The following is a 53630-nucleotide window of genomic DNA, read 5'->3' on the forward strand; positions in this document are numbered from 1 at the left end:
AATTTGTCCTTTGGCGGGTTCGGGCACATCAATATCTGTTAAACGCAGCACTTCGGGGCCGCCATAACTGTCATAGATAACAGCCCTCATGGTCTACTCCCTATTCCCAACTCCAGAATTACCCGCGGCTGGGTAATCTCCCTTGTTGAACGGCCATTGCCATTGCTGATTGGGCCTCGAAGTTAACCGAGGCCAAGATTGGCATCAATCGAACAGTACATGCCGTTTGGGTCCGCTCTGTGCGCATAGCGGCCATTGATGAATGCTGCAGCGAATGACCGCTCAGAGCCCAAAGCGGACCAGGCGGCGATGCCGGTGTCTGGTGGGCATCATCGCGAAGCATCGTGCAGCATCGGTTACTATGGACGGAAAGCAGACATTCGCTGCGGCGAATGCCGTTGGGGGTCTTGGGTTGCGGGCTTGTCATACAAACAATTTCCCGTTCGGGCTCGGGTCGCAAGAGCCGCTTCTGGCAGGCTGGTTGGAGGCGGAGAAATTCGAGCGGTAGCTTGCGAACTTCTTTCTGGCAGGTGTCGAGTTGATACAGGTGATGGCGAGCGCAAGTGGGTATCGTCACCTACTGAAATTCATTGCAGATGATTTGAACACGCGGAAGAACGACACCGCTGGACTTTTTGGGCAAGCGCTTTTCTGGCGTTGGCAGACAGCAGATTCTTTGGGTTTTTGTAGGATTTCTTTCATCAATCTCACGCTGTTTCCATGGGTGCATTGGTCTGCATGACGCGTGGTCAGAACGAGTTTGATTTACTGGACTCTTGCGCTGGGCGGGCGCAGTCTCTGTCTTATCAAGAAACAACAGGGAGCCTTTCCATGAAACATATTAGAAATTCCGCCCTCGCGACTTTGGTCGCTACCACCATGCTTGCGTCGCCAGTTCTGGCGGCGGGTACACACCCGACGACCGGGGAACCGCTGGCGGATGACCAAACCTTCACCTATCGCGTGCTGGACGAACACAGCTCCGTTGATCCGCAGGTTGTAGAAGATGTCACCGGCGCCGAAGTCGTGCGCGATCTTTTCGAAGGCCTTATGAACCAGGACGAAGAAGGCAACCTTGTGCCGGGTGTCGCAACCGGGTTCACGACGAATGACGACAAAACTGTGTATACATTCACTTTGCGTGACAACGCCAAGTGGTCGAACGGTGATCCGGTGGTTGCGGGCGATTTCGTCTACGCTTGGCAGCGCGCTGTCGATCCTGAATTGTCCTCGCCTTACGCTTGGTACATGGAGATCACGTCGATCGAAAATGCTGCCAAGATTATCGCAGGCGACGCACCGATCACTGATCTTGGCGTGAAAGCAATCGACGACCGAACTTTGGAAATCAGACTGTCAGCACCGTTGCCATATTTTGCGACGATGACGACGCATTCGACATTGTTCCCCGCGCCGCGTTCGGTAATTGAGGCGCATGGCGCTGACTGGACCAAGCCCGAGAATATCGTGTCAAACGGTGCTTATGTCCTGACCGAACATCTGCCCAACGAGCGGTCCGTTCGCGAGCGCAATCCTATGTATTGGGATAATGAGAACACGATCATCGATAAGGTCGTTGCCCTTGTGATCAACGACGAGAATGTCGCTTTGACGCGTTATATGGCGGGCGAGCTTGACCGGACTGAAGTGCCGGCAGGTCAGTTCCCGCGCCTGAAGGAAGAACATCCGGAAGAGGCGATCAGTTTCCCGCGTCTGTGCAACTATTATTACACGTTTAACCTTTCGAATGATGGCCCGGAGCAATTCAAGGACGTGCGCGTGCGCAAGGCCCTTGCGATGGCTGTGGATCGCAAGATCATCGTAGAGAACGTGCTGGCAGGTGGTCAGCCAGAAGCCTACAGCTTCACGCCCGCTGCGGTTGCCAACTTCGAGCCGCCAGCATCGGAAATGGCGTCGATGACGCAAGCCGAGCGTGATGCGAAAGCCAAGGAACTGCTGGCAGAAGCAGGCTATGGTCCCGACAATCCGCTCAAGTTCAGCATGATCTACAACACATCGGAATCTCATAAGAAAATCGCAGTGGCGATGAGCCAGATGTGGAAGCAGAAGCTGGGTGTTGAAGCCGAACTTGGCAACATGGAGTGGAAGGTTTTCCTTGAAACACGTGGCAACCAGGACTTTGAACTCGCGCGTGGTGCATGGTGTGGCGACTATAACGAGGCGTCCACGTTCCTCGATCTTCTGACGACGCCGTCAGGATACAACGACGGTAAGTTCTCTAGCGCGGAGATCGACAGTCTGATGACGCAAGCCCGAACCGCGAGCGAGACGTCGGACCTCTACACGCGTGTTGAGGCGATCATTGCGCAGGAACAGCCTGTGATTCCGATCTATCACTATGCCGGTGTCTATATGCTGGACAGCGATGTCGGGAACTGGCCTGTGAACAACGTCGAGCAGAACTGGTACTCGAAAAACCTCTACAAAATCGCTGAATAGACCAAGCGTTTGAACGGCTTCCCCCGTCGCACAGTTGTGTGGCGGGGGGCGGCTAACTCATTGGAAATTATATGCTTGGTTATTCGATCCGTCGCCTGTTGGCGGCCATTCCGACGCTGCTGTTGCTGATCGCGGCGTCCTTCGTCCTGATACAGGTTGCCCCCGGTGGCCCGTTCACATCCGAGCGGCCACTGCCGCCGCAAGTTCTTGCCAATATTGAGGCACGATATGGGCTGGATCAGCCGATGTGGAAGCAGTTTTGGGATTACCTATACAACATAGTGTTTCATTTTGATTTCGGACCATCCTTCAAGTTCAAGGACCGCGATGTGAATGACATCATCGCGCAAGGCTTTCCGATCTCGCTGACCTACGGGTTCTTATCGTTTCTAGCGGCAACTTCCGTTGGTGTGACCTTGGGTGTGGCGGCAGCGATCCGGCACAACACCTGGATCGATTATTTTGCTGTCTCATTGGGTATTGCCGCACAGGCGCTGCCGAACTTCATCATGGGACCAATCCTTATTTTGGTCTTCACACTCTATCTTGGCTGGTTGCCAGGCGGTGGCTGGAACGGGGGTGCATGGCCGTATCTGATCATGCCGGTGATCGCACTTTCGACCTCCTACATGGGGTCCATCGCAAGGATCACCCGGTCGTCGATGCTGGAGGTTTTGAACTCGAATTACATTCGCACGGCTCGGGCCAAGGGCATCCCGGAACGCCAGATCATCTGGAAGCACGCGATGAAGCCGACGCTGTTGCCGGTCGTGTCCTACCTAGGGCCGGTCTTCGTTTATGTGCTGACGGGGTCGGTGTTCGTGGACATCTATTTTTCGACTGGAGGTTTGGGACAAGCCTATGTCGGCTCGGCGTTGAGCCGGGATTATTCGGTGCTGTTGGGGGTCACGATCCTTTATGGCGGGCTGACTGTTCTGGTGAACCTTATCACGGACCTTGCTTATGCCTGGTTCGATCCGAAAATCCGGTATTGAGGGGCTGACATATGTTTGGAAGCTCTAAAAAGACGATAGAATTGGCGGAAGCAGTGAACGAGCAGGCTATCGTTGGCCGTTCGCTCTGGCGGGATGCCTATGACCGGTTCACAAGCAACAAGGCGGCGATGGTCTGTGTGGCGATCCTTGGGTGTATCGTGTTGTTCACGCTGGCAGGGCCTTTTTTCGCGGTCTGGGATAACGAAACGATCGACTGGACGGCGATGGGCGATGTGCGCGGACTTGGGGCGCCGTCCGTCGAGAGCGGGCATTTCTTCGGAGTCGATGATCTGGGGCGTGATCTTTACAGCCGCGTTATTCAGGCGACGACAACGTCACTTCTGGTAGGGCTTATCGGCGCGGCGATGGCCCTGATTGTGGGGACGCTTTACGGGATTGTCGCTGGCTATCTTGGGGGTCGGATCGACGGACTGATGATGCGTTTTGTCGATATCCTTCTGGCGATACCTTCGACACTGGTGATTATCCTGTTGCTGGTCGTCGCGGGGCGATCGTTCATCATGTTGTTCGTGGCATTGGGCGCGGTCAGTTGGCTGTCGATGGCACGGATTGTGAGGGGGCAGACGCTGACCTTGAAGAACCGTGATTTCATCGAAGCGGCGCGGGCAGCGGGCGTTGGCGAGTTCACAATCATGATACGCCATATTCTGCCGAACCTGCTTGGCGTCGTGATCGTCTATGCGTCGCTTTTGGTGCCAGAGATGATCTTGGCCGAGAGCTTTATCTCGTTCCTGGGGCTGGGCATTTCGGAACCCTACACGTCGCTCGGTGCCCTGATCGCCGAAGGGGCCGGGACGATGGCCTATGGCACACTGTGGCAGTTGCTTTTTCCGCTGTTTTTCTACGTCACGATCATCATCACCATGTTTTTCATAGGAGATGGTTTGCGTGATGCGCTTGACCCAAAGGATCGCTGACAATGGCCTTGTTTTCTGTTCGTGATCTGAATGTGTCTTTCACCACGCAGGACGGCATGATCGATGCGGTGAAGGGCGTTTCCTTTGATATTGAGGCGGGGGACTGCCTTGGGATTGTTGGCGAAAGTGGCTCGGGCAAAAGTCAGACGTTCATGGCCGCGATGGGGTTGATGCCGAAAAACGGGCTGGCTACAGGCTCGGTTCAATTGATGGGTCGCGAGATGCTGAATGTTTCGATTCCGGAGCTGAACAGTCTGCGTGGGCGTGACATTTCGATGATCTTTCAGGATCCGCTGACGGCGCTTACGCCGCATCTGAAGATCGTCAATCAGATGGAAGAAGTTCTGCGGTCTCATCAGGGATTGTCGGGGCGGGACGCCGAAAAGGTCGCTTTGGGTTGGCTGGACAAGGTGCAAATCCCCGAGGCGAAACGTCGGTTGGATCAGTACCCGCACGAGCTTTCGGGAGGCATGCGACAGCGCGTAATGATTGCCATGGCAATGCTTTGCAATCCGAAAGTGCTGATCGCAGATGAGCCGACCACGGCGCTTGATGTCACGGTGCAGGCCGAGATTCTGGACCTGATGGTGGGACTTCAAAAGGAAGAAGGCACGGCGATTGCCTTGATTACGCATGACATGGGCGTGGTGGCGCGAATGTGCCGCGATGTGCATGTCATGCGGCATGGAGAATTTGTTGAAAGCGGCTCGGTGGACGAGATTTTCTCGGCGCCGAAGAAGGACTACACCAAGTCCTTGCTGACGGCGATGCCACGTCTCGATTCGGACGACGCACCACACGCGGTTGCGGCGGACGCCGAGACGCTATTGAGCGTGGACGATGTGATGGTGCATTTCCCGATTAAGCAGGACCGCGGGTTGTTTAGTGGGACGGTACTGTTGAAGGCCGTGAATGGTGTCAGCTTTGATCTGCGCGCGGGCGAGACTTTGGGGGTCGTCGGTGAAAGCGGCTGCGGAAAGTCGACGCTTGCACGGGCGGTTTTGCAGCTCATACCCCCGACTGCCGGAGCGGTGACTTGGCTGGGACAGGACCTGGTCGGGTTGACGTCTCATGCATTGAAGTCGAGACGCAAGGACCTGCAGATTGTGTTTCAAGACCCCTTAGCGAGCCTTGATCCGCGGATGACAATCTCTGCCTCGATCGCAGAACCTTTGCGAACTTTCCGGCCAGAGTTGACGTTGGCTGAGCGCAAGATCGAAGTGGCTGAAATGATGGAGCGCGTGGGCTTGGACGCGCGCATGGTGAACCGCTATCCGCATGAATTGTCTGGGGGACAGAACCAGAGGGTTGGCATTGCGCGGGCAATGATCAATCGGCCAAAGCTGGTCATCTGCGATGAGGCTGTTTCGGCCCTCGATGTGTCGATACAGGCACAAATCCTGAGGCTTTTGAAAGGCTTGCAATACGATTTTGGAATGGCGATGATCTTTATCAGCCATGACTTATCGGTCGTGCGAGCCGTGTCGAACCGGATCATGGTTCTGTATCTGGGACGAGTGGTCGAAATGGCGGATCGCGATGTGCTATATGACGAGCCGCGCCACCCTTATACGAGATCTCTGATTTCGGCGGTGCCAATCCCGGACCCTCATCTTGAGCGCACACGGCAGCGGCTGCGTATCCCCGGAGAATTGCCTTCGCCTTTGGATCCGAAAGCAGCGTTGAGGTTTATTCCGTCGCGGCTGACGTCCGATTTGGCCTATCAGCCAAGTCTAAAGGAAGTTTCATCCGGGCATTTTGTCGAAGAGCACGATCCCCTGGAAACCTTGCTGGACCGGCCGGCTTAGGCCGAGAGCATGAGCGCGCGGGCAGCGGCAAAGTGTCGAGCAAGGGCAGTGTCGTAGCTATCGCTGAAACAGGCATATGTCCGCGTTAGACTGCCCAGTTTATATTGGCTATGCATCAGCGTCTCTATGCAGCGAACGTCTGGTTTGAGCTCAAAGCGGACTATTGTGCGCGCCGCAATATCGCTCGCAATGGGCGGTTGGCCATCGGCATTCAACCGAGCTAAGTTGGCGCCATTAGATCAGGGGATCATAATGACCAATCCAATTCGCTGGGGCGTCCTTGGGGCCTCGAACTTCGCAAAAGAACATATGGCTCCGGCAATCCACGCGGCTTCTGGTGCCAAGCTGGCGGCACTGGCGACGTCATCGCCTGACAAAGCCGCCGGTTTTCAAGCGTTTCAGCCGGACCTGAAGGTGCACAACAGCTATGAGGCTATGCTGGCTGATCCCGAGATTGACGCCGTTTATGTGCCTCTGCCAAACAATCTGCATGTTGAATGGACGCTGAAGGCACTGGATGCGGGTAAACATGTCCTGTGTGAGAAACCGTTGGCAATGCGTGCGGCAGATTTCGATGCGGTGATAGAGCGGCGCGATGCGACAGGGCTTTTGGCGGCTGAGGCATATATGATTGTGCATCATCCGCAATGGCGCCACGCCAAGGCACTTTACGAGGATGGTGCGATCGGACGGTTGGTGCTTGTTGATGGCGTCTTCAGTTATGACAATCGCTCCGATCCCGGAAATATCCGCAACAAGTCGGAAACCGGTGGAGGCAGCCTTCCCGATATCGGCGTCTATACATTCGGGTCGGCGCGGTTCGTCACCGGTGAAGAGCCGACTGCGGTTGAGGCGCATGTAAGGCGCGAGAACGGGGTTGATGTTTTTGCCCATGTTACCGCCGACTTCCCGTCCTTCCGCTATAGCTCAGTCACGTCAATGCGGATGTTTACGCGGCAATATATGGCGTTTCATGGCGAGAAGGGCGTGATCAGGCTGACATGCCCGTTCAACGCCAATGTTTTTGGCCAGGCCGAGCTGACTCTGGAGCGCGCCGGGATGGTTGTCGAGACGACGCGTTGGCCAGGGGAAAATCATTATGTTTTGCAGGTGGAGAATTTCGGGCGTTCAGTCCGATTAGGCGCGGATTATCCCTGCCCGTTAGAATTCAGCCGCGGAACACAGGAGATGATCGACATGGTCTGGGCTGCCGAGGGACTTGGGTGATCGCGTTGCCTTGCGGCAAAAGTCCTTTTCGTCCGCATCTCAGACCTTGATGCGTCGCGCAGCGAAGGTCCGCTTTACGGTCTTTAGCCGTATTCCAAGGTTCCTAACCCTCAGGGCCACAGCACCTTACCAACCGCCTTTCCAGCCAACCCCGGTGCCTTTGCCTGCAAGCCTTCCCCTCATGCTGGGCCTTGAATGGTTGGGGCGAAAGAAAATAAGACCGCAAAATGGCTAGGGCGTTGCTGGCTCAAACTCTTCTTTTGGATTCTTTGGCTGAAAGGGCATGGTTTTGTTACCCATATGTTACCCCCGCATACAATAAGACGGGTAACCAAACTGGAAACATTTCTATCATGTTGAAAATAGGGAGTAAGTGGCGCGCTGGGGAGGATTCGAACCCCCGACCCCTTGATTCGTAGTCAAGTACTCTATCCAACTGAGCTACCAGCGCACGGGACTGCCGTCTAAAGCCGGAAGCGCGGCTTTGCAAGAGACAATATCACCTCGCAGCCTGAACTTCCGTGACAATCGATTTGGGCAATTCGATCAGGAAGACCGTGCCGTCCTGATCGGATTTCACAAGCTTCAGGGATCCGCCATGTCCGCGGATCAATTCAGCGGCGATGGCCAGACCAAGCCCCGCGCCGCCCTTGCGTGCACCGCCCTGAAACGGCTTGAACAAATGCTCGCGTGCCTTCAACGGCAGACCGGGTCCGTTGTCGCGCACTTCGATCGTCCAGAACCGGTCACATTCTCCGCCAATCACCCGGATCACCCCACCACGCTTGGCCGTTTCGATGGCCTGACGCGCGTTGCGGATCAGGTTCGATAATACGCGATAGAGCTGTTCGGGATCAGCCCTGACGACCAGGCCCGCCGGGATCTCTTCTTCGAACTGAACGTCCTCCGATGCCGCAAGCCGTTCGCCCTCGACCGCATCGTTGACGACATCCGCAAGCGTCACCCGGTTCAGCGCGGGCGGAGGCTCTTCGGCCTTGCCAAACGCAAGCGTGCTCTCGCAGAGGTTTACCGCGCGGCCGATCGACCCCATCAGCTTTGGCACCATGCGCGTCACAACAGGATCTTCGCTTGATTCGATCCGGTCCGCAAAAAGCTGCGCCGTTGTGAGGATATTGCGCAGGTCGTGGCTGACCTTCGACACCGCGCTACCCAAGGACGCAAGACGTTCGCGTTGCCGCAACACATTCGTCAGTTCCGTTTGCATCGACTTCAAAGCGTGTTCGGCATCGCTCAGTTCGCGCACCGTAGCTGTCGGCTCGATGATGCGGCGCGCGTCTTCGGGCGCGGCAGCATAGCTTTTCATCGCCGTAACAACGCCTTCGATGGGTTTGACCAGCAATTGCCGAACGGCAAAAAACAAAAGCGTCGCCGTGAAGACCGAAATGACCGCCGACAAGATGAGGATCCGCAATCCATAGTCCAGCATTTCCGCCCGGAGGGGCCGGGTCGGCATCGTGATCTCAATCAACTGCCCCGCATCCCGCGTCGGGTTTCCTATCACGCGCACAACCTCGTCTGCCGGGTTCCACAGACGCTTCATGGCATCGATGATCAGCGTGCCCGCAGGCGCATCCCGCAAATCGTAGGTTGCAACAATCGGCGACGGTATCTCCGAAGCCAGCACCAGCTGCCGGACTTCATCACGACGCAGCACAACGTTGAAAACACCCGCGTTCTCAAGCAGCTCGTCTTCAAGGTCGGCGTCGATCATATCGTTGGCAAGCAGGGCAAGCGACGCGATTTGCGCCCGCTCCAGCCTGTCCATCATATAATCCTCGCGAAACCGCGCAATGGACGGCACGAAGATGAACACCTCCGCCAGCATCACGAAAAGAATCGTGAGAGCCAGAAACCGTCCGGATAGCGTGTTCAGGAACATGCGGCCTCGAAATTAAGGGGGCGTCAGGGCAGATACTTCTGCACAAAACCCACAACCCGTTTGACTGTAGGGTTATCAAAGAGTTTCGGCGAGAAATAGGCCCCCGCTGCACGCTTGTTGATTTCACCATAGGTCGGATAGGGCGCGACCATGGCGGCAACCGCGCTCATCTTGAGCCCGTTGGCAATCGCCAAAGCCCAGACACCGATCAATTCGCCCGCGTGCATGCCCACAATCGTGGCTCCAACAGGTTTGCCCTTGACCACCATAACTTTGATGAACCCGGTTTTCTTGCCTTCCGAGATGGCCCGGTCGTTTTCATTGTAATCAAACCGCGCAACAGTCACAGCGTGATTGCCATGCTCTTTGCGGGCGTCGGCTTCCGTCAGACCAACTTGCGCCAGTTCCGGATCGGTAAACGTCACCCACGGAATGTGATCCGTGCGCTGCTTTGACGGCAAACCAAACAGCATCGAGCGGATCACCACACCGGCGTGATAGCCAGCCACGTGAGTGAACTGCAGCCCGCCCGCCGCATCACCGACCGCATAGACCTTCTTGTTGGTCACCGACCGCAAATCGGCCCCCACCTTCACCGCCCGATCATGCGCGACGTTGGCTTTCTCAAGGTCCAGCTTGTCGATATTCACCTTACGGCCAACCGCCATCAATAGATGTGAACCAGAATAGGTGCCTTTCGGCGTTTTCACCGAAATCATGCCGTCGGCCTCGGAAATCTCCTCAGCTTGCGCCTCTTCGATGATCTCAACGCCTTCGCCGCGCAAACTATCAAGAACGACAGCCGCCGCTTCCGGGTCGTCCTTGCCCATGGCCCTTGCGCCTTCAATCACGGTGACCTTCGAGCCGAGCCGGATATGCGCCTGCGCCATTTCCATCCCAATTGGGCCACCACCGATGATAATCAGGTGGTCTGGCCGCTCGCGCAGGTCGAAAATGTTCTCGTTCGTGTAATAGGTGACGTTCCCCACACCCGGAATAGGCGGCACAAACGGCCCCGACCCGGTTGCAATGACGATCCGACGGGCCGTAATGACGGTGTCGCCAGCCTGAACCTCGGTCGGACTGATAAACCGGCCAAACTCGCGAATGACACGGACGCCAAAGCCTTCGAAGCGTTCCTGGCTGTCCACAGGTTCAATCGTCTCGATTACGCGGCGCACGTGGTCCTTTGCAGCCCCGTAGTTCACCTCGGGCATGACCGGCGACACACCATATTTCTCGCCCGTGCGCATCGCCTGCGCCTGTTTGCCAGCAGCCAGCAACGCCTTGGAGGGGACACACCCGTAGTTCAGACAATCCCCGCCCATCTTGTGACCTTCGAGGAGAACAACATCCGCGCCCATCTGTGACGCGCCTGCCGCAATACTCAGACCGCCCGAACCAGCCCCGATAATGAGGACGTCAGCTTTGATACGTTCCATGCCTCAGATGCCTTTCTTGCCGCGCACGGCCTTCAGAATGATGGGAAGGGTTGCAAGCGCACACAGTCCAAGGATCGGCAGCAGAATGTGCGGTTCGAAGATGATACCCAGATTCGGGGTTTCACCTCTGGCAAAAACTTCCCCCAGACCAGCGCCAACCGACGTGTAGACGACCGCACCCGGAATAATTCCGAGAAAAGTCGTAACGACGAAGCGGAATACCGGAACGCCGACCAGCGCGGGCACCAGATTGGCCACAAAGAACGGAACAGCCGGAACAAGGCGGATCAGGAACAAAGCCTCCCACTGGTTGTCGTCAATCGCCGTCTTGATCTTCTTTACCGCACCTTGAGACGAATCCATTTTGGCGCTCAGCTTTTCGCCCAGCCCCCATTGGGCCGCGAGAAAAATAATCGTCGCGCCAATCGTCGCGCCGGTGATGTTGAATAATGCCCCAGGAAAAGTCGCGAACAAAAAGCCACCCGTCAGCGTTGCGATCGTGGCCCCCGGCAGCGAAAACGCGACAATCACGACATAGGCCAGAATGAATGCCACAACCGTAAGCAAGTAGTTCGCATCCCTGAAGGCAATCAGCGCCTCGCGGTTTTGCACAAGTGCATCGAAGCTCAGATAATCGCGCAGCGTAAACGCCCCGATAGCGGCAACCAGCAGAATCCCGATAAGCGGCAATCTGCGCATAAAATCACTCTTTTCTCGAGGAGGGGCGGTCATATCGGACATTCCAGTGGCTTTCTGCTTGTGTCTGTTGTTGTGGCAGAAGATGTGGAGACGTGGACCAGATTGTCAGGGCGATCACGGCTGCTTGAAGACGGGTGAGGCTTTCGCACGTGTTTCACCCCCAAAGAGCCGTGACTGAAACATTTGCAACACGAATTCGGCCGGTTTGTTGCAATTCGGGGGCTTGCTGGCGTTGACTTGCCCGCGCGATCCACTTAGAGACCGGGCTTCGAAACACATCTGGCGCGAATCCGTTCGGGATTTGCCCCATTAGATCCGGAGATTAGCGATGAAGCGCACATTTCAACCGTCAAACCTGGTCCGCAAGCGGCGCCACGGTTTCCGCGCGCGGATGGCAACGAAAGCGGGCCGCAAGATTATCAACGCCCGTCGCGCCCGCGGCCGGAAGTCGCTGACCGCGTAAAGCCATTGCGACAGAACTTCGGTAGAGCCGCCGCGGGCAACCGCTGGCGGTTTTGTCGTTTCCGGGAGTAACCTGCCTCATGTCCCTGCCCGGCCTCACCATCCTGAACAAACGCGCCGACTTTTTGGCGGCAGCCCGCGCGCGTCGGGTCTCTAAGCCCGCCTTTACAGTGCAAATGCGCAATTCCGGTGCCTCGGACGATATCCGCGTCGGTTTCACCTGCTCCAAGAAAGTCGGAAACGCCGTCGCCCGCAACCGTGCCAAACGGCGCTTGCGGGAAGCGGCACGCCTGATCCTTGCCCCACAGGGCAAAGCCGGGTTTGACTATGTTCTGATCGGCCGCCGCGACACGACGGCAACGCATCCGTTTGACAGGCTGTGCCATGATCTCGAAGCGGCGCTTGCTGAACTGCACGCAACATGAGCCCCTTCGCCCGCATCTTCGCCCTTCCCGTTCAGGCCTATCGCCTGATATTTAGCCCATGGGTCGGCTTCAACTGCCGCTATCACCCGACCTGCTCGGCCTACGCCCTGGAAGCACTGGAAAAGCATGGTGCGCTAAAAGGCATGTACCTGACGGTCAAACGCATCGGACGCTGCCACCCGTGGGGTGGAACCGGCATCGACAACGTGCCACCCAAAGACCCCTAACCACGCAACTAGGCTTGTGTGACGAGGATGCTTTCCTACTCTGACCAAAGCGCATGAAGCACGGCGGCCTGATCTCGGAAATCCTCCTCCAGCACATCACATCCCGTCGCCGGATCGTCCAGCGGCGCACCCCAAGGCGATACGTGCAATCGCGGGTCTTCCGCCTGCAAAACATAGATCTTCTGAATGATCCGTGACGCGGCACGCTTCAGCGAGCCATCCCCCGTGCGCCTCAGCATCATCAACCCCACGCGCAGCGCCTCAATCTCTTCAAGGTCGAAATACAAAGGCGGCAGAACATAGCCCCGCCGCATCACATAGCCGACCGCCGCCTCGCCCTCGGTCGGGATACGCTTCGCCTGCAATGCAGCGACATCGCGATCTATCGTGCGCTTGGACACTTCCAAAGTCTCGGCCAGTGCTTCAGTCGATATCGGCCCCCGCGCAGCGTGCAAAATGGATGACTTCAAACATGCGCGTGATGCGGGGCACCGGACCAGTCCTCCTTCGACCTGTTGATGACACTCTAGCAGACCCTGCTGACACAGGTCTGTCAGCGAGGATCTGGTCAGGTCCTTCAAACAACCGGAGACCACCTATGACCTACTACGATCATGCCGTCGCAATGGCATTTCGCCTCGGTCGGTGGGCCGAGCCACCTGCTCCGGAACGTGCGCGGCGCACCACCTTGTGGCAACGTCTCACTCGCCGAGGATTATTTTGACATAGTCGCGTGTTTCCGAATACGGCGGGACATCGCCGTATTGCTCGACCGCGCCCGGTCCGGCGTTGTAGGCCGCCAAAGCCAGACGCCATGACCGAAACCGCGCGTATTGCTGCGCAAGATAGCGCGCGCCCCCTTCGAGGTTTTCGCTGGGATCGTCCGGGTCAACTTTCAGCAATCGCGCCGTCTCAGGCATCAACTGAGCAAGTCCACGCGCGCCCTTGGGCGATACCGCACGAATATTCCAGCGCGACTCCTGATCCACGAGGCGCAAAAAGATGTTCTCAGGCACATTATAGCGCCGCGCCGCGCCGCGCGCTTCTTTCAACAGCGCCCCCCGATAAGTCCCGGTATACGCCGGAACGCTGACTGACTCGTCGGGGCGATAGCGTTCGGAGTGTGAATACTGCTGGGCGGCCCGACCATCGAGAACCTGCAACTTGCGCTCGAACCGCGCCATTGCGTCAGAGACATCGCTTGCAACGGCGGGGCTCGCAACCGCGATGCAAAATACCGTCACTGTCCCCCAAAACCCGTGCAAACCAAGCCACTCCGAAAACCACCCACCGACTTTAATCGTTTTTTGCCGAATATCCAGCCTGACGGGACTTCACGCACTGTTAACCCTGAGAACCCATGTGTAACCTCGCGCAAGGTTTTTGAGATTCGTCGGGAGGCAAGACATGGCAGGATCAGTCAACAAGGTTATACTGGTGGGCAATCTGGGGCGAGACCCCGAAGTGCGCACGTTTCAGAACGGCGGCAAGGTCTGCAACCTGCGGATCGCAACGTCGGAGAACTGGAAAGACCGCAACACGGGCGAACGTAAAGAGCGCACCGAATGGCACTCGGTTGCCATCTTCAACGAAAACCTCGCGCGCCTTGCCGAGCAATATCTGCGCAAAGGCTCCAAGGTTTATATCGAAGGCAAGCTTGAAACCCGGAAATGGCAGGACCAATCCGGTCAGGACCGCTACTCGACCGAAGTTGTACTGCGCCCATATGCAGGCGAACTGACCTTCCTCGACACTCGCAGCGAGGGCGGCGGAGGGGGCGGCAGTTACGGCGATGACCGTGGCGGCGGCTACGATGACCGCTCCAGCTACGGAGGCGGTGGCTCAAGCCAGCCGGCACCGGCAGGCGGCGATCTGGATGACGAAATCCCGTTCTGATCCGAGCATTTGTTGAACGAAGTCGGCGCTTCTATGGCGCCAACACCGGTTATGGCGGGATCGTCCGGCGACGCTAGCAGTCGCGCAGCGCATCCTGCAAAACCCCGTGAACGATATCCCGGGGTATGTCGCTGGTCACAAACGCCTCGCCGATGCCGCGCACCATGATATAGCGTAGCGCGCCATCCACGACCTTCTTGTCCTGCCCCATCAAATGCAGCAGCCCGTCTGCGTCCGGCAAATCACCAGCGATATCGCGCAAATCGGTCTTCATTCCCATCGCCTTCAGATGAGCACGCACCCGACTTGGGTCCTCTTGCGAACAAAGTCCCGCCCGCGCGGAAACCTCGAACGCCAAGGCGCAGCCGATCGCCACTCCCTCTCCGTGCAAAAGCCGGTCCGAATACCCTGTCGCCGCCTCCAGCGCATGACAAAATGTGTGCCCAAGGTTCAACAAGGCGCGGTCGCCCTGCTCGGTCTCGTCGCGCTCGACGATATCGGCCTTCATCTGCACCGACACCCGCACCGCCTCTGCGCGTAAGTCAGCGTCGCCCTTGGCCATGGAGTGAGCGTTCTTTTCAAGCCACTGAAAGAAATCAGCATTCCCCAAAAGCCCGTATTTGACGACTTCCCCATAGCCCGCCAGAAAATCGCGCGCCGTCAGCGTCTCAAGCAAATCAACGTCCGCCAGGACCAGCGAAGGTTGATGGAACGCGCCGACAAGGTTCTTGCCATGGGACGTGTTGATCCCGGTCTTTCCGCCAACCGAACTGTCCACCTGCGCCAAAAGCGACGTCGGAACCTGTACGAACCGCAAACCCCGTCGCGTAATGGCCGACGCGAACCCGACAAGATCTCCGATCACACCGCCACCCAGCGCCACAACCACATCGCGCCGCTCAAACCGCTCTTCCAGCAACCACTCGACAGTGCGGGAAAGGTTCTCCCAGTTCTTCGTGCCCTCGCCCGGTGGCAGAGACAGAGCGGACATCGTGATCCCAGCCGCCTCAAGCCCCGCCTTCAATCCCGCCAGATGCAACGCGCCGACGCGATCCTCTGTCACTACTGCCACATGTTTGCGCTGCAAAAGCGGTGCAATTTCGGCACCCGCCCGGCTTAACAGATCTGTGCCGATGCGCACGTCATAGGCACGGTCTCCCAACGGGACATGGACGGTGTGGCTGGTGGTCATCGGATTTCCCTAAGAACGTCGGGGCGGCCCAGAAGGGCCTCGATCACTTTGTCGGTCATTTGCTCGATCGAATAATCCTCGCGGGCGTCGACCGCCAGTTCCGCCTTGGCGTATTCAGGCTCGCGCGTGGCACAAAGGGTCGCCAGCGTGGCGCGAGGATCATCTGTCATCAAAAGAGGCCGCGTGGTCTTGTGGCGCACGCGGCTCCACAACAACTCGATATCGGCCCGTAACCAGACCGCAACGCCACGCTTCGCGATGGCCTCTCGGTTTGCGGCCCTCAAGAACGCGCCCCCGCCTGTCGACAAGACGCCAACCTCGGTTTCCAGAAGACGCGCAATGACCTGCGCCTCCTTCTGCCGGAAAAACGCCTCGTCATAGGCCTCAAAAATCTCCGCGATGGTCATGTTCGCCGCGGCTTCGATCTCGGCGTCACTGTCGAGAAACGGCACACCAAGCCTGCGCGCCAAAGCCGTGCCAATCGCGGATTTTCCCGACCCCATCATGCCCACAAGGGCAACTGTTTTTTTAAGTTGGAATGGCAAAACGGCAGCGTCCCGCTTATCTTTTCAGTTCATTGGTCTGAATGGCGTGATCTTGCCGAAAAGACCAGTTATAAATGGAACATGAGAACCGTGAACAAGCGGCAGGGGGCCCGCCAAGGGTCAGAGGCAAAAGGGTAATTTGGATGCTCCGTTTATTGAAGCTCCTGTTCGTCCTGGTGGTGCTGATCGCCGTGACGGTCATTGGATATGCATATCTGGGCGATTTACGACCCGATCAACAGGATGTGAGCGAACCAGTTGAGCTGGACACGAACTAGACTGGCGGCGCTCATTCTGGCGCTGGCAACCGAACCACTAGCCGCGCAAGCGGCGCAAAGTGGCGCGGGCGAACCGCTATCGGCCATCGACTGGCTGTCGGACTCGGTTTCCGTGCCTTCGCCTGTTATTCCTCCACCGCCGGTTGCCCCGCCCGCCGCGCCTGTGCCCCCCGTTACGGTCCTGCCACTTGGCGCGCCGGTCGCGGATGATGCGGGCCTCTTTCCTGCCAGCGATATCGGCCTTGAAACCGACCTTTGGGGCGGCAGCTCCGCCAAAGACCTGGCGCGCGCCTTTCTTGCTGTCCCCGAAATTTCCACGCCAACCTTGCGCGCTTATTTCGCGTCGCTCGCGCTGGCGCAACTCGACTCGCCCATCGATGCCGCCGTCGACAACAGCCTCTTTCTTGCGCGGCTCGACACTCTGCTGTCCCTTGCCAGACTCACCGAAGCCGAAGCTCTGATCGAAGCAGCCGGCCCGCCCGAACCGCAATACTTCCGCCGCACCTTCGACATCGCTCTCTTGAAAAGCACTGAAAACGCGGCATGCGAGATCATCGCAACCAACCCCGACATCTCGCCCACTTTTCCTGCGCGTATTTTCTGCCTCGCGCGCAACGGCGAATGGGATGTCGCCGCCTTGACCCTTGGCACCGCCGAGGCGCTGGGAATACTCTCGGAAACCGAAGACCAGCTTCTCCTGCACTTCCTCGACCCCGAACTCTTCGAGGACGAGGAACTATTGCCGCGTCCGCAATCGCTTTCACCCCTGCTGTTCCGCCTTTACGAGGCCATCGGCGAACGTCCCTCAACGGACACCTTGCCCATTGCTTTTGCCGTAGCCGATCTGTCGGAAACCGTCGGATGGAGAGTGCGGATTCGTGCAGCCGAGCGTTTGACCGCAGCCGGCGCCCTGCCACCCGAAGACCTTCTGGGGATCATATCAAACCGCCGCCCGTCCGCCTCTGGCGGTATCTGGAGCCGCGTGGCCGCGATCCAGTCCTTGCGCGCCGCTCTTTCGAATCGCAACAGCGCACAGATCAGCCGAGCCCTGCCCGCGGCATGGGATGCCGCAGTATCGGCTGGCTATCACGCCGCACTCGCGCCTTGGATCGCAAAGCGTTTGCAGGGCATTTCGCTGGAGAGGCAGGCCCATCACACCGCCTTCGAGGTGGCACTGTTCAGCAACGACATCGACATGGCGCGCCGGTATGCAGGATCTTCGCAGGACGACCAGACGCTGCTCGCCATTCTGACGGATACCCCCTTTGAAATGCGCAACGCTACGCCCCTCACCGTCGCGGTGCGGCGCAGCCTGTCCGGCCTGCCGCCCAGCGAAAGCTATCGAATGCTGCTGCGCTCCAACCGTTCCGGCGAAGCCCTGTTGAAAGCCATCGGAGTGCTTGCCGAAGGTGCCGACGCCGACCCGGCGGCGGTCTCCGATGCGATTTCGCTTTTGAAAACGCTGGGACTTGACGACTTGTCACGACGCGTTGCCGCCGAACTTCTGTTGGAAAACAGTCAGATATGAGCGACGCGCGCCAGATCGCCACCTTTCTCGAAGCGCAGGCCGCCGAACTTGATGCCGCCGTGAATACGCGGCTCGCCTATGCGCGCGATCTTAAAGACTTTTCGGAATGGTGTGCTCGAAAGAGCGTCGCGTTGATGCGGGTCAGCCAGACGGATATCGAAAGTTACCTCGTAGATCTCCAAGCCTCTGGCCTTGCCCAGTCGACCCGTGCGCGCCGCCTATCGGCTATCCGCCAGCTTTACCGCTTCGCATTCGAAGAAGGCTGGCGCACCGACAACCCCGCCCAGCGCATCTCGGGGCCGAAACGCGCGAAGCTGCTGCCCAAAACACTCACACAAACCCAGGTCGAAGCCCTGCTGGACGCCGCGCGCGACCATGGTCGCGCCAGCGACAGGCCCCGCAACACCTGCCTCATGGAACTGCTCTATGCGACAGGAATGCGGGTCAGCGAACTTGTCTCGCTTCCGGTCGCCGCGGCGCGTGGGAACCCGCAAATGCTTCTCGTGCGCGGCAAGGGCGGCAAGGAACGCATGGTACCCCTTTCCCCGCCAGCGCGCGAAGCCCTGATCGCATGGCTCGCCAAGTGGGACGAAACCGAAGATGCCGCGCGACTTGCCAAAGGCACCCAGCCTTCAAAATTCCTGTTTCCCTCGCGAAGCAAGACAGGTCACCTTACCCGCCACCGGTTCTATCTGATGATCAAGGAATTCGCTGTTGCCGCCGGCGTGCCTGCTGCAATCGTCACGCCGCACACCCTTCGCCACGCCTTCGCGACCCACCTCCTGGCGAACGGCGCAGATCTGCGGGCAATTCAGACGCTCCTCGGCCATGCTGACGTCGGCACCACCGAGATATACACGCATGTCCTGGAAGAGCGCCTGCGGGATCTCGTCCTGCAACACCACCCCATGGCGCAGGACTAGCGCCTCAGCGCATCCGGCAAAACGTCCTCACTAGGCCAATTCCCGGTCTCAAGGGCGATCTCATACCCCTGCACCAACCCCGCCGCTTCCATCGCGGCTACCGCCGCCTCGACATCATAGGACAGACGTTCAAACGTCACATCGCCGTTCTCCAGCACCGCATAACGCGTTTCGGCGCGCCCATCGTGCGGCGGCATACCGACCGCACCGGCATTGATCCATTGGCGGCCATCGATCACCCGCTGAAACGCGATCCCTGAATGACCCGCAACAACTCCGTCCACAGCCCCGACAGCTTCTTCCAAAACCCTGATCTCATGAAGGAAATCCATCTCATCCGTCGATAGCCAGATGAACCTGCTTTTTGACGTCGCGCCGCCGTGAAGAACCGCATACCTGCGCCCCTGATGCATGAACAAACCGATATCCGGCAGGTTGTGCAGCCAGGTCACGACGTCCGGCGTCGCCGTTCTCAAAAGGAACGGCCACCACCCACGCGACAGGATACTGCACGTACTTCCGTCCTCGAAACCACAACCGCAGTCGTCGCTGCCTTCCGCGAGCTGGCGCTCACAATTTCCGGCAACCGACCAATAGCCCTCGGCACCAAACAGCGCCACCGTTTCATTCGGCTCGGCGCAATAGCCGACAATATCGCCGGTGCAGATCGCGTCACGACCACGAATCTCATCAGTCAGCGCCATGAGCGCCTGCTGGTTTGAATAAACACCGCCAAAAAGAACGACTGGGCCATCGAAATGGCCGAAATCCTGCACCTTCATTACCACATTTCCCGTGAATGTTCCCTTGAACGACTGGACCTGCAGGCCCATAACACATCATAGTTCGACTTTGATATGCCCCATGGACCCCTCCTCACACATGCTTGATGCCGCCTTCTGGATCACCGTCGGTTCGATCTTGGCGCTTCTGATTCTCTCGGGTTTCTTCTCCGGGTCGGAAACCGCTCTCACAGCCGCTTCGCGTGGCAAACTGAAATCACAGGCCGAAAAAGGCTCCAAGGGGGCCGAACGCGCGCTGCTTATCACTGAAGACAACGAGCGCCTGATCGGCGCGGTTCTTCTGGGCAACAACCTGGTCAACATTCTCGCGGCCTCGCTTGCGACGGCCCTGTTCACCCGTCTGTTCGGTGAAAGCGGCGTCGCGCTGGCGACCCTTGTAATGACGGCGCTGGTCCTGATCTTTGCGGAGGTCCTGCCCAAGACCTACGCGATTTCGAACGCCGAACGCGCGGCTGCAAGCGTCTCTGGCCCGATCCGGATCATCGTCATGGTGTTTTCCCCGGTGGTGAACTTCGTGCGCATGATCGTGCGCGGCGTGTTGCTCATCTTCGGTGTGCGCATCGACCCCGACAGCCGCATCATGTCGATGCGAGATGAAATCGCCGGCGCTTTGCAGCTAGGCCATTCCGAAGGCGTCGTCGAAAAGGAAGACCGGGACCGTATTCTGGGCGCTCTGGACCTTGCTGACCGCACGGTCGAAGAAATCATGCTCCACCGCAGTCAGATCGAAATGATCGACGCCGACCTGCCGCCCGCGCAGGTGCTTGAGCTGTGCCTCGCCTCAGCGCACACGCGACTGCCGGTGTTTCGTGGCGACCAAGAGAACATAATCGGCGTCATGCACGCCAAAGACCTGCTACGGGCAATGTACGCGCGGCGTGGTGAACAGCCCGAGGCTCAGGACCCGTTCGAGGGTTTCGACATTCTCGAAGTGGCGATGAAGCCTTACTTCGTGCCCGAAACCACGACGCTTGACGAACAAATGCGGCAGTTCCTGCGACGTTCGACGCATTTTGCGCTTGTCGTGGATGAATACGGCTCGCTTGAAGGTCTGATCACGCTCGAAGACATCCTTGAGGAAATCGTCGGAGAAATCACGGACGAGTTCGACATTGACGAAGATTCGCCTCTCCGCCGGACAGAAACCGGAGACGTCGTCGTAGACGGCGCCATGACGATTCGTGACCTGAATCGGGCCACCGACTGGAACCTGCCGGACGATGAAGCCAACACCATCGCCGGCCTCGTCATTCACGAAGCGCAGTCCATCCCATCCAAGGGTCAGACCTTTTCGTTCCACGGGTTCCGTTTTGATATCCTCGAACGACAGGACAACCGCATCACGCGGCTGAAAATCCGTCGGCTGATCTGATCAGCTTTCTTTTTCGAAGATGATGATAACGTCACCAATATCGACCCCGAAGCGTTTGACGTAAGCCCGGTTCAACAACCGATTATCGGACAATAGCCACATCCAGTCGTCAAAGGTCACTTTCACCGTCTCGACCGTGCCGTCGGCGGAAGGAACCGGCAAATCAATCGTGTACCGCCAGTTAAACGTGTCGCCGCGCTCGATACCGGTTGCAATCCCCTCGACGCCGGGCGCGGTACCTTGCCAACTGTCGTCACCGGTTTTCAACAGCGTCCAGACCCGCTGTTCCGTCGCCCCATCCTCATAGAGGAAGTCCTCGACAAGCGTTAAAGTCTGCCCGTCGAATGTGCCGGTGATCTCGACGTCAAAACGCCGCCGCACCGTACCGAAGACGTCCTGAAACTGCCCGCGCGCAACGCTGGTTCCAACAAAGAAATCCTCAAGGTCCAGCTTGCGCTCACTCAGCAAAGCGTCGTCGGAATTCGGCTTTCCAGTGCAGGCAGCCAGTCCCAGCAGGACCATGGCAATAATATAGCGTTTCATATTTGTCTCCTTCACTGCTTATACGCTTTTCAGGACCGTCTGGATGACCAGACCCCACAATGCCACCGGCCAGGAGCGCCCCCAAAGGGCCTGTGATCTGTGTTCGGTCCAGCAAAAAGCGCCGGATCTCCGCGCATTAACCGGTTGTATATTTTGCGGTGTTAGTCAGTCCCCCAATCTACCAATACAGGAGATCGGTGTGAGCGGCGCCACGTATAAAGGCAGCAGGCAACAAGCCCGCAGACTGGTGGGATGGATCACTGCAGGCTATCGTCCGATTGCCTTCATTCCTCTGCTCCTGGCTGCCACCCATTGGGCGGCCGGCGAACAAACGATGATCGCCGTCGCCGCCGTCTTGCCCGCAGCGGCAGTCCTTCTGTCGCTTTTCCCCGAGCGGCGTTTCACCTCACAATCCGTGTTTGCCGCGCCCTTTCCTATTGAGGCCGCAGAAGCATGGCTTCAGGGCCAGTTCTCGGTGGAAGGGCGTGAACTAAGGCAAATCGCCGTTATGGCGATCAAGTTTGACAGCCTCGACCTGCTTGAGGAACGGCTCGGTTTTCCAATGGACGACACTATTGTTGAGGAATTCTCTAATCGTCTTGGCAAAATCCTGCGGCAGGGTGACCTCATTGCACGCGGCAAGAAGTCGGATATCCTTGTTTGTCTTGGCGGAATGCAGGCCCCTGAAAGCGAAAACCTGCTGCATTTGTCACGGCGCATTCAGACCTGTCTAGACGAACCCATCACGAAGGGGGCCGTTCGGGTCTACTGCTCGGTGACTGTGGGTATCGCGCGCGCCAGCCAGATCGAAAACCTTACGCCTTCGGCACTCATTCGGGCTGCGGATTGCGCTAATCGCTCGGCGATCCAAGACGGCCCCGGTGTCGTGCGGATCTATAAAACCGGTTACGGAAAGGTCCCAAGCAACGACAACGTCCTCTTGGGCGAGGTCGCGGCCGCGCTTGAAAACGGCCAGATCATTGCGTGGTATCAGCCTCAGGTGTCCACACACACGGGCGAAATCACCGGTTTCGAAGCGCTCGCCCGTTGGGAACATCCGACGCGCGGGCTCATTTCTCCGGCGTCGTTTCTCGGTCTGATTGATCGTCTCGGACTGTCACAGCGCCTGTCCGAAGTTGTCTTGACCCATGCACTCAGCACACTGCGAACCTGCGACCGGGCTGGCTTTGGCATTCCCTCGGTTTCGGTGAACTACTGCAGCGACGAGTTGAGAAATCCCCGGCTGGCGGAATTCCTTCGTTGGGAACTGGATCGTTTCGAACTCACCGCAGACCGGTTGACGATCGAGGTTCTCGAAAACGTCATTGCGGAATCTCAGGATGACATCATTTCTCAAAACCTCCGGGCAATCTCCGAAATGGGTTGTCACATCGACCTCGACGATTTCGGCACCAGCTATACCAGCATCATGAACATCCGGAAGTTCTCGGTGTCGCGGCTCAAGATTGACCGGCAATTGATTTCGCGGGTGGATTCGGACGCTGAACAACGCAAGCTTGTTTCGGCGCTTCTGGCTATGGCCGAGCAGTTGGATATCGAAACACTCGCTGAAGGCGTGGAAACACCCGCCGAACATTCCATGCTTGCGCAACTGGGGTGCGACCATATTCAGGGCTTCAATCTGGCCAGACCAATGCCACGTGGCGACAGCCTCACCTGGATCGCAGACTACCGCTCGGGCTTTCCGACACAGGCGCAGGTCGGCAAAAAGCCCGCCGGAAACAATGAAGTCACCTGAGGTCCCGCACCCCAGGACATTCTCAAAACCGCCCCCGACTTAAAAAGAACCAAATCGTGAGACGGTAACTTGTCCGAAAGCGCTTGACCTTTTGGCCGTCGGACGGTTGAACCACCTGCAATCCGACAAACCTCCAGGTGGCACGCGATGGACGACCAGAACAGAAACCTTCTGCTGGCAATGGTGTTGAGTACAGCCGTACTCTTCGTTTGGTTTATTCTGTTTCCACCCCCGGAACCGGTCGAGCCAACAGCCGTCACGCAGGACGGCGTCGTCGCTCTGCCCGACGCGGAAGCGGCCAACGGCGCGCCGCTGACTGCCGATGGCACTCAGGTGTCACCGCAAACCCCCGAAACCACGACCGCAACCGCACCACGTCTGAACATCGAAACCAGCCGTCTCAGCGGCTCTATTTCGCTTGCAGGCGGTCGCATCGACACCCTCTTCCTCAACGACTACGAAGAAGAGCTCGACACGGCGGACAAGGTCGAACTTCTGGCGCCTATCGGCTCCGAACAACCTTACTATACAGTGTTTGGATGGGCCCCGGGTGGCGGATTGGACGCCGCAGACGTGCCCGGACCCGACACGATCTGGTCCTCGGAAAGCGGTACAACACTGACGCCTGAAACCCCGATCGTCCTGCGCTGGAACAGCCCCGCCGGCCTGATTTTCCGCCGCACGGTCTCAATTGACGACGATTACATGTTCTCGGTGACCCAAACGGTCGAGAACCCAACATCGGCTTCCGTCCGCGTTGCCCCCTACGGTATCGTCGCCCGTCACGGCGAACCCCAAGACCTCATGGGTTTCTTCATTCTCCATGAAGGCGCCATCCAGATGGTCGACGGCGTGCTGAGTGAGATCGACTACGACGATATCCCCGGCGAGACATCTGAAGCGCAGATCACCGAAAGCGGCTACGTTGGCTTCACGGATCACTACTGGATGACTGCGCTGGTCCCGGCAGCGAACGCACCGCACACCTCGCGCGTGCAGTATGTCCCGGGCTCGGACGTTTACCAAGCATTGACCGTCTACCCGACAATCGACGTACCGGCCGGAAGCAGCCGCGAAACCACGACACGCGTCTTCGCCGGAGCCAAGGAATGGGACACAATCCGCGATTACGAAGCGGGTCGCGACGTCATCGGCCTTGGGGCATCCATCTCATATTTCTTCGGTTTCTCCGAGCAAAACGGCATCGACGGTTTCGTCGAGTCGATCGACTGGGGCCTCTTTCAGTTCCTGACGAAACCCATTTTCTTCGTCCTTCACGAACTCAATCTTCTGATTGGGAACATGGGCCTCGCAATCATCGCGCTGACTCTGCTGATCAAGGCGCTGCTCTTCCCGCTTGCGCGCAAATCCTACATTTCGATGGCGAAAATGAAGGAACTTCAGCCCGAAATGGAGAAAATAAAAGAGCGCGCGGGCGACGATCGTCAGAAACTCCAAACCGAGATGATGGGTCTCTACAAGAAGGAAAAGGTGAACCCGGCATCGGGATGTTTGCCGATCCTTCTGCAAATCCCGATCTTCTTCTCGCTCTACAAGGTGATCTTCGTCACCATCGAACTGCGTCACGCCCCGTTCTTTGGCCCCTTCCAGGACCTCAGCGCCCCTGACCCAACGTCGATCTTCAACGCCTTCGGCCTGTTGCCCTATGCTGCGCCCGAACCCGGTAGTATCCTGGCGCTGATCTTCATCGGCATCCTGCCACTTCTGCTTGGCATATCGATGTTCCTTCAGCAAAAACTGAACCCTGCGCCAACGGATGCGACGCAAGCGATGATCTTCGCCTGGATGCCGTGGGTCTTCATGTTCATGCTGGGCGGCTTCGCAAGCGGACTTGTCGTCTACTGGATCGCCAACAACACGATCACTTTCGTCCAGCAATACACGATCATGCGCAGCCATGGATACAAACCAGACATCTGGGGCAATATACGTTCAGGCGCCAAAGCCACTGAAAAACCAGCGGCAGACAACAAGGACAGCGCGCCGTCCAAGAAGCCGGACCCCAAGTCCAAGAAATGACGCCTGCCGTTAGCCTCATCCTGCGGCACCCGCTGAAATCAGTAGGCCGGGAAGAACTGAACGCCGTTGTACTCACGGCTGGCAAATGCCTGCCCTTTGATCGGACGTGGGCGGTTGCGCACGAACGCTCGAAACTCGACGGCGGCTGGGGCAAGAAGGTGAACTTCCTGCGAGGCGTCGCCGCCCCCTCCTTGATGGCCGCAAAGGCAAGCTTCGACGAGCAAACCAAAACGCTTACACTTTCGCATCCGGCGCTTGAGACGATCACCTGTGATCCAAACACCCCCGAAGGCGAAGCCAAGCTGATAGACTGGCTCCGCGATCTTTGGCCCATCGACCTGCCCTCGCCGACCAAGCTCTACCGTGTGCAGGGCGTGCCCTTGACGGACGTGCCCTATCCATGGGTTTCGATCAATTCGACGTCCTCGCTCAAGGCGCTGGGACATCGCACCGGGTCTGACCTTTCGCCGCATCGGTTTCGTGGCAACATCTGGATTGATGGCCTGGCACCCTGGGACGAGACAACCTGGATCGGCAAACGCCTGCGTGTTGGCGACGCCGTTCTTGAGGTAAAAGAACAGATCACCCGCTGCAAAGCGACGATGGCCAACCCCGAGACCGGACAACGCGATGTCGATGTGCTTGGAACCCTCGACGATCTGGGGCATCAGGAGTTTGGTGTCTACGCCGAGGTCATTGAAAGCGGGCATGTCGCCAAGACTGCAACCGTCGAGGTTCTGTAATGCTATTGCCGTTTCCCCTTGCTGAATTCGAACCAACCGAGTTGGAACTGGGACGCAAGCTTTTTGCCGGCGAAACCGATTTCCTCAAGGGCGTCGTCGCAATGGATGGCCTGCCCCCGGCCGACCGCCTCGAGGTTTGCTTTGCCGGACGCTCAAACGTCGGTAAATCCAGTCTGATCAATGCCCTGACAGGCCGTAAAGGCCTCGCGCGGGCGTCAAACACCCCGGGCCGCACGCAAGAGATCAACTTTTTCACGCTTGGTGACGAAAGATATCTCGTCGACCTGCCCGGCTATGGCTTTGCGAACGCACCCGTCAAAGTCGTCGAGAAATGGCAGCGACTCTTGAAATCATATCTCGCCGGTCGCCAGAACCTGCGCCGCGCCTTTGTCTTGATCGACGCGCGCCACGGAATCAAAGCCGTGGATGAAGAGATTCTCTCACTTCTCGATACCACGGCCGTAACCTTTCAGGCCGTCCTGACCAAAGCCGACAAGGTGAAAGCCGTAGACCGCGAACGCGTTCTGACCCAGGTGCGAGAGGCACTGTCAAAGCATCCCGCTGCGTTCCCCGAAATCGTTCTCACGTCGTCCGAAAAAGGCGACGGTATAGACACGCTCCGCACGATCATTGCAACGCTGGCTTGAGCCTGCCTGAACAAAGTCCTAACCAAGGGTCAAGAGGACAGCCATGAGACACCGTGATATGAACCGCGACTGGATCGCCACCGCCAGCACCCTAAGCCAGGCTCTGCCATACCTGCAGCGCTACGAAGGCGCGACCGTCGTCATCAAATTCGGCGGCCACGCCATGATCGACGACGCCGCGATGGACGGCTTCGCACGCGATATCGTCCTGATGCGTCAGGTCGGCGTGAACCCGGTCGTTGTGCATGGTGGCGGGCCGATGATCAACGACATGCTGAAGCGGCTGGATATCAAATCCGAGTTTGTAAATGGCAAGCGCGTGACCGACGCCGCAACGGTTGAAGTCGTCGAGGCGGTGCTCTCGGGGCTTGTAAACAAACGGATCGTGCAGGCGATCAACCGCCAGGGCGGCCGTGCGGTCGGACTGTCGGGCAAGGATTCAAACCTCATGACCTGCGATCAAACCAATGCATCGCTCGGCTTTGTCGGAACACCAACAGACATTGACCCCGCGATCCTGCGCACCTTGACCCAAGCTGAAAACATTCCCGTCATCGCGCCAATCGGGGCGGGTCGCAACGGCGAAACCTTCAACGTCAACGGTGACACCGCCGCCGGCGCAATTGCCGCCAGCCTTGCCGCTGATCGTCTGCTTTTGCTGACCGACGTCGAAGGCGTGAAGGACAAGGCAGGCAATGTGCTCACCGAGATCACACCCACCCAAATCCGCGAACTGACCAAAGACGGGACCATTGCTGGTGGCATGATCCCCAAAACCGAGACGGCTTTGGCGGCCATCGAAGGCGGCGTTCGCGCTGTCGTTATACTGGATGGTCGCGCACCCAATGCCTGCCTGCTGGAACTTTTTACCGACCATGGCGCAGGCAGCTTGATCCGCACACCGCGATGACGCTGGGGGAAATCGCCGGTCGTGTCCTACGGGACCATCTGGAGGTTTTCGGTGCATTCCACACGACACAGGCCGATGGTCTGGACGGTAGGACCGTTGTGCTTCTCGGACCGCATGAGCCCGGCTTCTGGCCCCATTTCACAGCCTCCCCCGAAGCCCTCGACGGCAAAAGTGACCCGCTCGATCGATGGTCTCAGCGGGTGATTACCAAAGCGGCACAAGACCTGAACGCCGAGGCCTTGTTTCCGTTCGGCACCCCACGCCGTCCCTTCATGTCCTGGGCGCTCAGAACTGGCCGCGCATGGTCCTCGCCGGTGCACCTCCTCGTGCATGACGTTGCGGGCCTCTGGGTCTCCTACCGCGGCGCACTCCTGCTCCCCGACAGACTGGCGCTGCCGCTGCCTTCGGCCAACCCCTGCGAGCGTTGCGATGAACGCCCATGCCTCTCTGCATGCCCGGCAAGCGCGCTCTCGGCCGACGGCTACGATCTCGACGCCTGCCACGCCTTTCTTGACACGCGCTCCGGCCGACAGTGCATGGAAACCGGCTGCGCTGTCCGTAAAGCTTGCCCTCAAAGCCAAAAGTATCACAGGATGGACGCACAAAGCGCTTTTCACATGGACCAGTTCCACTCATGACGCTGACCCTGATCCTGACAAGACACGCCAAGTCCAGCTGGGGCGACCCGACGCTTGACGACTTCGACCGCACCCTGAACGACCGCGGTCGCCGGTCCTCCGATGCCATCGGCGCGTGGCTTGCGAAAAACGGACACCTACCCGATCTCGTCCTGGTTTCCGGCGCGCGCCGAACGGTCGAAACCTGGAGCCGCATGGCGCACCACTTCCCCAAAACCTCCAGGATGGCCAGCAATCCGGCCCTCTACCTTGCCAGCGCCCAAACGATCCTTGGCGTCTTGCGCACACAAACCGCACCCAGCCTCATGGTCATCTGCCATAATCCTGGTATCGCCGATTTCGCACAACGGATCACCAGCGCGCCGCACCCACACCCGCGCTTCACCGACTACCCGACCGGTGCGACCGCGATCGTCACATTCGACGCCCCTGACTGGTCTAAAGTCGACTGGGCGACAGGCCAGGTCGACGACTTCATCGTCCCCCGAGATCTGATCCCCTGAACAAAAAAGGCCGGACAATTGCCCGGCCTTTCTTTTTGGCAAAAATATCCAAAAACCCGCTACGCCACGCGCGCAGCGCAGGTCTTAGTGCCCCAAGATCTGACTCAGGAACAACTTCGTGCGATCCGACTGAGGATTATTGAAGAAGGCCTCCGGCTCGTTCTGCTCGACAATCTGACCGGCGTCCATAAAGATCACCCGGTTCGCCACTTGACGGGCAAAGCCCATCTCGTGCGTGACGCAAAGCATCGTCATGCCCTCTTCGGCAAGCTCGATCATCGTATCAAGAACTTCCTTGATCATCTCGGGGTCCAGCGCCGATGTCGGCTCGTCAAACAGCATGATCCGCGGACGCATGCACAAGGACCGCGCAATCGCGACACGCTGTTGCTGACCACCCGAAAGCTGTCCGGGATACTTGCTCGCCTGATCCGGGATCTTCACCTTTTCAAGGAAATGCATCGCCGTCTCTTCGGCTTCCTTCTTCGGGGTCTTGCGCACCCAGATCGGTGCCAGGGTGCAATTTTCGAGGATCGTCAGATGCGGGAAAAGGTTGAAGTGCTGAAAGCACATCCCAACCTCGGACCGGATCTTGTCGATGTTCTTCAAGTCAGACGACAATAACGTGCCATCCACCTCGATCGACCCCGCCTGATGCTCCTCCAGCGCGTTGATGCACCGGATCAGCGTGGATTTACCTGACCCCGAAGGACCACAGATAACAATCCGCTCGCCCCTCTGGACCGTCAGATCGATGTCGCGCAGCACGTGAAAGGTACCGTACCACTTGTTCATGTTCTGGATGGTGATTGCCACTTCATCCGACACTTGCATTTGTGCAGCTTCAGCCATGATTGCGTTCCTTAGTGGTGATCTGTTTGCAATTGGCGTTCAAGCCACTGCGAGTATTGCGAGATTGAGTAGCAGACGATGAAGAAACAGGTCGCTGCAAAGAGATAGGGCTCCCAGTAGATACTGATCCAGTCGGTCGATTGCTGGATCGGACCACGGATCATGCCGACGATGTCGAACATCGAAATGACCGAGACCAGCGTCGTATCCTTGAACAGACCCACCGCGACGTTCACGATGCCAGGGATCGAGATCTTCAGAGCCTGCGGCAGAATGATCAACCGCGTCGCCTGTGCATAGTTCAGACCCAGCGAGTCCGCCGCCTCGTATTGCCCTTTCGGCAAAGCGGCCAGACCACCCCGGATAACCTCGGCGATATAGGCCGCCGAGAACATGGTGATCATGATGACAACCCGCAAGAACAGGTCCAGACCACTTCCCGGAGGGAAGAAGTACGCCAGCATCACGTTCGCGACGAACAACAATGTGATCAGTGGAACACCCCGAACAAACTCGATGAACACGATACAAACGCCCTTGATCAGCGGCATACTGGACTGCCGCCCAAGGGCCAGAACGATACCAAGCGGGATGGACAAGGAGACGCAAACCGCACCCAGCATCATACAAAGCATGAACCCGCCCATCTGACGGGATTCCACAGCCGCAAGCTCAATCGGGATAATACCGTTCAGCACTCCCGAAACCGGCCCGACCGCGTAAAGCATCATAAGCGCGATTGCCAGAAGCGACGTCACCAACGTGACAAGCCCCCCATCGCTTGCACTCTGATAGATTGCATAGCCGACGAAGATGCCCATCGGGATGAAAAACACGTAAGTGAAGATCGAGAATGCCTTGAAGACCAAACTCATCAGGCCCGCAAAAGCGCCCCCTGTCCCGATTGAGGTCGAGATGAACCAAAGCTCTTTCGCGCCAAGGTACAGCAGGTATGCCAGACCGACGCCGGCAACCAACCCGACAATCCCGGCCACTATGGTCCGCGTGCTCACGGTCATGCTCTCAACGAGTCGGAACACGACCCCTGTCAGAATGATCGCCGCAAGAACGGCAATCGGCAGCCACAGCGTACCGCCCCAAAGAAGCCAGTAGGCCAGGAACGGGTAAAGCGCCGTGCCGATCAGGAACTTGCTTGGAACGTACATGTAAAAGAGAGCGGGAACCGCCGCCAGGATCAGCAGCACGAAGGCCAGTGTCGGACGCCAATAGGCGTCTTGTGGGTAGTTGAATCCGAACAGCAAGTGGTCCCAACGATCCACAAGAACCGCAAAACAGGCCCCGGTTGCCCCCTCAAGAATATCACGGCACTCCCGGATCGAGCCTGCGTCCCAAACGCCATTGAAGAACCAGGGAAACACCCCAATCACTATCCGCAAGATGATATAGAGCGCCACCAGCGTCATGATGGTATTGAACCAGCCCGAGAACAGGTTCTCGCGAACCCATTTGACCGCCCCCGCCTCGCGGATCGGCGGTGGAGAAGGCGGTATCTCGGTCTCGCGGACGAAGGCGACGGTTTGTGCTTGTGTATCGCTCATATCAACGCTCCTGAAGCTTCATGCGGTTGTTGAAGACGTTCATGAAGAACGAAATCAGCAGCGACACGGTCAGATAAAAAGCCATGAGCAACAGGATCGTCTCGATTGCCCGACCCGTTTGCAGCAAGGTGATGCCACCCAGCGTGCCCGTCACATCCATATAGCCGACGGCAATTGCCAGCGACGAGTTCTTGGTGATGTTGAGATACTGCGAAATCAGCGGCGGGATAATTACTCGCAACGCCTGCGGCAAGACAACAAGGCTCATGATCCGGTTCGGACGTAATCCCAAAGCAGCGGCCGCTTCGGTCTGCCCCTTCGAGATCGCCTGAATACCGGCGCGCACGTTTTCAGCAATGAAAGCCCCGGTGTAAATCGCCAAGGCAAACCACAGGGCAATCAACGAGCCGAGAATGGTGATGCCACCCCGGAAGTTGAAACCCTGCAGACTCGGGTACGACAGCGTGATCGGATTCCCGAGAACAAACTGAGTCAGAATTGCCGGAATGAAGAACAAGCCAATGGATGGCCAGAACACCGGAACCATTCTGCCGTGATCGAACAACTGCTTGCGTGCATAGTTGCGGAACGCAAAAATTCCGATGACCGACAGAGCAAAAACCGCCAGAACGATCATCGACCCATCACCCATCACCGGTTTCGGCAGGTAAACGCCCCGGTTGGTAACTGCGATACTGTCAAACAACCACATCGAAGCTACTGCATCGTCGCCCCGGAAATCTCGCGGCGAAGGTGCCACGTTGATCATCACCGAGAAGATGATCAGGATCCAGATCAGCACCGGCACGTTTCGGAAGATCTCTACGTAAAAAGACATCAACTTGCTGACGATCCAGTTGTTCGAAAGCCGCAGAACGCCGGCGATCACGCCGAATATGGTGGCCGTGACACAGGCCAGAAACGCAACAATCAGCGTATTCAGCAGGCCGACGACAGCGGCGCGTCCATGCGAGGACTGGCTGTCATACTCAATCGGTCGCTGGTTGATGTCATAGCCCGATGGCTCACCGAGGAAGGCATAGGAAATATTCAGTCCCGCTTCCGTCAGGTTTCGCACCAGGTTGCCGCCGACGAACGCCATGAAAGCGATGATCGCGACAAGCGCAATGAATTGAAATGTTAAGGATCGATACCGCGTGTCGTTCAAAAGCATTGAAAGCTTGAATGACTCGTTGGATGCCGTGACCGGCTGGTCGGCAAGTGTCGTCATGAGTGACTTTCCCCGTCGCAGTGGCGCTTATGTTCGCACTCTTTTCGGTGCATGCGCGGTCCCAGGTCTGGCCCTCCAAGAAAGCCAGAAAGCGAAAGGGCGCGGAGTGATCCGCGCCCTTTCTCAGTTCTTAGCGGAAAGGTGGCGAGTAGAGAAGGCCACCATCAGTCCACTGAGCGTTCAGGCCACGGGCCAGACCGATCGGCGTGGACTCACCGATGTTCTTTTCGAAGATTTCGCCATAGTTGCCGGCAACGCCAATCGCACGCTCGGCCCAGTCAGCGTCGAGACCCAGCATACCGCCAAGGTCACCTTCTGTGCCCAGAAGACGGTTGATCTCTGGGTTGTCGGAACCGGCAGCAAGCTCGTTCAGGTTCGCCGATGTCACACCCAGCTCTTCAGCTGTGATCAGTGCGTTCAGCGTCCAGCGAACGATGTCAGCCCATTCGTTATCGCCGTGGCGAACAAGTGGACCGAGCGGCTCTTTCGAGATGATCTCCGGCATGATGACATGCGCTGCGGGATCTTCGAAGTTTGCACGCTGGGCAGCCAGAGCAGACGCGTCCGTTGTATAGACGTCGCAGGCACCGGCGTTGTACTGCTGAACAGCTTCCGCACCGGTTTCGATCGGAACCGGCTCGTAGGAAATGCCGTTGGCACGGAAGAAGTCCGCGAGGTTCAGCTCGGTTGTCGTACCGGTCTGAATGCAGACAGTCGCACCGTCGAGTTCCTTCGCCGATGTCACGCCCAGGTCCTTCGGAGCCATGAAGCCTTGACCGTCGTAGTAGTTGACGCCGGTGAATTCGAACTTCAGGTCAACGTCACGGCTGAACGTCCAGGTCGTGTTCCGTGCCAGCATGTCGATTTCGCCCGAAGCAAGCGCCGTAAAGCGCGTCTTGCCGGTTGTCGGAACGAACTCGACGGCATTTGGATCGGAAAGTACGGCGGCTGCAACGGCACGGCAAACAGCCACGTCAAAGCCCTGCCAAACGCCGTTGGCGTCTGGCTCGGCAAATCCGGGAACGCCGGTGGTCACGCCACAGTTAAGCGTGCCGCGCGCTTTGACTTCGTCAAGCGTCGCTGCCCCGGCGACACCGGCAGTTAGTGCGGTGCATGCAAGTGCGCCGAGAAAAAGAGTATTCTTCATATATACCTCTCCCATGGTATCCGCTCTATAGCGGTCAACTGAACCTTCATGGTTCTGGATTTAAGTTAGATCGCGTGAGCTACGATCAGGTGGGATTTACTCTGAAGGCACTCCACACGCAAGGTCAAGGCCTGTTGCCGCATTTCTAAGCTTCACGAAGAATTAAGCAAGAATGTTAGAAAACATACGCTTACGCGCAGACAAAGCACATATTTCAGGCAGAAGTGAAGAAATGTGTCGCGTGCATAAAGGCTTCGCGCTTGGTCTCAGCCTGCGCGTCGGCTTCTTCGTCGCGCCCCCACTGCTCGATCTGCCAGTCCTCATCTATGCGTGAAAGCTGCCAAGCAGCCTTTGGTTCAACGGCTTTCAGCGTGACGGACACCGCAATAAGATAAGAACCGGACAGGGTGACGATGTCATGGAAGCCCGTGATCGCAAAATCGCTCATTTCCGACATGACGTTGCGTAAGATATCCAGAGATTCCGGCGCTTGTGGCACCGGCATCACGCCAGAGGCGGTCAAAAAGCGCACACCAAACGTTTTTTCGATGTTATCGAGAATCGGATCCCAGCCCTGTGCCTGTCGCTCGACCAGCCCTTGCGGCGACTCGGCCCGGTAACATACCAAATCCGTTCCCGCGTATCCGATCAGATGGTCTTCAACCTCGCGGCGCTGAACCGATAGCTTGTCAATCGCCGAGTTCGCCGACCGCGTCCAGGGCATTGTCCGGGGATCCACCTTCTCGGTCTGCGCCTCCCACTCGTTGGCGATGTGTCTGGCCATCGCCTCGGTCGGCACTGCCAGCAGCGCCTTTCCGGGCGTGCGTACGTTCCGCCCGTCCAGCGTCACTGCAAAACCGCCATCCACGGTTTTAATTTCAACGCTTTTCCAAAAGCGTTTCGGCGCCCAGTCGCTCACAGTTCGTCCTCGTCAAATGGGTCGACGGGAACATCCTCCGCGCGCCAGTCCAGCATTTCCCAGGTCCGCGCGAAATGCTCGGGCAAAGGCGCTGTCAACGTCAGGCGGCTCCCTGTGATCGGATGATCGAAGATCAGCGTCCGGGCATGCAGATGCAGTTTCTTGCTGATCTCTCCGCCCAATTGAGCGCCCCAGCCATCGCCAAGATTTTCTTGCGCCGACCCACCATACTTCCCGTCTCCGATGATCGGATGACCCAGTTCAGCCATATGGGCGCGGAGCTGATGCGTCCGCCCGGTGATCGGCACCAAAGCCACCCAGCTCACCCGCTTCCCAAGCGACGACAACACCGCGTAATCCGTCGTTGCGCGTTTGGCGCCCGGCGTCGCATCGATCTCACGGGGATGGATGCAATGCATCTTCTCGCCCTCGCCCCCATCGCCACGCCCGCCAGCCTTCACCAACCCGTAACGCACCGTTCCCATCAAAGGATGCGGCGTGCCGGCAACGGCTGCCCAGTAAATCTTGCGCGTGTCGTGCGACCGGAACGACTCCGAAAGTGCAGCCGACGCGGTGCGGGTGCGCGCCAAAAGCAATATCCCCGAAGTATCCTTGTCCAGTCGATGAACAAGCCGCGGCTTTTCATCCATCCCAAACCTAAGCGCATCGCCCAGACCATCCACATGTCGCGTTTGCTTGCTGCCACCTTGCGTCGCAAGCCCCGGCGGTTTGTTCAGAGCAATCAAATGGTCGTCCCGCCAGATCACGCAGGACTGGATCATCTCGGCATCGGCATCCGACACCTTCGAGCGCACGATCTTCGGGGCCGCCGTATCAGGAAGCGGCGGAACACGGACGGTCTGCCCGGCCTCAAGCCGCGTCGAGGCTTTCACGCGACCGCCATCCACCCGAATTTCACCCTTGCGACACAACTTTTCGATCTTGCCCTGCTGTACATGCGGAAACTGCCGGCGAAACCACCGATCAAGCCGCTGATCCGCGTCGTCTTCGGCAACCGTCAATGTCTGTACCGCACTCATGTCATCAATCCCCGCGCGACCCAAAGTCCCGCCACCAATCCGCCAATAGACAAAACGACCGACAAGCAAACATAAAGCGCTGCTTGCCCGACCTCACCACGCTCATACAAGGTCACGGCTTCAAGCGAGAAGGCCGAAAAGGTCGTGAACCCTCCAAGAAAGCCCGTCATGACCAATGGCGACATCCACGTCAGCCCACGGTACGCGGCCACCACCACGAACACACCCATCAGGAACGACCCGACGACGTTCACCGTCAAGATCGCCACCGGAAAGCCGTGGCCAACGGCCCGGACAATCGCAAGCCCCACGCCATAGCGTGCCATAGCGCCCAAAGCGCCTCCAAGGCCTACCGATAAGAAATGTCCCAACATGGCGCGTGCTGTCGCCTTTGGGCGGCCCATTGTCAACTCTCGCCGCGCTTGGCCCTCAGTTTCACAAAGAAATCCAGCCGCTTTTTCAGCTCGCGCTCAAAGCCCCGTTCCGCCGGATGATAAAAAACACCCCGCTTCATCCCATCCGGGAAATAGTTCTGCCCCGAAAAGCCGTCCTCGGCATCATGGTCATAAGCATAGCCCGCGCCATAGCCCTGTTCCTTCATCATCGACGTCGGCGCGTTCAGGATATGCTTCGGCGGAGGCTCGGACCCGGTCTTCTTCGCCGACGCCCGCGCCGCCTTGTATGCCACATATACCGAGTTCGATTTCGGAGCCAGCGCCAGATACGTCACCGCCTGCGCCAATGCCAACTCCCCCTCGGGCGACCCCAGCCGTTCATACGTTTCCCAGGCGGACACGCAATGCGCCTGCGCCTGCGGGTCGGCCAAACCGATATCCTCCACCGCCATCCGCGTGATCCGCCGGGCCAGAAACCGCGGATCCTCGCCGCCTTCCAGCATCCGCGCGAACCAATAAAGCGCAGCATCCGGGTCCGATCCCCGCACCGACTTATGCAAAGCCGAAATCAAATTGTAATGCGCATCCCCCGACTTATCGTATTGCGCCGCCCGGCGCGTCAGCCGCTTCGTCAAAGCCTCGGTCGTCAACTTGCCCGTGTCCGGCCACGAGAAAACCTGCTCCATCAGATTGAGTAACGCCCGCCCGTCCCCGTCCGCCATCTCCAGCAACGCATCCCGCGCAGACCCGTCCAGTGGCAACTTGTGCTTCGCCTCCCGTTCAGCCCGCTGTGCCAACAACTCCAGAGATGCCAGAGTCAAACGCTCAAGCACCATGACCTGCGAGCGGCTCAAAACAGCCGAATTCAACTCAAACGATGGATTTTCGGTGGTCGCTCCCACCAAAAGGATCGTGCCGTCCTCCATGTACGGCAGAAACCCATCCTGCTGCGCTTTGTTGAAACGGTGGATTTCGTCCACGAACAACAAAGTCCCCTGCCCATTCGTGCGCCGTATCCGCGCCGCCTCGAACACCTTTTTCAGATCAGCGACACCAGTAAAAATCGCCGAAATCTGCACAAATGTCAGATCCGTCGCATCCGCCAGAAGCCGCGCGATCGTGGTCTTCCCTACCCCCGGCGGCCCCCAAAGAATAAGCGACGACAATTGCCCGGACGCCAGCATTGCGCCCAGCGGACCCTCGGGGCCCAGCAAGTGATCTTGCCCAATGACATCGGACAGCGCGGCGGGGCGAAGCCTGTCGGCCATCGGCCGCATCGCGCTGTCCTTTGACTTGGACGAAGGGGTATCAAACAAATCTGCCATACGCGGCCAAGGCTACGCCCCTGCCGCGCCGCCGAAAAGCCCAATCTGCTAGTGCAGCTTCGAGGCCAATGCGATGTTAATACAGACCGAACGATCCCCGTCATCCGTCTCGATCACCCGTCCCGCGGGCTGGCAATCGATCCCCGTACGACGCGCCAGACGCGGGCTGTGTTCGGGCACAATACCCACCAGCGACGTCGTTCCGAACGTCCGGGCAGACCGTACCATCTCGTCGATCAAGGCACATTGCACGCGCAACCGCAGCTTCGCGGGAACCGACTCTGAAACGAACACGCGGCTCGACTCCTAGATATGCGGGGCGACCGGCGCTTCTTCGAACAGCAAATCCTGCGGCAGGCTGGCCAGCAGCCCGTTCTGCGCATCCCGGATCAAGTAGGAATAGATGCCACAGCGCGCCGTCGTCGGTGTCAGGCGCACACCCGCCAGCACCTGACCGAACTCGTGAACCGCCACCCAACGGCTGGCCGGTGTGTCGTACTGGTCGTACTCCATGCCATCCGCCTGCGGCAGGTCCCAGTTCTTGTGTTCGATAAATGTCTTATGGCGTGCACGCAGCATGTTTGCGAACAGTTCACCGTGGTTGTGCATGTTGTCAAAAGAGAGAGTCGTAATTTGCATTGGAAGTGCCTCCAGTCAGGGTTGGTTAAAAAACCTGATAGGAAACGAGATCCACTTAGAGCAGTTGGTATTCCCGAGCCTTCTTGAGTGCCTGAGCCGTCGTACGCGCCCCCAACCGGACACGCACCGATTGAAGTCTGGCCTTGAATGCACTTTCGGAAATCCCGAGTTTTGCTGCCGCGGCAGTATGCCGATCCCCATCAGCTAGCAAACGCAACGCTTCTTTCTGTGCGCGCGTTAACTCCGTCGGGGGTGCGGCAGCAATGTGCAAATCCTGAACGATCTTCACGGTGTCGGCAATTTCTTCGTCGGTGAATTCCCGATCGTCTCTGGCAATGCCGACAATCGTGCGCGAAGTGATTGGCCCGTATGACACCACAGCCCCATATATCAGCCCGTGCTCACGGGCCTGACCAAGAATGTTGAAAGGATCCGGCAAACGGATCGCACTCCAGCGCGTAGATCCCTTGCCACCCAGCCCCCAAAAAACCAGGGGGTCACGCAAGGCATACGCATTCTCGTCATATATTTTGGTCCACGCTTCGTCATACGTTCGCATGTAGATCATCGGCGACGCAAAACGGATGTGGAGTCCTGCCGAAAATCCCTTGGGTGCCACTCGCGCAAGCGCGTCGAAACCAGCTTCAAGACCCGGACGCCGGGCGTCGCCTGAAACGGGCCCCTTGTGCAGTGTCTCGTAGGTCTCGTTGTCGCGCCACATATGAACGGCTACCTTCGTTATCTTCGCCCGCACCCCTGCGTCGGCTGACGATCAATCCTCACCTTACCCGTGTCTTAAAGCGAGGTCATGCCCGACCTGTCCAAATAGATAGGTTGTTTCGGCGCTAGTCAACTTTAAAGTGTATTTAGCAAACTCAACTCTCCGATGGATATAATCATGGCAAAAGCCGTTCTATGGAGCGACCTGATCGCTTCAGTGCCTGTCGAAACCACGCAAAGCCTTAAGCAATTCTTGTATTTCAGCGAGTTACGTACAGGGGCGCCAGACCTTGCTGAACAACGCCTGCTTGAAACTCTTTCCATCACAGTCACCAGACGACGTTACGTCAGCTAAAACGCAAAAGGGCTGCCCCTGGCAGCCCTTCGCATCAGACAGTGGTCTGATTCTTATTCTTCTGCAGCTTCTTCTTCTGCAACCCGTGCGCGGTCTCCGGCGCCCTTGGCGTCGACGTCGCGGTCGACCAGCTCGATGATCGCCATCGGCGCCATGTCACCATAACGGAAACCAGCCTTCAGAACGCGGGAATAACCGCCCTGACGCTCGGCATAACGTGGCCCAAGAACGTCGAACAGCTTCGCCACATAGGCGTCCTGCTTCAACTGCGATGCCGCCTGACGACGCGCGTGCAAATCGCCGCGCTTGCCCAGCGTGATCAGCTTATCGATGATGCGCTTGAGTTCCTTTGCCTTTGGCAAAGTTGTCTTGATTTGCTCATGTTCGATGAGCGAGCCAGCCATGTTTGCAAAAAGCGCCTTGCGGTGCTCATGGGTGCGGTTCAGGCGGCGATAGCCTCGTGCGTGACGCATGTGTCTTCTCCAAATATGTGCCCTCTACGGGCGGTTTTGCTTTGTCCGGCCGGCGATGCGTGTCACCGACTCTCCTTGGGGCATGTGCCCGGTCGTCAATGGCGGGCGCTGTCACGCCCGCCACTCAAAGATCAAAACTGATCTTCAAATTTCTTGGCCAGATCTTCGATGTTCTCCGGCGGCCATTCCTCGACATCCATGCCAAGGTGCAGACCCATTCCGGACAGCACTTCCTTGATCTCGTTCAGCGATTTGCGGCCAAAGTTCGGCGTGCGCAGCATTTCTGCTTCGGTCTTCTGAATAAGATCGCCGATGTAGACGATGTTGTCGTTCTTCAGGCAGTTAGCCGAACGCACCGACAGCTCAAGCTCGTCAACCTTCTTCAGCAGAAGCGGGTTGAACTCAAGACCATCATCATCGCTCTCTGCGCGGGCCGACTCGGGCTCGTCGAAGTTCACGAAGATCGACAGCTGATCCTGAAGAATGCGCGCCGCGTAAGCAACGGCATCGTCCGGCGTAACCGAACCATCTGTTTCCAGTTTCAGTGTCAGCTTGTCATAATCAAGAACCTGACCTTCACGTGTGGGCTGAACGTCGTACGAGACCTTCTTCACAGGCGAATAGATCGCATCGACCGGGATCAGGCCAATCGGCGCGTCCTCGGGGCGGTTCTTGTCGGCAGCAACATAGCCTTTGCCGGTGTTCACGGTCAGTTCGATGAACAGATCAGCGCCGTCATCCAGGTGGCAGATCACGTGATCCTTGTTCAGGATCTCGATGCCAGCGGTTTCAGTGATGTCACCAGCGGTCACAACCTGTGGACCCTTTGCGGAAATCGACAGACGCTTTGGTCCCTCAACTTCCATACGGATCGCAACGCCTTTCAGGTTCAAAACGATGTCCGTGACGTCTTCGCGCACACCAGCAACGCTGGAAAACTCGTGCAGAACGTTGTCGATCTGAACAGACGTGATAGCCGCGCCCTGAAGCGACGACATCAAAACGCGACGCAGCGCGTTGCCAAGCGTCAGGCCAAAGCCGCGCTCAAGAGGTTCCGCAACAACAGTGGCGATCCGCGCAGGGTCATTGCCCGGCTTTACGTCCAGTTGCATCGGCTTAATCAGTTCTTGCCAGTTCTTATGGATCATGTGGGTCTCCTCAATTCCGGTCCGCGGCCCATGTCCAAGACAGCAGACGCCCCGAGGGTCAAAATAACGACGCCGGGCCTCGACATGCATCGAGACCCGACAGCTAGTAACTCAAGCCTTAGACGCGGCGGCGCTTAGGTGGGCGGCAGCCGTTGTGGGCAATCGGCGTCACGTCACGGATCGACGTGATGTTGAAACCAACGGCGGCCAACGCACGAAGTGCTGATTCACGACCCGAACCCGGACCCTGAACTTCCACTTCCAGCGTGCGGACGCCGTGTTCCTGTGCCTTCTTGCCTGCATCTTCCGCAGCCATCTGAGCGGCGTAAGGTGTCGACTTCCGCGAGCCTTTGAAGCCCATGGTGCCTGCCGACGACCAGGCAATCGCATTGCCCTGTACGTCCGAGATCAGGATTTTTGTGTTGTTGAAGGATGAATTCACATGAGCAACGCCAGTAGCGATGTTCTTGGAGACCTTCTTCTTGACGCGACGTTCACGTGCCATCGGTCAAACCCTCCCTTATTTCTTCTTACCGGCAATGGCCTTTGCGGGGCCTTTGCGGGTGCGAGCGTTGGTGTGGGTGCGCTGACCGCGAACCGGCAGGTTGCGACGGTGGCGCAGGCCACGATAGCAACCAAGGTCCATCAGACGCTTGACGTTCATCTGCACTTCACGGCGCAGGTCGCCTTCAACAGTGAAGTTCGCGTCGATGTGCTCGCGGATCGCAAGGACTTCGGCATCGGACAGTTCGTTTACACGACGTGTCTCATCAATGTTTACGGCTTCGCAGATCGACTTTGCCGAAGCAGGGCCGATTCCGGTGATATAGGTAAGGGCGATTGGAACCCGCTTTGCAGTCGGGATGTTTACGCCGGCAATACGTGCCACGTTTGGACTTCCTTTTCGTTGCGGGTCCGTAATGCCGGACCCTTTTTTCACAACGCAAGCCCGAGGCGTGCGGCCACGGGCTTTACGAATCTGATCGGATGGTTTTCCTGCGGGGAGCGACCCCTGCGTGGTTAACCGATTCTCTTTCGAGATGGCGGTATCTAGGGCGTTGCGGCCATGGGGTCAAGGGCGTTCGGGGCGTTTCGTCTTCCGCCCGATCGCCTGCCAAATCTCACCCTCCGCGCGCCAGCCCGACCATTCGTTCAGCCGCGACATCTGAGGGAACAAGTGAAGCCATTTCCGCCGCCACCAAAGCGCATCGCTCGGCAATATCCTGGTTTTTCATGATCTCCGTCACGGCGTCGGCGACACCCTCTTCAATCGGGTCGGACACCATCAGACCAAGTCCGGCGCGCTCGGCGCGCCTGGCATTGTCGAACTGGTCCGCGAAAAGCGGCGTGACCACCTGTGGCAAACCCGCGCCGAATCCGCCCAGCAACGTTCCTGAACCGCCATGACACAGGATCGCCGCTGCATGGGGAAACACTGCGGCCTGCGGAACAAAGCTGCGCACGTCCACATTTCCCGGCACATTCTCAAGTGAACTGATGTCAAAATTTGGGCCCACAGTCAGCAGGATCTCGGTATCGGTCTGCGCAAGGGCATCCAGAACCAATTGATAGAGATGTCCCTTTTGGCCAAATCCCGCAGCAACGGTGCCGAATGTCATATAGACAAGCGGGCGCTCCCCTTTCGGCGTCCAGTCCGTTTCGGGAACCGGTCCACTCGAAGCGGTACTAACGCGCATGGGCGGGTTGTTTTCGCCAGCTTGAGCATCCCCGTCAAAAGTCTCGGGAAAAGCCGTGAAAACCGGTTCTTCCCAGATCATAGCCTTTGAGTCGCCTGCGGCGCCGACACCTTCCAACAAGGTCGCAACCGGCTCAACCGCGTAAGAATTGACAAGCTCCTCGAACCCGCAGTTATGGACATTAACGCGGGCGTGCGGAATGCCATACGCCTCGGCCACCACCAATCCGGCATATTCCACCGACTCGCGCACAATCACATCCGGTCGCCAAGTCTCAACCGCCTGCCTCAGGCCCGGCATTGATCTCTCGGCAGTCGCACCGGCAAACATCTGAGGGATCGCGATCTTCACCATATCGTCGTCACGCACACCACGGTGCGGCCCCCAAATAGCCTCCAACTCCGGACCACTCAGGCACTCGAAAACATGGTGCCTGAACCCCGCTTTCGCGATGATCGGCGCACAAGGTTCGGGCGCGGCAATCTGAACGTCATGCCCAAGTCCGGCCGCAGCCCTGGCATATGGCAAAAGCGGGCGAATATGGCCTTCGCCTTTTGTCGACGTAAAAAGAATGCGCATGACAGCCTCGCCCAATGAAAAAGAGCCGCCAAACGGCGGCCCTTTGAGAATGTCATGCTTTCTTGCGAAACGGAAACCTCACGCGTCCAAAACGCGTGCAATTCCCGCAGCAACTTCGTCGATCTCGCCCAGCCCCGGCACCCAGCGCAGCTGGCCCTTGGCATGGTAGTAACCGATCAGCGGCGAGGTCTTCTTGTAATACTCCATCAGACGCGTCTTGAGGCTCTCCTCATTGTCGTCCGCGCGGCGCGTGAATTCCGTACCACCGCAGTTCGAACACTTCCCGTCATCCGGGATCGGTTTGGTGATGTCATTGTAAACCTCACCACAATCACCGCAGGTCGAGCGCGCTGTGATCCGCGCAACCAGCGCCTTGTCGTTCACTTCCATCGAAATGACGTGGTCCAGCCCCGTTCCGTGCTTTGCAAGGATATCGTTCAACGCGTCGGCCTGCGCCAGCGTCCGCGGGAACCCGTCAAAGATGAACCCCCCACGTTGATCGCCTTCAAGCTTCTCTTCGATCAGCCCGATCACAATCGCGTCCGTGACCAACTCTCCCGCGTCCATGATCGCCGCGACCTTCTTGCCCATTGCTGTGCCGGAAGACCGCGCATCGCGCAGCATGTCCCCGGTCGACAGTTGGATCATATTGCGACCGTCAACCAGAATGCGAGCTTGCGTGCCTTTACCGGCACCCGGTGGCCCGAGCAGGATTATGTTCATCGTCTGTTAGTCCCCCGTGTCTTCCCACCGCGCTTTTTGCCGCGCAGTTGGGACTTCTCAATCAGCCCTTCGTATTGATGAGCCAGAAGATGAGACTGGACCTGCTGAATAAAGTCCATACCCACAGAAACAATAATCAGGATCGACGTGCCGCCGAAATAGGCCGTGATCGCAAGGTTCGTGCGCACGATCTCGGGCATAAGGCACACCAGCGCCAGATAACCCGAGCCCAGCACAAGAATACGATTCACAACGTATTCAAGGTATTCCTCGGTCTTCTTGCCGGGCCGAATACCCGGAATAAAGCCGTTTTGGTTCTTCAGGTTCTCGGCCACATCCTCGGGCTTGAAGGCCACGTTGAATGTGTAAAAGTATGTGAAGAACATGATCATGCCGCCGAAGAACAGCAGATAGAGCGGCTGTCCGGGTCCGAAATAGGCCAGAATCCAGCTCATCACCGGCCCGGCATTACCGCCCGAGAAGGTCGAAAGCGTTGTAGGCAACAGCAACAAGGACGAAGCAAAGATCGCCGGGATAACACCCGCAGGGTTCACCTTGATCGGCAAGTGCGACGAGCCGCCGTCATAGACCTTCATACCCACCTGACGGCGTGGGTACTGAATATGCACCTTCCGCAGACTGCGCTCCATGAAGACCACAAAGACAAGCGTCGCCAGCAGCATCACGACGATACCCAGAATAACCGCCGTCGACAAAGCGCCCGAACGGCCTTGCGCAAAGAACTGCGCCAAAGCACCGGGAAGCTCCGCGATAATACCGACGTAGATAATCAGCGAAATACCGTTGCCGACGCCGCGGGCTGTGATCTGCTCACCCAGCCACATAAGGAACATCGTGCCGCCAACCAGCGTGATCACGGTCGATGAGATAAAGAACCAGCCGGGGTTGGTCACCAGACCGCCTGCCTGCATCGACACAGCCAGACCATATGCCTGCACTGTTGCCAGGAAAACCGTGCCATACCGCGTGTATTGCGTTATTTTCCGGCGTCCGTTCTCGCCCTCTTTCTTCAGCTGCTTCAACGGCGCCCACATGGATGCCAGAAGCTGCACGATGATCGAGGCCGAAATATACGGCATGATGCCCAGAGCGAAAATGCCCATCCGGCTCAGCGCGCCACCCGTGAACATACCCAAAACGCCGGCGATCCCGCCTGCGGCCTGTTCCATAAAGTCACGAAGCGCCTGTCCGTCGATGCCGGGGACCGGAATATAGGTGCCGATGCGGTAAACGATCAGAAGGCCGAGGGTGAAAAGCAGGCGTTGCCGCAACTCGGTCGCTTTTCCAAGCGTTGACCAGCTGACGTTGGCTGCCATTTGCTCTGCTGCGGATGCCATACATGTCTCTCTTTAATAAAAGCGCCGCCAAACCGGTTCCCGGATGGCGGCAGCTTGGAAAACCTGTGAGTTATGTAAGCGGCTCATGCGCCGCTCACAAGTCGTTACTCAGCCGCCGACGCGGATGTGACCGTCAGTGATCCACCTGCTTTTTCGACCGCAGCAATTGCGGACTTCGACGCACCTGTCACAGCGATCGTCGCCTTGGCCGAGAACTCACCCTTGGCCAGAACGCGAACACCGTCCTTTTTGCGACGGACCAGACCGCTTTCGATCAGTACATCTTCGGTGATGTCTTTCTTGGCGTCGATCTTCTTGTCGTCGATGAACTTCTGGATCAGACCAAGGTTCACAACAGCAAATGCCTTGCGGTTCGGCTTGGAAAAGCCGCGCTTTGGCAGACGCTGATAGAGTGGCATCTGGCCACCCTCATATCCTTTGATCGCAACGCCCGAACGGGACTTCTGGCCTTTGATACCACGTCCACCGGTCTTACCAGTGCCCGAACCCGGACCACGGCCAATGCGTTTACGTTTTTTGGTAGCACCGGGATTGTCCCGGAGTTCATTCAGTTTCATGTCGCTTCTCCTTGCCGGATGCGGCCCCCAGCGACGGGAGCGGCCGAACACGGCGTTTTTGATAAGGTTTACGTGACCCATTTTGGGGCCACCGGCGGCGTATAGGGGAAGTCGGCGGGGTTTGGCAAGAGGTATGAAGGTGGACTTGCGGCTTTTGAAGTGGCGTAGACGAGGAAAGTCACGCCGTACGGACAGAAAGTGACTCGCTATCGCCGATCCAAACGGTTCCCGTGTATCCGTAGTTCTGGCTTAAGCTTCGCGTTAGGCACATTTTAAGCCCTATGGGCAATTAAGCCTTCCATGAACCACTCTATAGCTTGGTATCTTGCGATCGCCTGTCTCACATTGCTCGTGAGCCCTTTGGCAATTGTTTCGTCGCAAGCCGGTCAGGCTGACCCCGCCGATCTCTACATAATCGTTGATGGCGGCGGATCATCGCTTTCCCAGAGGAATTTGATCTCTTACGGCGCAAGTGAGGTCGGCCCATTCCGTGGTCTTCTTGCCAAAATGATACATGCCCCACCCTCCTCCAGAACTCTGCTTTTGCAGGCGGGCTACGTCATGGTGCCGGCAAGCACTCTGGCCGCGATTTGCGGGATCACCAAGGACCGCACAACTCTCACAAGGAAGAATTAAAATGCTACGCTCGATACCCTTCAACCCAGTTAGCATGGTCTTTGTGCTTGCGGCCGTTTTGCTTGTCTGCGGGGCCGGTACAGCACTGGTTGTCGGATCACATCTGGCCTCTGTCGTGGGAACGTCTTTCGCGTTTTTGATCCTTGGTGTGGTGATGGCAGTCGCCCAGCCGCGCCTCGCACCCCTAGGTGCCTCCGTCGCCTTGATAGGTCAGGCGATTGCATTCACCGCCGCCTTCCAGGGACATCCTTGGCAACTCGACAGCCATATGATGTTTTTCGCGTTGCTGGCTTGCCTAGTCAGTTTGCGCAGCATCGCAGCGCTCTTCCTTGGGACCTTCATTATCGCGCTGCACCACCTGTCGCTGTCCTTCATAATGCCCTCTTTGATTTATCCGACTGGGGGATTCCTTGAGAATTTGGCGCGCACCATTTTTCACGCGGTGATCGTCCTGATGGAAACATTCGCGCTCGTGGCGACCGTGCATCAGCTCAATCGCGCGGATCGCGATATGAGACATCAAAATGAGGCGCTGGAAGATAGCTTGAAAGACGCTGATCGCGCCAAAAAAGAAGCCGTGGCATCGAAGGATCGGGCAGAAACAGCGCAAAACGAGGCGCTTGAGGCTAAAACTGCCGCGGAAGCAGCATTGGAACAAGCACGCAAAGCTGACGAAGTGCGAAAAGCAGCGGAACTTGAATAACAGAGATCGGAAGAGCTACGCACGAGAGTTGTACAGGCCAAGAGCGAGGAGCAGGCGCAAGTCGTCGATACGCTGCGGGTGGCTCTCACAAGGCTTGAAGGGGGCGATCTGACTGCACGGATCACGCAGGAGCTGCCAGAAGACTACGCAACTTTGCGTGCCGGGTTTAATGCCGCGATGCAGTCATTGGAGGAATGGTGTCCGTCGTCGCCCAAAGGTCCGAGCAAATGGATGCAGAAATTCGAGAAATATCAACATCAACCAACGATCTCGCACGCCGGACGGAAGTCCAAGCCCAAAATCTCAACGAAACCTCCGAAGTTCTGCGTGAACTCACAAAGAGCGTTCGCGCGAACGCCTCTAGTGTTGAAGATGCTCATCTCTCAGCCCAATCCGCACAATCCGACGCGCAAGCAAGTGGTGACGTTGTCATGCAAGCTTCTCAGGCAATGGAAAAGATCAGGATTGAGTCCGGGAAGATCGGAAAGATCGTTGAACTTATTGAGGGTATCGCGCTTCAGACCAATCTCCTGGCGCTGAACGCTGGAGTAGAAGCCGGACGAGCTGGTGATGCGGGTCGAGGTTTTTCGGTTGTCGCTGCGGAAGTTCGCGGTTTGGCGCAAAGGTCTTCAGAGAGCGCCACCAGCATTCGCACACTGATTGATCGATCGGGTGCAGAGGTCGAGAACGGGTCATCGCAGATTGCCAAAACGGTCGACTCTCTTGGAAGCGTGGAAATCACCATCTCCGAAATAACTTCCCAAATGGATAGCATCTCCAGTTGTACCCAGGATGAGAGAGATCAGATTTCATCATTGAATTCGACTATTGAAGAAATGGGCATAGTCACGCAGAAGAACGCTGCCATGTTCGAGGAGACGAGCGCGGCATGTGCGAATTTGTCGAGTGGAGCAAAGGACCTGCGCGAACTGACTCAGCAATTCCAGGTGTCTGACACCTCTCAAAGAACAGATGCTGCTGCATAGGCCCCGATGCACAACCCGATATGCTGCGGCAAACTTTGCTGAAGCGTGATCCGGCCCTAAAGAAAAGGGCGCCTCTATTCCTCGAGACGCCCTAAAATGTTCCACAAAAAACTCAGCCTTAGCCGCGCTCTTCGATGATCTCTACCAGATGCGGGATCTTGTTAACCATGCCGCGAACCGAGGGCGTATCCTCTAGCTCACGCGTGCGGTGCATCTTGTTCAGGCCCAGTCCGATCAGCGTCGCGCGCTGCTCCTGTGGGCGGCGGATTGGCGAACCGATCTGCTTTACGACAATAGTTTTAGCCATGATCAAGCTTCCTCAGTCTCAGCAGCCGCAGCGGGCGCTTCGTCACGCTTTGGCAGGATGTCGGCGACCTTCTTGCCACGACGCTGCGCAACCGAGCGCGGGCTCGCTTGCTTGTTCAGACCGTCAATGGTGGCGCGGATCATGTTGTAGGGGTTCTGCGATCCCAGCGATTTCGCGACAACGTCCTGAATGCCAAGCATCTCGAACACAGCACGCATCGGACCACCGGCAATGATACCAGTACCCGTCGGCGCTGTGCGCATGACAACGCGGCCAGCACCGTGACGACCGTCGATATCGTGGTGCAACGTGCGACCTTCGCGCAAAGGCACGCGGATCATCTGACGCTTGGCTTGCTCGGTGGCTTTGCGAATAGCCTCGGGGACCTCTTTCGCCTTACCTTTGCCAAAACCAACGCGGCCCTTCTGGTCGCCAACGACGACAAGTGCTGCGAAGCCAAAGCGCTTACCACCCTTAACGGTCTTGGAAACGCGGTTGATCGCGACCAGTCGGTCAGCGAATTCCGGGGTCTCGTCGCGATTGCGGCGGCCGCCCCTCTGTTGTGGTTCTCTGGCCATCTGGCCTCCTCATTTTATCGTGGCACACCGTGCCGTTGGTCCAACCCTGGTGCCAAAAAGCCCGGGTCATCGGAGGGGCATAACGCCCCCCACGCCGTTTAGATCTTCAGTCCTGCTTCACGGGCCGCGTCGGCCAGAGCCTTCACCTTGCCGTGGAACAGGAAGCCGCCACGGTCGAAATAAGCCTCTTCGATGCCCGCCTTTTTGGCGCGCTCGGCGATGGCCGTGCCGACTTTGGTTGCCGCTTCGATGTTGTTCTTGCCAACAACGCCAAGGTCCTTCTCAAGCGACGATGCAGACGCAAGCGTCGTGCCTGCCAGATCGTCGATCAACTGGACGCTGATGTTCTTGTTCGAACGGTGAACGGAAAGACGCACGCGCCCTGCGTTCACTTTGCGAAGTTTGTTCCGGACGCGCATACGACGCTTCTGGAACAGCTCTCTTTTGGAAAGTGCCATGTGTCCGGTCCTTACTTCTTCTTACCTTCCTTGCGGAAGATATATTCGTCTTTGTACTTGATACCCTTGCCCTTATAGGGCTCGGGCGCACGCCATTCGCGGATGTTTGCCGCGACCTGACCGACGAGTTGCTGATCAATGCCCGCAACGGTGATTTCCGTTGGTTTTTCGGATGTAACAGTCACACCCTCTGGCACATCGAAATTCACTTCGTGGCTGTAACCGAGGTTCAGCTTCAGGACATTGCCCTGAACCTGTGCACGGTAACCAACACCGTTGATCTCAAGCTCTTTCTTGAAACCGGTCGAAACGCCGGTAACAAGGTTGCCAACCATGGTGCGGCTCATGCCCCACTGCTGCTTGGCGCGCTTGGATTTTCCGCGTGGCTCGACCTTGATGATGTTGCCATCAATCACGATCGACACGTCGTCCGACGCAGTGAACTGGCGCTGGCCTTTCGGGCCTTTGACAGTGACGGTCTGACCCGACACGGATGCTTCCACACCCGATGGCAGCTCTACCGGTTTTTTCCCAATTCGAGACATCGTTCCCTCCTTAGAAGACCGTGCAGAGCACTTCGCCGCCGACGTTGGCTGACCGTGCTGCTTGATCTGACATCACGCCCTTCGGCGTCGATACGATAGCCACACCCAGACCCTGACGGACCGTGGGGATGTCTTTTACGCCCATGTACACACGACGACCAGGGGTCGACACGCGCTTGAGGTCGCGAATTACCGGAGTGCCTTCGTAGTACTTCAGGCTGATTTCGAGGGCCGGGTGGCCGTCCTTGCCTGTCGTCTCTTCGAAACCGCGGATGTAACCTTCGTCCGCCAGCACTTCGAGAACCCATTTGCGCAGCTTGGAGGCCGGCGTCTGAGTTGTGGATTTTCCACGCATCTGCGCATTTCGAATGCGCGTCAGCATATCACCAAGAGGATCGTTCATTTTTTGATACCCCCTTACCAGCTTGACTTCACGAGACCGGGAATTTGGCCCGACGAGCCAAGATCCCGCAGCGCGATCCGCGACATTTTCAGCTTGCGGTAATAGGCGTGTGGACGCCCCGTCAGCTGACAACGGTTGTGAAGACGTGTGGCCGAGCTGTTGCGCGGCAGTTTTGCAAGCTTGAGGCGCGCTTTGAAACGCTCTTCCATCGGCTTGCTTTCATCGTTTGCGATCACTTTAAGCGCAGCGCGTTTGGTGGCGTATTTGTCCACCAGAGCCTGACGCTTCTTTTCGCGTTCGATCATTGCTTTCTTTGCCATCTCGTACTCTCTCCCAGGCTCAGCTGTTGAATGGCATGTTGAAATGCTTCAACAGCGCCTTGGCTTCTGCATCCGTGTTGGCGTTGGTGCAGATGATGATGTCCAGTCCCCAGACTTCGTCGACTTTGTCAAAGTCGATTTCCGGGAAAACGATGTGCTCTTTCATGCCCATGGCATAGTTGCCACGACCGTCGAACGATGTGCCCTTCACGCCGCGGAAGTCGCGAATACGAGGCATTGCAACGGTGATCAGGCGATCAAGAAAGTCGTACATGCGGTCGCCGCGAAGGGTAACCTTGGCCCCCAGAGGCATGTCTTCGCGAACGCGGAAACCAGCGATGGATTTCTTGGCTTTCGTGATGACGGCCTGCTGACCGGCGATCTTGGTCAGGTCTTCCTGAGCCGATTTGGCTTTCTTGGAATCCCGAACCGCTTCAGCGCCAGCACCGATGTTCAGAACAATCTTGTCCAAACGCGGGATTTGCATGTCGTTCTTGTAGCCGAACTCTTCTTTCATCGCAGGGCGGATCGTCTCGCGATAAACAGTGACGAGGCGTGGTGTGTATGTTGCTGTATCAAGCATCAGATCACGTCTCCTGTTGTTTTGGCGAAGCGCACTTTCTTGCCGTCTTCGACTTTGAAGCCGACGCGTGTTGCCTTGCCGTTGCTGTCTACCAGAGCGAGGTTCGAAAGCTGGATCGGCACAGCGACCGGCTGACGACCACCTTGGTCATTCTGAGATTGCTTGGTGTGGCGAATGGCCATGTTCACACCGTCAACCACAGCCTTGCCGGCTTTCGGGTTGATGGATGTGATCGTGCCTTCGCGACCCTTGTCCTTGCCAGCAAGGACGACGACCTTGTCGCCGGATTTAAGCTTAGCAGCCATCTTACAGCACCTCCGGGGCGAGCGAGATGATTTTCATGAAGTTCTTTGCGCGCAGCTCGCGAACAACTGGTCCGAAGATACGTGTACCGATCGGCTCGTTGTTGTTGTTCAGGATGACGGCGGCGTTGCGATCAAAACGGATCGCGGTGCCATCTTCGCGGCGGACTTCTTTGGCAGTGCGAACGACGACGGCTTTACGCACGTCCCCTTTCTTCACACGACCGCGTGGGATGGCTTCTTTTACCGAGACGACAATAATGTCACCGACGGAAGCGTAACGACGCTTGGAACCACCCAATACCTTGATGCACTGAACACGGCGCGCGCCGCTGTTGTCAGCAACATCCAGGTTGGTCTGCATCTGGATCATTTGGTTTCTCCCGACCTGTGGGACCGCTTTGCAGTCATTGGCCCCAGGGTTTCGCTAATATTCTAGGTGGCTTTGGCTTAGTCGGCCAAAACCTCCCAACGTTTCGTTTTCGACTTCGGCGCACATTCCTGGATGCGGACCAGATCGCCCGTCTTGAATGTATTGGCCGCATCGTGAGCCCGGTACTTCTTGGACTTACGGATGGTTTTCTTCAGAACCGGATGCGTGAAACGGCGCTCGACCGACACGGTGACGGTTTGAGCGTTCGCATCGCTGGTGACGGTGCCTGTGAGGATTCTTTTAGGCATTTCTTCAGGCCTCCGCAGCGGCAGCGGCCGCCTTCTGGTTCAAAATGGTCTTAACCCGGGCTGCTTCGCGGCGCACGACGCGCATACGGGCAGTGTTTTCCAACTGGCCCGTGGCCTGCTGGAAGCGGAGGTTGAAAGCCTCTTTCTTGAGGTTTGCCAGCTCGTCACGGAGCTGATCGGGAGTTTTCTCCCGCAGTTCATTGGCGTCCATCGCCGTATTCCTTTTTCAACATCACCGGAGAGCCCAAAAGGGTCACTCTGATTCCGGTGGAGTGGACAGTAAGCGCGCCGTATAGGCCCCGCGGCCCGTATTGGCAACCCTTGTTTTCAGATCGGTTTTCCCGGCCTTCGGCCGCGATCCGCCGGGGGTTCCACCCCCGGACCCCCGGGATATTTTTCAACAGAAGAAGGAGGGGCCGGTCAACTTTCCCATTTATAGTTGAAGCTGACGCTGATGCGGTCGTCTTCAGCCATGTTCATTGGCACTTCGTGGCGCAGCCAGCTTTCCCACAACAGCACATCTCCGACCTTGGGCGCGACGTAGACGAATGTTTTCAACTCGTCTCTCGCGTCTTTCCTGCGAGGAGGGGCGGCCATCATCATCGCGTGGCGCGGATCTTCGAATTTGATTGCACTGCCGCCTTTTGGCATGGCCACATAGGTCGTGCCGCTGACCACTGAATGGGGGTGAATGTGGGCGGTATGGATGCCGCCCTCGGGCAGGATATTGATCCACAGGTCTTCCAGAACGATTTTGCGATCGCCCAGGTCAAAATCCAGTGTCTCGACGAAAGCGGCGACATGCGCGTCAAGTTTCTTGATCAGGTCGGCAAAGATCGGGAACCGCCAGCCGAGGTCGCTCAGGCTGGCGTAACTGGTGTAGCCCGGAAAGTCGTTTTCTTCGCACCAGGCCTGACCTGCCTCGTCGTCCTCGGCGATGGACAGGCAGGAAGCTTCCAGTTCGCCGGCGTCAATGCCGGAGAGCCGGGAGTGATAGAGCGGGGTAGAAAAGAGCATGCGTATGTTTGACATATCCGCCTTTTAGCGCGGATCGCGGTCTAAAACGAGAGGCGATGTTCGCAGGTTGTCGGCCCAAAGATTGGAGCGCTCGCAAGAGGACGTCGGCGATATTGGGTCGCATCACGGCAGCAGCGGCCCCGCAAATCTCTTGAGACGGCTTCAGGCGTTCAGGTACCCGACCGACAGGGAAAGAAAAGCGCCGACATGCACCAGCATGATGGCCCGGTCTTTCCACATCACGCCCACCGCGAACCACAGCGCAATACCGATCAAAAAGGCAAACACATTCCAAGGCACGATATTCAGACCGGTCAGGCCATACCCAAAGAGCTGGATAACCGTTGCGATCCATTTCACAACATCAACGGATTTCATCAAGCGCACGCTCCCCAGCAGAATGTGAAAAGGGCGGAGCCAACGCTCCGCCCAGTTTTTGGTCTTGTTTCGGTTATCAACCGCAAATCCGT

65 protein-coding genes and 1 tRNA gene are annotated in these 53630 nt (G+C 57.7%); 24 read left to right on the forward strand and 42 right to left on the reverse strand.

Annotated elements, in window-relative coordinates:
- Positions 1 to 831 precede the first annotated feature (831 nt).
- The 5 genes from BOA8489_RS17300 to BOA8489_RS17320 all read left to right on the forward strand — a co-directional run bounded on the left by BOA8489_RS17300 (position 832) and on the right by BOA8489_RS17320 (position 7428).
- Positions 832 to 2460: a peptide ABC transporter substrate-binding protein gene (locus tag BOA8489_RS17300; RefSeq protein WP_093975569.1), complete on the forward strand. Its 1629-nt coding sequence runs from the start codon at positions 832 to 834 to the stop codon at positions 2458 to 2460.
- A 71-nt stretch (positions 2461 to 2531) separates the two neighbouring features.
- The gene (oppB, locus tag BOA8489_RS17305) at positions 2532 to 3455 is read left to right on the forward strand and encodes an oligopeptide ABC transporter permease OppB (RefSeq protein ID WP_093975570.1); all 924 of its coding nucleotides are present in this window, start codon (positions 2532 to 2534) and stop codon (positions 3453 to 3455) included.
- 11 nt (positions 3456 to 3466) lie between these two features.
- Positions 3467 to 4393, forward strand: a complete 927-nt coding sequence (locus tag BOA8489_RS17310) for an ABC transporter permease (protein WP_093975571.1) — start codon at positions 3467 to 3469, stop codon at positions 4391 to 4393.
- Between the two features lie 2 nt (positions 4394 to 4395).
- Positions 4396 to 6201, forward strand: coding sequence for an ABC transporter ATP-binding protein (locus BOA8489_RS17315; RefSeq protein ID WP_093975572.1), 1806 nt, complete (start codon positions 4396 to 4398; stop codon positions 6199 to 6201).
- Between the two features lie 252 nt (positions 6202 to 6453).
- On the forward strand, positions 6454 to 7428 hold the full coding sequence (locus BOA8489_RS17320) for a Gfo/Idh/MocA family protein (RefSeq protein WP_093975635.1): 975 nt from the start codon (positions 6454 to 6456) through the stop codon (positions 7426 to 7428).
- A 374-nt stretch (positions 7429 to 7802) separates the two neighbouring features.
- Here BOA8489_RS17320 and BOA8489_RS17325 read toward each other — a convergent pair.
- The 4 genes from BOA8489_RS17325 to BOA8489_RS17340 form a co-directional block, all read right to left on the reverse strand.
- Positions 7803 to 7879: transfer RNA gene (locus tag BOA8489_RS17325), tRNA-Arg, on the reverse strand.
- Between the two features lie 48 nt (positions 7880 to 7927).
- On the reverse strand, positions 7928 to 9328 hold the full coding sequence (locus BOA8489_RS17330) for a sensor histidine kinase (protein ID WP_093975573.1): 1401 nt from the start codon (positions 9326 to 9328) through the stop codon (positions 7928 to 7930).
- 23 nt (positions 9329 to 9351) lie between these two features.
- Positions 9352 to 10770: a dihydrolipoyl dehydrogenase family protein gene (locus BOA8489_RS17335; RefSeq protein ID WP_093975574.1), complete on the reverse strand. Its 1419-nt coding sequence runs from the start codon at positions 10768 to 10770 to the stop codon at positions 9352 to 9354.
- Positions 10771 to 10773: 3 nt separating this feature from the next.
- Entirely contained in the window at positions 10774 to 11511 is a 738-nt protein-coding gene (locus BOA8489_RS17340; RefSeq protein WP_093975575.1) for a TVP38/TMEM64 family protein, read from the reverse strand.
- 286 nt (positions 11512 to 11797) lie between these two features.
- Between BOA8489_RS17340 and rpmH the strand changes: the two genes are divergently transcribed.
- The 3 genes from rpmH to yidD all read left to right on the forward strand — a co-directional run bounded on the left by rpmH (position 11798) and on the right by yidD (position 12583).
- A complete protein-coding gene (gene rpmH / locus BOA8489_RS17345) occupies positions 11798 to 11932 on the forward strand; it encodes a 50S ribosomal protein L34 (protein ID WP_093975576.1) in 135 nt (44 codons plus the stop codon).
- A 79-nt stretch (positions 11933 to 12011) separates the two neighbouring features.
- The gene (rnpA, locus tag BOA8489_RS17350; RefSeq protein ID WP_093975577.1) at positions 12012 to 12356 is read left to right on the forward strand and encodes a ribonuclease P protein component; all 345 of its coding nucleotides are present in this window, start codon (positions 12012 to 12014) and stop codon (positions 12354 to 12356) included.
- Positions 12353 to 12583, forward strand: a complete 231-nt coding sequence (yidD, locus tag BOA8489_RS17355; RefSeq protein ID WP_093975578.1) for a membrane protein insertion efficiency factor YidD — start codon at positions 12353 to 12355, stop codon at positions 12581 to 12583. The genes rnpA and yidD overlap by 4 nt, the downstream gene beginning before the upstream one ends.
- 35 nt (positions 12584 to 12618) lie before the next feature.
- Here the strand turns inward: yidD and BOA8489_RS17360 are convergent, their stop codons facing one another.
- Together BOA8489_RS17360 and BOA8489_RS17365 are read right to left on the reverse strand one after the other, a co-directional pair.
- A complete protein-coding gene (locus BOA8489_RS17360; protein WP_245813949.1) occupies positions 12619 to 13053 on the reverse strand; it encodes a helix-turn-helix transcriptional regulator in 435 nt (144 codons plus the stop codon).
- Between the two features lie 231 nt (positions 13054 to 13284).
- The gene (locus BOA8489_RS17365) at positions 13285 to 13827 is read right to left on the reverse strand and encodes a lytic transglycosylase domain-containing protein (RefSeq protein WP_370807327.1); all 543 of its coding nucleotides are present in this window, start codon (positions 13825 to 13827) and stop codon (positions 13285 to 13287) included.
- A 163-nt stretch (positions 13828 to 13990) separates the two neighbouring features.
- Between BOA8489_RS17365 and ssb the strand changes: the two genes are divergently transcribed.
- Complete coding sequence (gene ssb, locus BOA8489_RS17370) at positions 13991 to 14479, forward strand: single-stranded DNA-binding protein (RefSeq protein ID WP_093975579.1); 489 nt, start codon at positions 13991 to 13993, stop codon at positions 14477 to 14479.
- Between the two features lie 73 nt (positions 14480 to 14552).
- On the opposite strand, the gene aroB is transcribed toward ssb, so the two are convergent.
- Positions 14553 to 15671, reverse strand: coding sequence for a 3-dehydroquinate synthase (gene aroB / locus BOA8489_RS17375; RefSeq protein WP_093975580.1), 1119 nt, complete (start codon positions 15669 to 15671; stop codon positions 14553 to 14555).
- Positions 15668 to 16216 carry a shikimate kinase gene (locus tag BOA8489_RS17380; protein ID WP_093975581.1) on the reverse strand — a complete coding sequence of 183 codons (549 nt, stop codon included), beginning with the start codon at positions 16214 to 16216 and terminating at the stop codon, positions 15668 to 15670. Before BOA8489_RS17380 ends, aroB begins: the two co-directional genes overlap by 4 nt.
- Positions 16217 to 16359: 143 nt before the next feature.
- Here BOA8489_RS17380 and BOA8489_RS20965 point away from each other — a divergent pair, with 143 nt between their 5' ends.
- Genes BOA8489_RS20965 through BOA8489_RS17395 form a run of 3 tightly spaced genes read left to right on the forward strand, consistent with a single transcriptional unit; the run spans position 16360 to position 18945 of the window.
- Entirely contained in the window at positions 16360 to 16494 is a 135-nt protein-coding gene (locus BOA8489_RS20965; RefSeq protein ID WP_093975582.1) for a hypothetical protein, read from the forward strand.
- Positions 16475 to 18022 (forward strand): hypothetical protein, encoded by a 1548-nt coding sequence (locus tag BOA8489_RS17390; protein WP_093975583.1) that lies wholly within the window; start codon positions 16475 to 16477, stop codon positions 18020 to 18022. The genes BOA8489_RS20965 and BOA8489_RS17390 overlap by 20 nt, the downstream gene beginning before the upstream one ends.
- Positions 18019 to 18945 carry a site-specific tyrosine recombinase XerD gene (locus tag BOA8489_RS17395; RefSeq protein WP_093975584.1) on the forward strand — a complete coding sequence of 309 codons (927 nt, stop codon included), beginning with the start codon at positions 18019 to 18021 and terminating at the stop codon, positions 18943 to 18945. The genes BOA8489_RS17390 and BOA8489_RS17395 overlap by 4 nt, the downstream gene beginning before the upstream one ends.
- Here the strand turns inward: BOA8489_RS17395 and BOA8489_RS17400 are convergent.
- Entirely contained in the window at positions 18942 to 19727 is a 786-nt protein-coding gene (locus BOA8489_RS17400; protein ID WP_093975637.1) for a metallophosphoesterase family protein, read from the reverse strand. The genes BOA8489_RS17395 and BOA8489_RS17400 overlap by 4 nt on opposite strands.
- Positions 19728 to 19809: 82 nt before the next feature.
- Between BOA8489_RS17400 and BOA8489_RS17405 the strand changes: the two genes are divergently transcribed.
- Positions 19810 to 21120: an HlyC/CorC family transporter gene (locus BOA8489_RS17405; protein WP_093975585.1), complete on the forward strand. Its 1311-nt coding sequence runs from the start codon at positions 19810 to 19812 to the stop codon at positions 21118 to 21120.
- Here BOA8489_RS17405 and BOA8489_RS17410 read toward each other — a convergent pair whose 3' ends face one another.
- Positions 21121 to 21663 (reverse strand): DUF3833 domain-containing protein, encoded by a 543-nt coding sequence (locus tag BOA8489_RS17410; protein WP_093975586.1) that lies wholly within the window; start codon positions 21661 to 21663, stop codon positions 21121 to 21123.
- 199 nt (positions 21664 to 21862) lie between these two features.
- Here BOA8489_RS17410 and BOA8489_RS17415 point away from each other — a divergent pair, with 199 nt between their 5' ends.
- The 7 genes from BOA8489_RS17415 to BOA8489_RS17445 all read left to right on the forward strand — a co-directional run bounded on the left by BOA8489_RS17415 (position 21863) and on the right by BOA8489_RS17445 (position 28903).
- A complete protein-coding gene (locus BOA8489_RS17415) occupies positions 21863 to 23422 on the forward strand; it encodes a GGDEF domain-containing phosphodiesterase (RefSeq protein WP_176440355.1) in 1560 nt (519 codons plus the stop codon).
- Positions 23423 to 23569: 147 nt separating this feature from the next.
- Positions 23570 to 25462 carry a membrane protein insertase YidC gene (gene yidC, locus BOA8489_RS17420; protein ID WP_093975588.1) on the forward strand — a complete coding sequence of 631 codons (1893 nt, stop codon included), beginning with the start codon at positions 23570 to 23572 and terminating at the stop codon, positions 25460 to 25462.
- Complete coding sequence (locus BOA8489_RS17425; RefSeq protein WP_093975589.1) at positions 25459 to 26205, forward strand: MOSC domain-containing protein; 747 nt, start codon at positions 25459 to 25461, stop codon at positions 26203 to 26205. Before yidC ends, BOA8489_RS17425 begins: the two co-directional genes overlap by 4 nt.
- A complete protein-coding gene (gene yihA / locus BOA8489_RS17430; protein ID WP_093975590.1) occupies positions 26205 to 26852 on the forward strand; it encodes a ribosome biogenesis GTP-binding protein YihA/YsxC in 648 nt (215 codons plus the stop codon). Before BOA8489_RS17425 ends, yihA begins: the two co-directional genes overlap by 1 nt.
- A gap of 43 nt (positions 26853 to 26895) precedes the next feature.
- Complete coding sequence (gene argB / locus BOA8489_RS17435; protein ID WP_093975591.1) at positions 26896 to 27762, forward strand: acetylglutamate kinase; 867 nt, start codon at positions 26896 to 26898, stop codon at positions 27760 to 27762.
- Positions 27759 to 28400, forward strand: coding sequence for a ferredoxin (locus BOA8489_RS17440; RefSeq protein ID WP_245813951.1), 642 nt, complete (start codon positions 27759 to 27761; stop codon positions 28398 to 28400). The genes argB and BOA8489_RS17440 overlap by 4 nt, the downstream gene beginning before the upstream one ends.
- Positions 28397 to 28903 (forward strand): SixA phosphatase family protein, encoded by a 507-nt coding sequence (locus BOA8489_RS17445; RefSeq protein ID WP_093975592.1) that lies wholly within the window; start codon positions 28397 to 28399, stop codon positions 28901 to 28903. Before BOA8489_RS17440 ends, BOA8489_RS17445 begins: the two co-directional genes overlap by 4 nt.
- Positions 28904 to 28987: 84 nt before the next feature.
- On the opposite strand, the gene BOA8489_RS17450 is transcribed toward BOA8489_RS17445, so the two are convergent.
- The 11 genes from BOA8489_RS17450 to BOA8489_RS17495 all read right to left on the reverse strand — a co-directional run bounded on the left by BOA8489_RS17450 (position 28988) and on the right by BOA8489_RS17495 (position 38731).
- Entirely contained in the window at positions 28988 to 29755 is a 768-nt protein-coding gene (locus tag BOA8489_RS17450) for an amino acid ABC transporter ATP-binding protein (protein WP_093975593.1), read from the reverse strand.
- Between the two features lie 11 nt (positions 29756 to 29766).
- On the reverse strand, positions 29767 to 31314 hold the full coding sequence (locus BOA8489_RS20860) for an amino acid ABC transporter permease (RefSeq protein WP_245813953.1): 1548 nt from the start codon (positions 31312 to 31314) through the stop codon (positions 29767 to 29769).
- Position 31315: 1 nt separating this feature from the next.
- Entirely contained in the window at positions 31316 to 32545 is a 1230-nt protein-coding gene (locus tag BOA8489_RS17460; protein ID WP_093975594.1) for an amino acid ABC transporter permease, read from the reverse strand.
- 130 nt (positions 32546 to 32675) lie between these two features.
- Positions 32676 to 33692, reverse strand: coding sequence for an amino acid ABC transporter substrate-binding protein (locus BOA8489_RS17465; protein ID WP_093975595.1), 1017 nt, complete (start codon positions 33690 to 33692; stop codon positions 32676 to 32678).
- Positions 33693 to 33906: 214 nt separating this feature from the next.
- Complete coding sequence (locus tag BOA8489_RS17470; RefSeq protein ID WP_093975596.1) at positions 33907 to 34611, reverse strand: ATP12 family chaperone protein; 705 nt, start codon at positions 34609 to 34611, stop codon at positions 33907 to 33909.
- Positions 34608 to 35651 carry an RluA family pseudouridine synthase gene (locus tag BOA8489_RS17475; protein WP_093975597.1) on the reverse strand — a complete coding sequence of 348 codons (1044 nt, stop codon included), beginning with the start codon at positions 35649 to 35651 and terminating at the stop codon, positions 34608 to 34610. The genes BOA8489_RS17470 and BOA8489_RS17475 overlap by 4 nt, the downstream gene beginning before the upstream one ends.
- A complete protein-coding gene (gene crcB, locus BOA8489_RS17480; protein ID WP_093975639.1) occupies positions 35648 to 36025 on the reverse strand; it encodes a fluoride efflux transporter CrcB in 378 nt (125 codons plus the stop codon). The genes BOA8489_RS17475 and crcB overlap by 4 nt, the downstream gene beginning before the upstream one ends.
- Before the next feature lie 32 nt (positions 36026 to 36057).
- On the reverse strand, positions 36058 to 37371 hold the full coding sequence (locus BOA8489_RS17485) for a replication-associated recombination protein A (RefSeq protein WP_093975598.1): 1314 nt from the start codon (positions 37369 to 37371) through the stop codon (positions 36058 to 36060).
- Positions 37372 to 37419: 48 nt separating this feature from the next.
- Entirely contained in the window at positions 37420 to 37665 is a 246-nt protein-coding gene (locus BOA8489_RS21010; protein ID WP_306345770.1) for a hypothetical protein, read from the reverse strand.
- Positions 37666 to 37677: 12 nt separating this feature from the next.
- Complete coding sequence (locus BOA8489_RS21015) at positions 37678 to 38010, reverse strand: acyl-homoserine-lactone synthase (protein WP_306345771.1); 333 nt, start codon at positions 38008 to 38010, stop codon at positions 37678 to 37680.
- A gap of 55 nt (positions 38011 to 38065) precedes the next feature.
- Positions 38066 to 38731, reverse strand: a complete 666-nt coding sequence (locus BOA8489_RS17495) for an autoinducer binding domain-containing protein (RefSeq protein ID WP_093975599.1) — start codon at positions 38729 to 38731, stop codon at positions 38066 to 38068.
- A gap of 177 nt (positions 38732 to 38908) precedes the next feature.
- On the opposite strand from BOA8489_RS17495, the gene BOA8489_RS20545 reads away from it, so the two are divergent.
- A complete protein-coding gene (locus BOA8489_RS20545; protein ID WP_176440356.1) occupies positions 38909 to 39085 on the forward strand; it encodes a hypothetical protein in 177 nt (58 codons plus the stop codon).
- A gap of 53 nt (positions 39086 to 39138) precedes the next feature.
- On the opposite strand, the gene rplQ is transcribed toward BOA8489_RS20545, so the two are convergent.
- The 8 genes from rplQ to rplO form a co-directional block, all read right to left on the reverse strand.
- Positions 39139 to 39558, reverse strand: coding sequence for a 50S ribosomal protein L17 (rplQ, locus tag BOA8489_RS17505; protein ID WP_093975601.1), 420 nt, complete (start codon positions 39556 to 39558; stop codon positions 39139 to 39141).
- A 131-nt stretch (positions 39559 to 39689) separates the two neighbouring features.
- On the reverse strand, positions 39690 to 40706 hold the full coding sequence (locus BOA8489_RS17510) for a DNA-directed RNA polymerase subunit alpha (protein WP_093975602.1): 1017 nt from the start codon (positions 40704 to 40706) through the stop codon (positions 39690 to 39692).
- Between the two features lie 118 nt (positions 40707 to 40824).
- The gene (rpsK, locus tag BOA8489_RS17515) at positions 40825 to 41211 is read right to left on the reverse strand and encodes a 30S ribosomal protein S11 (RefSeq protein ID WP_093975603.1); all 387 of its coding nucleotides are present in this window, start codon (positions 41209 to 41211) and stop codon (positions 40825 to 40827) included.
- A 15-nt stretch (positions 41212 to 41226) separates the two neighbouring features.
- The gene (rpsM, locus tag BOA8489_RS17520; RefSeq protein ID WP_093975604.1) at positions 41227 to 41595 is read right to left on the reverse strand and encodes a 30S ribosomal protein S13; all 369 of its coding nucleotides are present in this window, start codon (positions 41593 to 41595) and stop codon (positions 41227 to 41229) included.
- 232 nt (positions 41596 to 41827) lie between these two features.
- A complete protein-coding gene (locus BOA8489_RS17525; RefSeq protein ID WP_141138328.1) occupies positions 41828 to 42982 on the reverse strand; it encodes a glycosyltransferase in 1155 nt (384 codons plus the stop codon).
- 78 nt (positions 42983 to 43060) lie between these two features.
- Positions 43061 to 43705, reverse strand: a complete 645-nt coding sequence (locus BOA8489_RS17530) for an adenylate kinase (RefSeq protein ID WP_093975606.1) — start codon at positions 43703 to 43705, stop codon at positions 43061 to 43063.
- Positions 43702 to 45063, reverse strand: coding sequence for a preprotein translocase subunit SecY (secY, locus tag BOA8489_RS17535; RefSeq protein WP_093975607.1), 1362 nt, complete (start codon positions 45061 to 45063; stop codon positions 43702 to 43704). The genes BOA8489_RS17530 and secY overlap by 4 nt, the downstream gene beginning before the upstream one ends.
- A 104-nt stretch (positions 45064 to 45167) precedes the next feature.
- Positions 45168 to 45641: a 50S ribosomal protein L15 gene (gene rplO, locus BOA8489_RS17540; protein ID WP_093975608.1), complete on the reverse strand. Its 474-nt coding sequence runs from the start codon at positions 45639 to 45641 to the stop codon at positions 45168 to 45170.
- Positions 45642 to 45941: 300 nt separating this feature from the next.
- On the opposite strand from rplO, the gene BOA8489_RS17545 reads away from it, so the two are divergent.
- The 3 genes from BOA8489_RS17545 (at position 45942) to BOA8489_RS17555 (ending at position 47966) form a co-directional block, all read left to right on the forward strand.
- A complete protein-coding gene (locus tag BOA8489_RS17545) occupies positions 45942 to 46277 on the forward strand; it encodes a hypothetical protein (RefSeq protein ID WP_093975609.1) in 336 nt (111 codons plus the stop codon).
- Between the two features lie 154 nt (positions 46278 to 46431).
- A complete protein-coding gene (locus BOA8489_RS17550; RefSeq protein ID WP_141138329.1) occupies positions 46432 to 46980 on the forward strand; it encodes a hypothetical protein in 549 nt (182 codons plus the stop codon).
- A gap of 227 nt (positions 46981 to 47207) precedes the next feature.
- Positions 47208 to 47966 carry a methyl-accepting chemotaxis protein gene (locus BOA8489_RS17555; RefSeq protein ID WP_176440357.1) on the forward strand — a complete coding sequence of 253 codons (759 nt, stop codon included), beginning with the start codon at positions 47208 to 47210 and terminating at the stop codon, positions 47964 to 47966.
- Between the two features lie 118 nt (positions 47967 to 48084).
- Here BOA8489_RS17555 and rpmD read toward each other — a convergent pair whose 3' ends face one another.
- From rpmD to BOA8489_RS17620, 13 genes are all read right to left on the reverse strand, one after another.
- On the reverse strand, positions 48085 to 48273 hold the full coding sequence (rpmD, locus tag BOA8489_RS17560; protein ID WP_093975612.1) for a 50S ribosomal protein L30: 189 nt from the start codon (positions 48271 to 48273) through the stop codon (positions 48085 to 48087).
- Positions 48274 to 48275: 2 nt separating this feature from the next.
- On the reverse strand, positions 48276 to 48851 hold the full coding sequence (gene rpsE / locus BOA8489_RS17565) for a 30S ribosomal protein S5 (RefSeq protein WP_093975613.1): 576 nt from the start codon (positions 48849 to 48851) through the stop codon (positions 48276 to 48278).
- A 98-nt stretch (positions 48852 to 48949) separates the two neighbouring features.
- Entirely contained in the window at positions 48950 to 49309 is a 360-nt protein-coding gene (rplR, locus tag BOA8489_RS17570; RefSeq protein WP_093975614.1) for a 50S ribosomal protein L18, read from the reverse strand.
- Positions 49310 to 49320: 11 nt separating this feature from the next.
- Positions 49321 to 49854, reverse strand: coding sequence for a 50S ribosomal protein L6 (gene rplF / locus BOA8489_RS17575; protein WP_093975615.1), 534 nt, complete (start codon positions 49852 to 49854; stop codon positions 49321 to 49323).
- A gap of 10 nt (positions 49855 to 49864) precedes the next feature.
- Positions 49865 to 50257 (reverse strand): 30S ribosomal protein S8, encoded by a 393-nt coding sequence (rpsH, locus tag BOA8489_RS17580; protein ID WP_093975616.1) that lies wholly within the window; start codon positions 50255 to 50257, stop codon positions 49865 to 49867.
- A gap of 14 nt (positions 50258 to 50271) precedes the next feature.
- Positions 50272 to 50577, reverse strand: a complete 306-nt coding sequence (gene rpsN, locus BOA8489_RS17585; RefSeq protein ID WP_093975617.1) for a 30S ribosomal protein S14 — start codon at positions 50575 to 50577, stop codon at positions 50272 to 50274.
- 19 nt (positions 50578 to 50596) lie between these two features.
- Positions 50597 to 51160 (reverse strand): 50S ribosomal protein L5, encoded by a 564-nt coding sequence (rplE, locus tag BOA8489_RS17590; RefSeq protein ID WP_093975618.1) that lies wholly within the window; start codon positions 51158 to 51160, stop codon positions 50597 to 50599.
- The gene (gene rplX / locus BOA8489_RS17595; protein WP_093975619.1) at positions 51160 to 51465 is read right to left on the reverse strand and encodes a 50S ribosomal protein L24; all 306 of its coding nucleotides are present in this window, start codon (positions 51463 to 51465) and stop codon (positions 51160 to 51162) included. Before rplX ends, rplE begins: the two co-directional genes overlap by 1 nt.
- A 1-nt stretch (position 51466) precedes the next feature.
- Complete coding sequence (rplN, locus tag BOA8489_RS17600) at positions 51467 to 51835, reverse strand: 50S ribosomal protein L14 (protein WP_085526616.1); 369 nt, start codon at positions 51833 to 51835, stop codon at positions 51467 to 51469.
- A 77-nt stretch (positions 51836 to 51912) separates the two neighbouring features.
- Positions 51913 to 52143 (reverse strand): 30S ribosomal protein S17, encoded by a 231-nt coding sequence (gene rpsQ / locus BOA8489_RS17605; RefSeq protein ID WP_093975620.1) that lies wholly within the window; start codon positions 52141 to 52143, stop codon positions 51913 to 51915.
- A gap of 4 nt (positions 52144 to 52147) precedes the next feature.
- Positions 52148 to 52354, reverse strand: a complete 207-nt coding sequence (gene rpmC, locus BOA8489_RS17610; protein WP_093975621.1) for a 50S ribosomal protein L29 — start codon at positions 52352 to 52354, stop codon at positions 52148 to 52150.
- A gap of 209 nt (positions 52355 to 52563) precedes the next feature.
- Positions 52564 to 53175 carry a TIGR02466 family protein gene (locus tag BOA8489_RS17615; RefSeq protein WP_093975622.1) on the reverse strand — a complete coding sequence of 204 codons (612 nt, stop codon included), beginning with the start codon at positions 53173 to 53175 and terminating at the stop codon, positions 52564 to 52566.
- A 147-nt stretch (positions 53176 to 53322) separates the two neighbouring features.
- The gene (locus BOA8489_RS17620; protein WP_093975623.1) at positions 53323 to 53538 is read right to left on the reverse strand and encodes a DUF6552 family protein; all 216 of its coding nucleotides are present in this window, start codon (positions 53536 to 53538) and stop codon (positions 53323 to 53325) included.
- Positions 53539 to 53630: the final 92 nt, after the last annotated feature.

This window comes from Boseongicola aestuarii, from assembly GCF_900184815.1.
Classification (GTDB): Bacteria; Pseudomonadota; Alphaproteobacteria; order Rhodobacterales; family Rhodobacteraceae; genus Boseongicola; species Boseongicola aestuarii.

What these genes read in the sequence shown, in the direction of transcription:
- rpmC (WP_093975621.1), bottom strand. Translation starts at nt 52,354, where the DNA reads ATGGACGCCAATGAACTGCGGGAGAAAACTCCCGATCAGCTCCGTGAC.
- rpmH (WP_093975576.1), top strand. Translation starts at nt 11,798, where the DNA reads ATGAAGCGCACATTTCAACCGTCAAACCTGGTCCGCAAGCGGCGCCAC.
- yihA (WP_093975590.1), top strand. Translation starts at nt 26,205, where the DNA reads ATGCTATTGCCGTTTCCCCTTGCTGAATTCGAACCAACCGAGTTGGAA.
- BOA8489_RS17545 (WP_093975609.1), top strand. Translation starts at nt 45,942, where the DNA reads ATGAACCACTCTATAGCTTGGTATCTTGCGATCGCCTGTCTCACATTG.
- secY (WP_093975607.1), bottom strand. Translation starts at nt 45,063, where the DNA reads ATGGCATCCGCAGCAGAGCAAATGGCAGCCAACGTCAGCTGGTCAACG.
- yidD (WP_093975578.1), top strand. Translation starts at nt 12,353, where the DNA reads ATGAGCCCCTTCGCCCGCATCTTCGCCCTTCCCGTTCAGGCCTATCGC.
- BOA8489_RS17440 (WP_245813951.1), top strand. Translation starts at nt 27,759, where the DNA reads ATGACGCTGGGGGAAATCGCCGGTCGTGTCCTACGGGACCATCTGGAG.
- BOA8489_RS20545 (WP_176440356.1), top strand. Translation starts at nt 38,909, where the DNA reads ATGGCAAAAGCCGTTCTATGGAGCGACCTGATCGCTTCAGTGCCTGTC.
- BOA8489_RS17405 (WP_093975585.1), top strand. Translation starts at nt 19,810, where the DNA reads ATGGACCCCTCCTCACACATGCTTGATGCCGCCTTCTGGATCACCGTC.
- BOA8489_RS17340 (WP_093975575.1), bottom strand. Translation starts at nt 11,511, where the DNA reads ATGTCCGATATGACCGCCCCTCCTCGAGAAAAGAGTGATTTTATGCGC.
- BOA8489_RS17335 (WP_093975574.1), bottom strand. Translation starts at nt 10,770, where the DNA reads ATGGAACGTATCAAAGCTGACGTCCTCATTATCGGGGCTGGTTCGGGC.
- BOA8489_RS17425 (WP_093975589.1), top strand. Translation starts at nt 25,459, where the DNA reads ATGACGCCTGCCGTTAGCCTCATCCTGCGGCACCCGCTGAAATCAGTA.
- BOA8489_RS17550 (WP_141138329.1), top strand. Translation starts at nt 46,432, where the DNA reads ATGGCAGTCGCCCAGCCGCGCCTCGCACCCCTAGGTGCCTCCGTCGCC.
- BOA8489_RS17485 (WP_093975598.1), bottom strand. Translation starts at nt 37,371, where the DNA reads ATGGCAGATTTGTTTGATACCCCTTCGTCCAAGTCAAAGGACAGCGCG.
- rplR (WP_093975614.1), bottom strand. Translation starts at nt 49,309, where the DNA reads ATGGCACTTTCCAAAAGAGAGCTGTTCCAGAAGCGTCGTATGCGCGTC.
- BOA8489_RS17475 (WP_093975597.1), bottom strand. Translation starts at nt 35,651, where the DNA reads ATGAGTGCGGTACAGACATTGACGGTTGCCGAAGACGACGCGGATCAG.
- crcB (WP_093975639.1), bottom strand. Translation starts at nt 36,025, where the DNA reads ATGTTGGGACATTTCTTATCGGTAGGCCTTGGAGGCGCTTTGGGCGCT.
- BOA8489_RS17615 (WP_093975622.1), bottom strand. Translation starts at nt 53,175, where the DNA reads ATGTCAAACATACGCATGCTCTTTTCTACCCCGCTCTATCACTCCCGG.
- rplO (WP_093975608.1), bottom strand. Translation starts at nt 45,641, where the DNA reads ATGAAACTGAATGAACTCCGGGACAATCCCGGTGCTACCAAAAAACGT.
- ssb (WP_093975579.1), top strand. Translation starts at nt 13,991, where the DNA reads ATGGCAGGATCAGTCAACAAGGTTATACTGGTGGGCAATCTGGGGCGA.
- BOA8489_RS17395 (WP_093975584.1), top strand. Translation starts at nt 18,019, where the DNA reads ATGAGCGACGCGCGCCAGATCGCCACCTTTCTCGAAGCGCAGGCCGCC.
- rplE (WP_093975618.1), bottom strand. Translation starts at nt 51,160, where the DNA reads ATGCTTGATACAGCAACATACACACCACGCCTCGTCACTGTTTATCGC.
- BOA8489_RS17555 (WP_176440357.1), top strand. Translation starts at nt 47,208, where the DNA reads ATGGATGCAGAAATTCGAGAAATATCAACATCAACCAACGATCTCGCA.
- oppB (WP_093975570.1), top strand. Translation starts at nt 2,532, where the DNA reads ATGCTTGGTTATTCGATCCGTCGCCTGTTGGCGGCCATTCCGACGCTG.
- rplN (WP_085526616.1), bottom strand. Translation starts at nt 51,835, where the DNA reads ATGATCCAGATGCAGACCAACCTGGATGTTGCTGACAACAGCGGCGCG.
- BOA8489_RS17620 (WP_093975623.1), bottom strand. Translation starts at nt 53,538, where the DNA reads ATGAAATCCGTTGATGTTGTGAAATGGATCGCAACGGTTATCCAGCTC.
- BOA8489_RS17315 (WP_093975572.1), top strand. Translation starts at nt 4,396, where the DNA reads ATGGCCTTGTTTTCTGTTCGTGATCTGAATGTGTCTTTCACCACGCAG.
- BOA8489_RS17300 (WP_093975569.1), top strand. Translation starts at nt 832, where the DNA reads ATGAAACATATTAGAAATTCCGCCCTCGCGACTTTGGTCGCTACCACC.
- BOA8489_RS20965 (WP_093975582.1), top strand. Translation starts at nt 16,360, where the DNA reads ATGCTCCGTTTATTGAAGCTCCTGTTCGTCCTGGTGGTGCTGATCGCC.
- rpsK (WP_093975603.1), bottom strand. Translation starts at nt 41,211, where the DNA reads ATGGCACGTGAACGTCGCGTCAAGAAGAAGGTCTCCAAGAACATCGCT.
- BOA8489_RS17320 (WP_093975635.1), top strand. Translation starts at nt 6,454, where the DNA reads ATGACCAATCCAATTCGCTGGGGCGTCCTTGGGGCCTCGAACTTCGCA.
- BOA8489_RS20860 (WP_245813953.1), bottom strand. Translation starts at nt 31,314, where the DNA reads ATGAGCGATACACAAGCACAAACCGTCGCCTTCGTCCGCGAGACCGAG.
- BOA8489_RS17495 (WP_093975599.1), bottom strand. Translation starts at nt 38,731, where the DNA reads ATGTGGCGCGACAACGAGACCTACGAGACACTGCACAAGGGGCCCGTT.
- rnpA (WP_093975577.1), top strand. Translation starts at nt 12,012, where the DNA reads ATGTCCCTGCCCGGCCTCACCATCCTGAACAAACGCGCCGACTTTTTG.
- BOA8489_RS17445 (WP_093975592.1), top strand. Translation starts at nt 28,397, where the DNA reads ATGACGCTGACCCTGATCCTGACAAGACACGCCAAGTCCAGCTGGGGC.
- BOA8489_RS21015 (WP_306345771.1), bottom strand. Translation starts at nt 38,010, where the DNA reads ATGCAAATTACGACTCTCTCTTTTGACAACATGCACAACCACGGTGAA.
- BOA8489_RS17465 (WP_093975595.1), bottom strand. Translation starts at nt 33,692, where the DNA reads ATGAAGAATACTCTTTTTCTCGGCGCACTTGCATGCACCGCACTAACT.
- argB (WP_093975591.1), top strand. Translation starts at nt 26,896, where the DNA reads ATGAGACACCGTGATATGAACCGCGACTGGATCGCCACCGCCAGCACC.
- BOA8489_RS17310 (WP_093975571.1), top strand. Translation starts at nt 3,467, where the DNA reads ATGTTTGGAAGCTCTAAAAAGACGATAGAATTGGCGGAAGCAGTGAAC.
- BOA8489_RS17460 (WP_093975594.1), bottom strand. Translation starts at nt 32,545, where the DNA reads ATGACGACACTTGCCGACCAGCCGGTCACGGCATCCAACGAGTCATTC.
- BOA8489_RS17400 (WP_093975637.1), bottom strand. Translation starts at nt 19,727, where the DNA reads ATGAAGGTGCAGGATTTCGGCCATTTCGATGGCCCAGTCGTTCTTTTT.
- rpsN (WP_093975617.1), bottom strand. Translation starts at nt 50,577, where the DNA reads ATGGCAAAGAAAGCAATGATCGAACGCGAAAAGAAGCGTCAGGCTCTG.
- BOA8489_RS17450 (WP_093975593.1), bottom strand. Translation starts at nt 29,755, where the DNA reads ATGGCTGAAGCTGCACAAATGCAAGTGTCGGATGAAGTGGCAATCACC.
- yidC (WP_093975588.1), top strand. Translation starts at nt 23,570, where the DNA reads ATGGACGACCAGAACAGAAACCTTCTGCTGGCAATGGTGTTGAGTACA.
- rplX (WP_093975619.1), bottom strand. Translation starts at nt 51,465, where the DNA reads ATGGCTGCTAAGCTTAAATCCGGCGACAAGGTCGTCGTCCTTGCTGGC.
- BOA8489_RS17410 (WP_093975586.1), bottom strand. Translation starts at nt 21,663, where the DNA reads ATGAAACGCTATATTATTGCCATGGTCCTGCTGGGACTGGCTGCCTGC.
- BOA8489_RS17330 (WP_093975573.1), bottom strand. Translation starts at nt 9,328, where the DNA reads ATGTTCCTGAACACGCTATCCGGACGGTTTCTGGCTCTCACGATTCTT.
- rpsH (WP_093975616.1), bottom strand. Translation starts at nt 50,257, where the DNA reads ATGAACGATCCTCTTGGTGATATGCTGACGCGCATTCGAAATGCGCAG.
- rpsQ (WP_093975620.1), bottom strand. Translation starts at nt 52,143, where the DNA reads ATGCCTAAAAGAATCCTCACAGGCACCGTCACCAGCGATGCGAACGCT.
- BOA8489_RS17525 (WP_141138328.1), bottom strand. Translation starts at nt 42,982, where the DNA reads ATGCGCATTCTTTTTACGTCGACAAAAGGCGAAGGCCATATTCGCCCG.
- rplF (WP_093975615.1), bottom strand. Translation starts at nt 49,854, where the DNA reads ATGTCTCGAATTGGGAAAAAACCGGTAGAGCTGCCATCGGGTGTGGAA.
- rplQ (WP_093975601.1), bottom strand. Translation starts at nt 39,558, where the DNA reads ATGCGTCACGCACGAGGCTATCGCCGCCTGAACCGCACCCATGAGCAC.
- rpsE (WP_093975613.1), bottom strand. Translation starts at nt 48,851, where the DNA reads ATGGCCAGAGAACCACAACAGAGGGGCGGCCGCCGCAATCGCGACGAG.
- BOA8489_RS17510 (WP_093975602.1), bottom strand. Translation starts at nt 40,706, where the DNA reads ATGATCCATAAGAACTGGCAAGAACTGATTAAGCCGATGCAACTGGAC.
- rpmD (WP_093975612.1), bottom strand. Translation starts at nt 48,273, where the DNA reads ATGGCTAAAACTATTGTCGTAAAGCAGATCGGTTCGCCAATCCGCCGC.
- aroB (WP_093975580.1), bottom strand. Translation starts at nt 15,671, where the DNA reads ATGACCACCAGCCACACCGTCCATGTCCCGTTGGGAGACCGTGCCTAT.
- BOA8489_RS17530 (WP_093975606.1), bottom strand. Translation starts at nt 43,705, where the DNA reads ATGAACATAATCCTGCTCGGGCCACCGGGTGCCGGTAAAGGCACGCAA.